Source organism: Pantoea sp. B9002, assembly GCF_013385945.1.
Lineage (GTDB): Bacteria > Pseudomonadota > Gammaproteobacteria > Enterobacterales > Enterobacteriaceae > Pantoea.
In genome coordinates this window covers 1-56,434 of sequence record NZ_JACAPA010000021.1, presented here as the reverse complement: position 1 = coordinate 56,434, position 56,434 = coordinate 1, and the positions used below count along the sequence as shown (strand labels likewise).

57 protein-coding genes (1 of these 57 cut by a window edge) are annotated in these 56,434 nt (G+C 55.8%); 19 read left to right on the top strand and 38 right to left on the bottom strand.

The window, feature by feature from the left end; translation table 11 throughout:
• From HX773_RS12775 to HX773_RS12720, 12 genes are all read right to left on the bottom strand, one after another.
• Window positions 1-476, bottom strand: partial view of an alpha-E domain-containing protein gene (locus HX773_RS12775; RefSeq protein ID WP_176971804.1) — the 5' portion only. The gene continues 454 nt to the left of window position 1, outside the view; the window shows 476 of its 930 coding nt (coding positions 1-476); the start codon lies at window positions 474-476; its stop codon lies beyond the left edge, outside the window.
• Window positions 470-1,909, bottom strand: a complete 1,440-nt coding sequence (locus tag HX773_RS12770; RefSeq protein ID WP_176971803.1) for a circularly permuted type 2 ATP-grasp protein — start codon at window positions 1,907-1,909, stop codon at window positions 470-472. The genes HX773_RS12775 and HX773_RS12770 overlap by 7 nt, the downstream gene beginning before the upstream one ends.
• Window positions 1,910-2,019: 110 nt before the next feature.
• Entirely contained in the window at window positions 2,020-2,634 is a 615-nt protein-coding gene (locus HX773_RS12765; protein WP_176971802.1) for a cupin domain-containing protein, read from the bottom strand.
• Between the two features lie 408 nt (window positions 2,635-3,042).
• Window positions 3,043-3,963, bottom strand: a complete 921-nt coding sequence (lafU, locus tag HX773_RS12760) for a putative lateral flagellar export/assembly protein LafU (RefSeq protein WP_176971801.1) — start codon at window positions 3,961-3,963, stop codon at window positions 3,043-3,045.
• Window positions 3,963-4,826 (bottom strand): flagellar motor stator protein MotA, encoded by an 864-nt coding sequence (motA, locus tag HX773_RS12755; protein WP_176971800.1) that lies wholly within the window; start codon window positions 4,824-4,826, stop codon window positions 3,963-3,965. The genes lafU and motA overlap by 1 nt, the downstream gene beginning before the upstream one ends.
• Window positions 4,827-4,832: 6 nt before the next feature.
• Entirely contained in the window at window positions 4,833-5,531 is a 699-nt protein-coding gene (locus tag HX773_RS12750; RefSeq protein WP_176971799.1) for a FliA/WhiG family RNA polymerase sigma factor, read from the bottom strand.
• 9 nt (window positions 5,532-5,540) lie between these two features.
• Window positions 5,541-6,008 (bottom strand): flagellar basal body-associated FliL family protein, encoded by a 468-nt coding sequence (locus HX773_RS12745; protein WP_176971798.1) that lies wholly within the window; start codon window positions 6,006-6,008, stop codon window positions 5,541-5,543.
• A 4-nt stretch (window positions 6,009-6,012) separates the two neighbouring features.
• Complete coding sequence (locus HX773_RS12740; RefSeq protein WP_176971797.1) at window positions 6,013-7,041, bottom strand: flagellar hook-length control protein FliK; 1,029 nt, start codon at window positions 7,039-7,041, stop codon at window positions 6,013-6,015.
• Window positions 7,038-7,337 carry a hypothetical protein gene (locus HX773_RS12735; protein ID WP_176971796.1) on the bottom strand — a complete coding sequence of 100 codons (300 nt, stop codon included), beginning with the start codon at window positions 7,335-7,337 and terminating at the stop codon, window positions 7,038-7,040. Before HX773_RS12735 ends, HX773_RS12740 begins: the two co-directional genes overlap by 4 nt.
• Window positions 7,334-7,717 (bottom strand): flagellar export chaperone FliS, encoded by a 384-nt coding sequence (fliS, locus tag HX773_RS12730; protein WP_137386497.1) that lies wholly within the window; start codon window positions 7,715-7,717, stop codon window positions 7,334-7,336. The genes HX773_RS12735 and fliS overlap by 4 nt, the downstream gene beginning before the upstream one ends.
• Before the next feature lie 12 nt (window positions 7,718-7,729).
• Entirely contained in the window at window positions 7,730-9,016 is a 1,287-nt protein-coding gene (fliD, locus tag HX773_RS12725) for a flagellar filament capping protein FliD (RefSeq protein ID WP_176971795.1), read from the bottom strand.
• 185 nt (window positions 9,017-9,201) lie between these two features.
• Window positions 9,202-10,044, bottom strand: coding sequence for a flagellin (locus tag HX773_RS12720; RefSeq protein WP_255433214.1), 843 nt, complete (start codon window positions 10,042-10,044; stop codon window positions 9,202-9,204).
• Between the two features lie 481 nt (window positions 10,045-10,525).
• Between HX773_RS12720 and HX773_RS26085 the strand changes: the two genes are divergently transcribed.
• The gene (locus HX773_RS26085) at window positions 10,526-11,464 is read left to right on the top strand and encodes a transcriptional regulator (RefSeq protein WP_176971793.1); all 939 of its coding nucleotides are present in this window, start codon (window positions 10,526-10,528) and stop codon (window positions 11,462-11,464) included.
• Window positions 11,439-11,903 carry a hypothetical protein gene (locus HX773_RS12710; RefSeq protein ID WP_176971792.1) on the top strand — a complete coding sequence of 155 codons (465 nt, stop codon included), beginning with the start codon at window positions 11,439-11,441 and terminating at the stop codon, window positions 11,901-11,903. Before HX773_RS26085 ends, HX773_RS12710 begins: the two co-directional genes overlap by 26 nt.
• A 2-nt stretch (window positions 11,904-11,905) precedes the next feature.
• Here HX773_RS12710 and HX773_RS12705 read toward each other — a convergent pair whose 3' ends face one another.
• From HX773_RS12705 to HX773_RS12650, 12 genes are all read right to left on the bottom strand, one after another.
• Window positions 11,906-12,934 (bottom strand): hypothetical protein, encoded by a 1,029-nt coding sequence (locus HX773_RS12705; RefSeq protein WP_176971791.1) that lies wholly within the window; start codon window positions 12,932-12,934, stop codon window positions 11,906-11,908.
• A 5-nt stretch (window positions 12,935-12,939) separates the two neighbouring features.
• Window positions 12,940-13,848, bottom strand: coding sequence for a flagellar hook-associated protein FlgL (gene flgL, locus HX773_RS12700; RefSeq protein WP_176971790.1), 909 nt, complete (start codon window positions 13,846-13,848; stop codon window positions 12,940-12,942).
• Between the two features lie 10 nt (window positions 13,849-13,858).
• Window positions 13,859-15,229, bottom strand: coding sequence for a flagellar hook-associated protein FlgK (flgK, locus tag HX773_RS12695; RefSeq protein ID WP_176971789.1), 1,371 nt, complete (start codon window positions 15,227-15,229; stop codon window positions 13,859-13,861).
• Window positions 15,230-15,293: 64 nt separating this feature from the next.
• A complete protein-coding gene (locus HX773_RS12690) occupies window positions 15,294-15,587 on the bottom strand; it encodes a rod-binding protein (protein ID WP_176971788.1) in 294 nt (97 codons plus the stop codon).
• On the bottom strand, window positions 15,588-16,649 hold the full coding sequence (locus HX773_RS12685) for a flagellar basal body P-ring protein FlgI (RefSeq protein WP_255433222.1): 1,062 nt from the start codon (window positions 16,647-16,649) through the stop codon (window positions 15,588-15,590).
• A 64-nt stretch (window positions 16,650-16,713) separates the two neighbouring features.
• Window positions 16,714-17,394: a flagellar basal body L-ring protein FlgH gene (gene flgH, locus HX773_RS12680; protein WP_176971787.1), complete on the bottom strand. Its 681-nt coding sequence runs from the start codon at window positions 17,392-17,394 to the stop codon at window positions 16,714-16,716.
• A gap of 52 nt (window positions 17,395-17,446) precedes the next feature.
• A complete protein-coding gene (gene flgG / locus HX773_RS12675; protein WP_137386508.1) occupies window positions 17,447-18,232 on the bottom strand; it encodes a flagellar basal-body rod protein FlgG in 786 nt (261 codons plus the stop codon).
• 14 nt (window positions 18,233-18,246) lie between these two features.
• The gene (locus tag HX773_RS12670) at window positions 18,247-18,978 is read right to left on the bottom strand and encodes a flagellar basal body rod protein FlgF (RefSeq protein ID WP_176971786.1); all 732 of its coding nucleotides are present in this window, start codon (window positions 18,976-18,978) and stop codon (window positions 18,247-18,249) included.
• A 2-nt stretch (window positions 18,979-18,980) separates the two neighbouring features.
• Window positions 18,981-20,171, bottom strand: coding sequence for a flagellar hook protein FlgE (gene flgE / locus HX773_RS12665; RefSeq protein WP_176971785.1), 1,191 nt, complete (start codon window positions 20,169-20,171; stop codon window positions 18,981-18,983).
• A gap of 11 nt (window positions 20,172-20,182) precedes the next feature.
• Window positions 20,183-20,893 (bottom strand): flagellar hook capping FlgD N-terminal domain-containing protein, encoded by a 711-nt coding sequence (locus HX773_RS12660; protein WP_176971784.1) that lies wholly within the window; start codon window positions 20,891-20,893, stop codon window positions 20,183-20,185.
• A gap of 2 nt (window positions 20,894-20,895) precedes the next feature.
• On the bottom strand, window positions 20,896-21,321 hold the full coding sequence (flgC, locus tag HX773_RS12655; RefSeq protein WP_176971783.1) for a flagellar basal body rod protein FlgC: 426 nt from the start codon (window positions 21,319-21,321) through the stop codon (window positions 20,896-20,898).
• Window positions 21,322-21,323: 2 nt separating this feature from the next.
• Window positions 21,324-21,674, bottom strand: coding sequence for a flagellar basal body protein (locus HX773_RS12650; protein WP_176971782.1), 351 nt, complete (start codon window positions 21,672-21,674; stop codon window positions 21,324-21,326).
• A gap of 84 nt (window positions 21,675-21,758) precedes the next feature.
• Between HX773_RS12650 and flgA the strand changes: the two genes are divergently transcribed.
• From flgA to flgN, 3 genes are all read left to right on the top strand, one after another.
• A complete protein-coding gene (gene flgA, locus HX773_RS12645) occupies window positions 21,759-22,523 on the top strand; it encodes a flagellar basal body P-ring formation chaperone FlgA (RefSeq protein WP_176971781.1) in 765 nt (254 codons plus the stop codon).
• A 74-nt stretch (window positions 22,524-22,597) separates the two neighbouring features.
• Complete coding sequence (gene flgM, locus HX773_RS12640; RefSeq protein WP_176971780.1) at window positions 22,598-22,876, top strand: flagellar biosynthesis anti-sigma factor FlgM; 279 nt, start codon at window positions 22,598-22,600, stop codon at window positions 22,874-22,876.
• A complete protein-coding gene (gene flgN / locus HX773_RS12635; RefSeq protein WP_176971779.1) occupies window positions 22,873-23,304 on the top strand; it encodes a flagellar protein FlgN in 432 nt (143 codons plus the stop codon). Before flgM ends, flgN begins: the two co-directional genes overlap by 4 nt.
• 242 nt (window positions 23,305-23,546) lie before the next feature.
• Here flgN and HX773_RS12630 read toward each other — a convergent pair whose 3' ends face one another.
• The 9 genes from HX773_RS12630 to HX773_RS12590 form a co-directional block, all read right to left on the bottom strand.
• The gene (locus HX773_RS12630; protein WP_176971778.1) at window positions 23,547-24,449 is read right to left on the bottom strand and encodes a hypothetical protein; all 903 of its coding nucleotides are present in this window, start codon (window positions 24,447-24,449) and stop codon (window positions 23,547-23,549) included.
• Window positions 24,446-25,831: a glycosyltransferase family 2 protein gene (locus HX773_RS12625; protein ID WP_218168234.1), complete on the bottom strand. Its 1,386-nt coding sequence runs from the start codon at window positions 25,829-25,831 to the stop codon at window positions 24,446-24,448. The genes HX773_RS12630 and HX773_RS12625 overlap by 4 nt, the downstream gene beginning before the upstream one ends.
• Window positions 25,828-26,271 carry a flagellar export protein FliJ gene (fliJ, locus tag HX773_RS12620; protein ID WP_137386518.1) on the bottom strand — a complete coding sequence of 148 codons (444 nt, stop codon included), beginning with the start codon at window positions 26,269-26,271 and terminating at the stop codon, window positions 25,828-25,830. Before fliJ ends, HX773_RS12625 begins: the two co-directional genes overlap by 4 nt.
• 8 nt (window positions 26,272-26,279) lie before the next feature.
• Window positions 26,280-27,593 carry a flagellar protein export ATPase FliI gene (gene fliI / locus HX773_RS12615; protein ID WP_176971777.1) on the bottom strand — a complete coding sequence of 438 codons (1,314 nt, stop codon included), beginning with the start codon at window positions 27,591-27,593 and terminating at the stop codon, window positions 26,280-26,282.
• 128 nt (window positions 27,594-27,721) lie between these two features.
• The gene (fliH, locus tag HX773_RS12610) at window positions 27,722-28,390 is read right to left on the bottom strand and encodes a flagellar assembly protein FliH (RefSeq protein ID WP_176971776.1); all 669 of its coding nucleotides are present in this window, start codon (window positions 28,388-28,390) and stop codon (window positions 27,722-27,724) included.
• A gap of 3 nt (window positions 28,391-28,393) precedes the next feature.
• Window positions 28,394-29,434, bottom strand: coding sequence for a flagellar motor switch protein FliG (locus tag HX773_RS12605; RefSeq protein WP_176971775.1), 1,041 nt, complete (start codon window positions 29,432-29,434; stop codon window positions 28,394-28,396).
• Complete coding sequence (gene fliF, locus HX773_RS12600) at window positions 29,412-31,016, bottom strand: flagellar basal-body MS-ring/collar protein FliF (RefSeq protein WP_176971774.1); 1,605 nt, start codon at window positions 31,014-31,016, stop codon at window positions 29,412-29,414. Before fliF ends, HX773_RS12605 begins: the two co-directional genes overlap by 23 nt.
• A 13-nt stretch (window positions 31,017-31,029) precedes the next feature.
• Window positions 31,030-31,371 carry a flagellar hook-basal body complex protein FliE gene (locus HX773_RS12595; RefSeq protein WP_176971773.1) on the bottom strand — a complete coding sequence of 114 codons (342 nt, stop codon included), beginning with the start codon at window positions 31,369-31,371 and terminating at the stop codon, window positions 31,030-31,032.
• Window positions 31,372-31,388: 17 nt separating this feature from the next.
• Window positions 31,389-32,384 (bottom strand): sigma-54-dependent Fis family transcriptional regulator, encoded by a 996-nt coding sequence (locus tag HX773_RS12590; RefSeq protein ID WP_255433211.1) that lies wholly within the window; start codon window positions 32,382-32,384, stop codon window positions 31,389-31,391.
• Window positions 32,385-32,924: 540 nt separating this feature from the next.
• Here HX773_RS12590 and HX773_RS12585 point away from each other — a divergent pair.
• From HX773_RS12585 to HX773_RS12555, 7 genes are read left to right on the top strand one after another with little or no spacing between them, the layout of a single operon-like run.
• A complete protein-coding gene (locus tag HX773_RS12585) occupies window positions 32,925-33,758 on the top strand; it encodes a flagellar motor switch protein FliM (RefSeq protein WP_255433210.1) in 834 nt (277 codons plus the stop codon).
• A gap of 1 nt (window position 33,759) precedes the next feature.
• Complete coding sequence (gene fliN / locus HX773_RS12580; RefSeq protein ID WP_176971770.1) at window positions 33,760-34,128, top strand: flagellar motor switch protein FliN; 369 nt, start codon at window positions 33,760-33,762, stop codon at window positions 34,126-34,128.
• Between the two features lie 2 nt (window positions 34,129-34,130).
• Window positions 34,131-34,895 carry a flagellar type III secretion system pore protein FliP gene (fliP, locus tag HX773_RS12575; RefSeq protein WP_176971769.1) on the top strand — a complete coding sequence of 255 codons (765 nt, stop codon included), beginning with the start codon at window positions 34,131-34,133 and terminating at the stop codon, window positions 34,893-34,895.
• Window positions 34,892-35,164: a flagellar biosynthesis protein FliQ gene (gene fliQ / locus HX773_RS12570; RefSeq protein WP_176971768.1), complete on the top strand. Its 273-nt coding sequence runs from the start codon at window positions 34,892-34,894 to the stop codon at window positions 35,162-35,164. The genes fliP and fliQ overlap by 4 nt, the downstream gene beginning before the upstream one ends.
• Window positions 35,165-35,166: 2 nt before the next feature.
• Window positions 35,167-35,940 carry a flagellar biosynthetic protein FliR gene (fliR, locus tag HX773_RS12565; protein WP_176971767.1) on the top strand — a complete coding sequence of 258 codons (774 nt, stop codon included), beginning with the start codon at window positions 35,167-35,169 and terminating at the stop codon, window positions 35,938-35,940.
• Window positions 35,940-37,076: a flagellar biosynthesis protein FlhB gene (gene flhB, locus HX773_RS12560; RefSeq protein WP_176971766.1), complete on the top strand. Its 1,137-nt coding sequence runs from the start codon at window positions 35,940-35,942 to the stop codon at window positions 37,074-37,076. The genes fliR and flhB overlap by 1 nt, the downstream gene beginning before the upstream one ends.
• Window positions 37,063-39,165: a flagellar biosynthesis protein FlhA gene (locus HX773_RS12555; protein ID WP_176971765.1), complete on the top strand. Its 2,103-nt coding sequence runs from the start codon at window positions 37,063-37,065 to the stop codon at window positions 39,163-39,165. The genes flhB and HX773_RS12555 overlap by 14 nt, the downstream gene beginning before the upstream one ends.
• 237 nt (window positions 39,166-39,402) lie before the next feature.
• Here the strand turns inward: HX773_RS12555 and HX773_RS12550 are convergent, their stop codons facing one another.
• Window positions 39,403-39,738 (bottom strand): endonuclease domain-containing protein, encoded by a 336-nt coding sequence (locus tag HX773_RS12550; RefSeq protein WP_176971764.1) that lies wholly within the window; start codon window positions 39,736-39,738, stop codon window positions 39,403-39,405.
• Window positions 39,739-39,912: 174 nt separating this feature from the next.
• Between HX773_RS12550 and HX773_RS12545 the strand changes: the two genes are divergently transcribed.
• Window positions 39,913-40,395 carry a YlaC family protein gene (locus tag HX773_RS12545; RefSeq protein ID WP_176971763.1) on the top strand — a complete coding sequence of 161 codons (483 nt, stop codon included), beginning with the start codon at window positions 39,913-39,915 and terminating at the stop codon, window positions 40,393-40,395.
• On the opposite strand, the gene HX773_RS12540 is transcribed toward HX773_RS12545, so the two are convergent.
• The 3 genes from HX773_RS12540 to HX773_RS12530 all read right to left on the bottom strand — a co-directional run bounded on the left by HX773_RS12540 (window position 40,392) and on the right by HX773_RS12530 (window position 46,388).
• The gene (locus HX773_RS12540; RefSeq protein WP_176971845.1) at window positions 40,392-41,804 is read right to left on the bottom strand and encodes a PLP-dependent aminotransferase family protein; all 1,413 of its coding nucleotides are present in this window, start codon (window positions 41,802-41,804) and stop codon (window positions 40,392-40,394) included. The genes HX773_RS12545 and HX773_RS12540 overlap by 4 nt on opposite strands.
• Before the next feature lie 234 nt (window positions 41,805-42,038).
• On the bottom strand, window positions 42,039-44,129 hold the full coding sequence (locus HX773_RS12535; protein ID WP_176971762.1) for a bifunctional diguanylate cyclase/phosphodiesterase: 2,091 nt from the start codon (window positions 44,127-44,129) through the stop codon (window positions 42,039-42,041).
• Between the two features lie 156 nt (window positions 44,130-44,285).
• Window positions 44,286-46,388, bottom strand: a complete 2,103-nt coding sequence (locus tag HX773_RS12530) for a bifunctional diguanylate cyclase/phosphodiesterase (RefSeq protein WP_176971761.1) — start codon at window positions 46,386-46,388, stop codon at window positions 44,286-44,288.
• 547 nt (window positions 46,389-46,935) lie between these two features.
• On the opposite strand from HX773_RS12530, the gene HX773_RS12525 reads away from it, so the two are divergent.
• Genes HX773_RS12525 through HX773_RS12505 form a run of 5 tightly spaced genes read left to right on the top strand, consistent with a single transcriptional unit; the run spans window position 46,936 to window position 52,172 of the window.
• Window positions 46,936-47,505: a spore coat protein U domain-containing protein gene (locus HX773_RS12525; protein ID WP_176971760.1), complete on the top strand. Its 570-nt coding sequence runs from the start codon at window positions 46,936-46,938 to the stop codon at window positions 47,503-47,505.
• 22 nt (window positions 47,506-47,527) lie between these two features.
• On the top strand, window positions 47,528-48,049 hold the full coding sequence (locus HX773_RS12520) for a spore coat U domain-containing protein (protein WP_176971759.1): 522 nt from the start codon (window positions 47,528-47,530) through the stop codon (window positions 48,047-48,049).
• A gap of 24 nt (window positions 48,050-48,073) precedes the next feature.
• Window positions 48,074-48,772 (top strand): molecular chaperone, encoded by a 699-nt coding sequence (locus HX773_RS12515; protein ID WP_176971758.1) that lies wholly within the window; start codon window positions 48,074-48,076, stop codon window positions 48,770-48,772.
• Entirely contained in the window at window positions 48,772-51,210 is a 2,439-nt protein-coding gene (locus HX773_RS12510) for a fimbria/pilus outer membrane usher protein (RefSeq protein ID WP_176971844.1), read from the top strand. Before HX773_RS12515 ends, HX773_RS12510 begins: the two co-directional genes overlap by 1 nt.
• Complete coding sequence (locus HX773_RS12505; protein WP_176971757.1) at window positions 51,207-52,172, top strand: spore coat U domain-containing protein; 966 nt, start codon at window positions 51,207-51,209, stop codon at window positions 52,170-52,172. Before HX773_RS12510 ends, HX773_RS12505 begins: the two co-directional genes overlap by 4 nt.
• A 33-nt stretch (window positions 52,173-52,205) precedes the next feature.
• Here the strand turns inward: HX773_RS12505 and HX773_RS12500 are convergent, their stop codons facing one another.
• Window positions 52,206-53,522, bottom strand: coding sequence for an MFS transporter (locus HX773_RS12500; protein WP_176971756.1), 1,317 nt, complete (start codon window positions 53,520-53,522; stop codon window positions 52,206-52,208).
• Between the two features lie 387 nt (window positions 53,523-53,909).
• Here HX773_RS12500 and HX773_RS12495 point away from each other — a divergent pair, with 387 nt between their 5' ends.
• The gene (locus HX773_RS12495) at window positions 53,910-56,243 is read left to right on the top strand and encodes an Ig-like domain-containing protein (RefSeq protein ID WP_176971755.1); all 2,334 of its coding nucleotides are present in this window, start codon (window positions 53,910-53,912) and stop codon (window positions 56,241-56,243) included.
• The last annotated feature ends 191 nt before the right edge of the window (window positions 56,244-56,434 follow it).

Genomic DNA, 56,434 nt, shown 5'->3' with positions numbered 1-56,434 from the left:
CTCATGGCATCGCCGCGCAACAAGGTGCCGAACATCGCGCCACGAAACAGGTGCGAGCGCTCTTTCACCCAATCGAAAAAGCTATCGGCGTTGGCGCTGGTGATGCCGCGCCGCCGCGTGTTGCGCATCTCAATCCACGTCGAGTTGATGCTCTCCCACACTTCCGACGACAAACTGCCGCGCACCGCATGCGCGTTGTTCCACGCCTCCTGCCAGCAGCTGAAAATGCTGCACGGATTGCGGTCGTCGAGGGCGAAAAAGTTGAACAGCTGCGGCATGGTGAAGCGGCCGTTGAGGGTTTCAAACAGTTCCCGCGTGCCGGTGAGATTGAGCGGCAGCAGCAGATCGTCGCCCTGATCACCGCGCACCGGCATTAACGACAAACGGTTGGTGACGTCCAACACGCGTGCGAGTTGTTCTGCGCGCTCAAGATAGCGCGCCATCCAATAGAGGCCACTGGCCGTGCGGCTTAGCATGATGCGTCATCCTCCAGAACCCACGTGTCCTTGGTGCCACCGCCCTGCGACGAGTTCACCACCAGCGAACCTTCGTTCAGCGCCACGCGGGTTAAACCGCCGGGCACCAGACGAATATCCGCGCCGCACAGCGCAAACGGGCGCAGATCGATATGGCGCGGCGCGAGGCCGTTGTCGATAAAGGTGGGGCAAGTCGAGAGCGACAGTGTGTCCTGCGCGATGTAGTTTTCTGGCCGCGCTTTGAGGCGATCGCGGAAATCACTCAGCTCCTGCTGGCTCGCCACCGGACCAATCAACATGCCGTAGCCGCCCGCGCCGTGTACCTCTTTCACCACCATTTTCGCCAGGTTGGCCAGCACATAGGTGAGATCCTGCGGTTTGCGGCATTGCCAGGTCGGCACGTTATTGAGGATCGGATCCTCGTCGAGGTAGAAGCGGATCATGTCCGGCACATACGGATAGATCGATTTGTCATCGGCGACGCCGGTGCCGATCGCATTCGCCAGCACCACGTTACCGGATCGATATACCGACAATAAGCCCGGTACGCCGAGCATCGAATCCGGGCGGAACGCCAGCGGATCGAGGAAGGCATCATCAACGCGACGATAGATCACATCGACTTTGCACGGCCCGGCGGTGGTACGCATCATCACCGCGCCATCTTTGACGAACAAATCGGCGCTCTCCACCAGCTCCACGCCCATCTGCTGCGCGAGGAAGCTGTGCTCAAAGTAGGCGCTGTTAAAGCGGCCTGGCGTCAGCACTACTACCACCGGATCGTTAACCGGCGAGCTTTCCCGCAGGGTTTGCAGCAGATGCGAAGGATAACGCTCAACCGGCGCGATGTGCTGCTCGGCGAACAGTTCCGGGTAGAGGCGCATCATCATCTTGCGGTTCTCCAGCATGTAGGAGACGCCAGACGGCGTGCGCAGATTGTCCTCGAGTACGTAATATTCGCCGTCGTTATTGCGCACCATATCCACGCCAACAATGTGCGCGTAGATGTGGCGGTGCAGATCGACGCCTTGCATACAGGGTTGATATTGATCGTTTACCAGCACCTGTTCAGCAGGCACGATGCCAGCTTTGAGGATCAGTTGCTGATGGTAGATGTCGTGCAGGAAGGCGTTAAGGGCTTGCACACGCTGGCGAATGCCGCGATCGAGCATCGCCCATTCACTGGCCGGAATGATGCGCGGCACGCTGTCGAAGGGAATGAGACGTTCCGCGCCGCCATCGTCACCGTAAACGTTGAAGGTGATGCCGACGCGATGAAACAGCAGTTCCGCCTCTTCGCGCTTGCGCGCCACTGCCTCTTTATCCGCCTGTTGTAACCATTCCCAGTATTGCTGGTAGTGAGCGCGGTGTTGGCCATCGCTCAGCAACATCTCATCATAGAAGTGCGATGCTATCTGGTAGCTTTCTTTCATGATTTACCCGGCGCTTGTCTAGAGATATTTCTCTCCTGCACAAACTGTGCCAGAGGCTTGCCCCCGGCATGGCACACGCGCCGCGTCAACGGAAATGGCTGTTTTGCACTTTACTGGTGCATCAGCTGCTGCGCGATTGGCAGCCAGATCTCCGTCATCGCGCCTTCGCCACCGGTAAAAGGATCGCGGTGCGGCAGCGGAACATGCTGGATTTTCTCCTTCGACGCACGTAAACGCGACGGCTCATCACGCACGGTTTCCGGGGACATACCTTCAGGATAGGCGCCAACGGTGAAAAAATCCTCTGAGGCAAACACCTGTTTGTGGCCGACGCCCGCGGGGATCAGCACCGCATCGCCTTCACGCAGCGTCACCATGCGACCGCTGTCGCCGCCGAACAGCACTTCCGCCCAACCGGCAGCCACGCCCAACACTTCATGGGTGTTTGGGTGATAGTGCGTATACGGAAAGATCGGCGAACGCCACGCGGCGGGCCAGCCGTTGCGGGTAAAGGTTTTTTCAAACCAGGCGGCGCTGTCGTCCGTGGGATTTTCATCGTCATACGGCACAATACCGGGCCAGATGATCAGCGGTAGCGGGCTGTTGGGCACGCCGCCCGACGGTAGCGACAGCATGAGATGTTGCGGATTGCTGGAGGATCCAGCGGAAAAGGTGCCGGCGGCGAAAGACATCAGTAATAGCAGGCTGGAGTGGTTGGCAGTCATACTCTTTCTCCGGTTAATCACGATGCTTAATTGTGGCTTACCAAAGTGGCATTGCAATGTGCGCCCACCAACAAAATTCACAAAAAAGAATGATTTAGCTAACTAAAGCCAAATTTATTGGCAACATTATTAACATCGCGTGCTGGGGATTGATGGTCGCCATGAATGGCGTAATGCTCGTCAGTTAAGACATGAAAACCCCTGGTTACCGAGAGCATACATTGTAGCGGCGCAATTCATTGCGCGATAAATCGCGCCGCTACGGAAGGTGCGGTGATTTGATACGGCGCTTAACTGATCGGCATTACGCCATGAATGAGCATATTACGCACAAATTTCAGGCGAAAAAAAACCGGTGGATTTCGCCACCGGTAGAATCAAAAAATGCGATTCAAAGGCACTGACAGGTTATCGTAGGCGCTCAGCGATGGGTTTCACGACGTTCTCCCCCTCGCGGCCATAAAACTGGAACAGGGTTTCGGCAGCAGCATCGGTTAACACCAGAATTTCAATACGGCGATTGCGCGCACTCATGGGATCGTCATGATCGCGCGGCATGCGTGACGCCATCGCATTGACCTGTAACACGCGCGCACTCTCCAGTCCGCCACGCTCCAGCGCGCGGCGGGCGGCCAGCGCACGGTCGCCAGACAGATTCCAGTTGTTATAGGCGGCGTTGCCGCTGTACTGCGCGGCATCGGTGTGGCCGCTGATCATGATTTTGTTGTCGATGCGGTTAAACACCGGGCCGAGTTCGGTCAGCAGTTTCTGGAAGAACGGCGTGAGCACCGCGCTACCGCGTGGAAACATCATGCGATCCTGATCGTCCTGAATCAGAATGCGCAGCCCTTGTGGCAAGGTTTCCAGCATCAGGTAATTTTGCGCGTTATAGCTGTTGATCATCCGTTGCAGCTGGTTGTGTAACAGCGCCAGTTCCGCATCCGAGCGTGACAGCACGCTGTCTAAATCTTCCTGCGGTTTACTGCCGGCGTTCAGGCTGATGTCATCATGAGAAGCGCTGACCGTCGCCGTTTGCGTCGGCGGTGAAATCGCCAGGGTTTCGCCGATAATCGCCGTTCCACCCGCGTTCTCAACGTCAAAAGGATTGAAGTTGGTGCCATCAAAAACGGAAGTGCCGTTCAGTTGCGCGACGATCTCTTTACGTTCCTCTTCGCTCACCGCGCCCATGATCCACAGCACCATAAACAGCGCCATCATCGCCAGCGTGAAGTCGGCAAAGGCCACTTTCCACGCGCCGCCATGATGCGCATGGTGCGCCTTCTTGCCGCCGCGTTTGATGATGGTGGTGTGATGCGCATTGTGTTTCATTACGCACCTTCAGTTAGCTGATTGACCCAGCCATCCAGCGTGGCAAACGTCGGTTTGGTATCGAGTGGCAACATTTTACGTCCGGCATCCACCGCCAGCAGCGTCGGCTTGCCCGCCACCTGATTCACCAACACGGTACGAATGCACTCCAGCACCGCCAGACGTTTTTTCTGGTTCTGCTCCATGGCATTCGCCAGCGGATCCAGCAGGCAGTAACAGAAGAATACGCCGAGGAAGGTACCGACCAATGCGGCCGCCACTTTCACGCCGATCAGCGCGATTGAACCGTCAATCGACTGCATGGTGATAATGATGCCCAGTACCGCCGCACAGATACCAAAGCCCGGCATCGCTTCCGCGGTACGCTGCATTGAGCGTGATGGCTTCAGCAGCTCTTCTTCCACTGCTTGCAGCTCAGATTCGAGAATACCTTCCAGCTCATGTTCGTTGATCTTGCCCATCGCCATCAGACGGAAGTTGTCCGAGATAAAGGAGATGAAGCTGCGATCGGCGAGGATCAGCGGATATTTCTGGAAAAGCTCGCTGTTTTCCGGCACTTCAATGTGCGCATCCAGCGCTTTCAAGCCGCCGTCCTGCACCAGTTCCAACAGTTCATACAGCAGCATCAGCAGCTGTTGCTGGAATTCTGCGGTATAGACGTTGCCTTTTACCGTGCCGCGCACCTGCGCCCACATGTCTTTTAATACGGTTTTGGAGTTACCAATCACCATGGCACCCGCGCCCGAACCGAGAATGATCACCAGTTCGCCAGGTTGCCAGAACGCACTGAGCAAGCCGCCAGCGTGCATATAGCCGCCAACCACACTGCCCAGCACTACGAGGAGTCCAATCAGTTTTTGCATGATGTTTTACTCGAAGAATTGTTTAATCTTTTCGCCGATCTTTTTATTGATCTGGCAAACGCGTGCTTCGGTCAGTTCCAGCACCAGAGCGATCTCTTTCAGGCTCATTTCGTGCTGGTAATAGAGGCTCAGAATCAGCTGCTCGCGCTCGCACAGTGATGCCAGCGCCGTTTTCAGCGTGCGCTGGATGCCCACTTCTTCTTCCAGCGCGCGACCGCTCAGCGCCTGACCGAGGCCTAAACCTTCGCCGGCCAGCAGCTCGTCAAAGCTCTCCATGGCACTGGCCGATTCCAGCAGCAGATACTCCTGCACTTCTTCTGCACTGAGCTTGAGATGCAAACGCAACTCTTCTTCGTTCGGCTCGTGACCGAGACGGCGCGTCAGTTCACGCACCGCATCATTGATTTTGTGGGTTTTCTGACGCAGACGACGTGGACGCCAGTCGTGCAGACGCAGTTGATCCAGCACCGCACCGCGCACGCGCTGCAAGGCGTAACCGGCAAAATGATCGTCCGGATGGCCGTAACGGCGCAGCGATTCCAGCAGGCCCATTAGAGCGATCTGCTCGAGATCTTCACGATCCATCACCGCATCGGTTTGCGCCGAGAGCTGGCGCACCACGCGCTTGACCAGCGGCAGCCACTGCTGCAAATAGCGGCTCTCTTCGACGGGCGTAAGTTCGGTCACTTCATTAAATACGCTCATGACATCCCCTTACTGGAAGACCATTTTGGAGATCATCACGTCGGAGAAAGGCTGGTTCTTGCCGAACACCCCTTCATAACGCGCCATCATCTGCATATGGATGTCATCAACGGTCATGGTGCGCACCGCGTCGTATTCCATGCCGGAGAACATCGCGACCAGCACGCTTTTCATCTTCGGCAGGTTGTGTTCTGTGGCTTTCAAACTTTCATCGCTGTTCGCGACGTAGGCCAGATCGAGCAGCAGATAACGCTCTTTGCTGCCGTTGCCTTTCAGGGTGATCACCTGGTTTTTCACTTCCAGGTAGAGCACCTGCTCTGGCTTCTCTTTTTTCGCAAACAGCGAGGAGAAGCTACGGGTTTCGCCGGTGCTGCTGGCGGGATTAATCAGTTCAGTGCCTGCTACAACCAGCGCGGCGGTCAGCACGGAAGTGCCCAACACCATCGCAAGGCTGCGAGCGATATTTTTAGTTTTCATTAAGTTATACCGTTGTCAGTATGGAAAGATCGCGGTGACGTTGTTCTTCCGTCACTTCTGCAATGTTGTTACTCAGCACCACGTCCTGTTCGGGCTGTTGACGCGGCGCCTGGCGTTGTTCGCCCTGCTGCTGCGAAATCTGTACGTTGACCGCCACCTGGTTTTGCTCGCTCAGTGCGCCACGTAATTCCTGGCTCACCTGCTGCAAGGCGCGGTAGACGTCAGGCTGTGCCGCCTGAATCTGTACCTGCAATTTGCCGCCCTCGTAATGCAGGGAAATATCCAGCTTGCCGAGATTCGGCGGATCGAGACGAATGGTGGCTTTCTGCGTGCGTTGATCGACCTGCATCTGCAGGCGATCGCCTAAGGCTTCACGCAGCACTGCGGCTTTCTCGTGTGCGGCTTCAGGTAATGTCAGCGGAGCCTGCATTTTGACCATCGGCTGGGCGCTCGCCTGGTTGGCGGCGATCAGCTGCTGGCTGTGTGCAATCACTTGCGCGGGCAACATTTTTGCCAGCGGCTCATCCGGTGATGCCTGCATCATCGCCAGAACCTGCTGGCTGGCATCACGCGCATCCTGCGGCGTGCGCAGTTTTAGCGGTTGGCTCGGCGCGGTTTCAGCCGGCGTCATTACCTGTCCCGCCAGCATCGCCGGTTGGGTAGATGGTGCGGTTTGCGGCAGTAGCGCTGGACGCGCCAGCGTCGCCAGTTCAGGCACATGCTGCGGTGCGCTGAACGGCAAAGGTGTCGGCGTGATAACCGGTGGCTGCGGCGTGGTAATCGGCGCTGTCAGCGTCGGGTCCAGCAACAGCTGCATCAGCTGTTCAGGATCGCTGCTGTCCGCCAGCGCTGCCTCTTCATCCAGCTGCGGCTGCGGAGCCTGAACCGGCGCTGGCACACTGCCGCCGAGCATAAACATCGGCACCAGCGGCAGAGGCGCATTCGCCACATCTGTCGCGCCCGGCGTACCCGGCGCGACAGCGGGTGCAGCGCTGTTCGGCAGAACGAAAGAGGAGAGTGACGGGATCATCATGCGCCTCCAGGCTCATCGCCAAACAGGCTGTATGCCTGCCGACCCTGACGTTGCGACTGATGCTGTTGCAGTTTGTGGCGCAACTCCTCAACACGCGCACGGCACTGCGCCGCCACCTGCTGATGGCGCTGCTGCAGCATTTTTACCTGCGCTAGTGTGGCGTCACTCAGACTCTGCTGACGCAGTTGCAGCAACAGATCGTTGATCTGCTTATCAATCTGCGTGACCTGCAGCCAATCATCATTCTGCGCGGCCTGCTCTAATGCCGTGCCTAACGCCACAAACTGCTGTTTCATGGCTGCATGCCCTCCCAGCCTTCGCGCAAGGTCACCAGTACGCCTTCCACTTCTTCAATCTGTGCAACAGACAAGTTGTGGCTGGCGTCGTACAGGCGATAAACGCAATAGTCGTAAAGCGAAGCCAAACGCAGCGCCAGTTCGCCACCGCGTTCAAAATCCAGTGCGCTGGTCAGCGCATTGAGGATGTCGATGCTTTTAGAAATGCTGCTGGCTTTACGCTCAAAACGCTTCGCGGCAACGTGCCCTTTGGCACGCACCAGCTCATCCTGCAAACCGGTGAACAGCATCAGCACCAGCTGATGTGGCGTGGCGGCGGCGGTGCGGATCGCCAGATCCGCATCGTTATAGCCATGAATTTCCGAAGTATTACCGTACATATGTCACCTTCATTAACCGAAGAAGTTCGCCAATGTGTTCTCCATCTGCGACATGGCCGCCTGCGCACGCGTGAACTGCTTCAGATAGCGGGCGTAGCTGGTGTCATAGCGCGTCTGGATTTGATCGGCTTTGGTTGTCAGTTGGGTATTTTGGCGGTCGAGTGAGTCCTGACGGCTTTTGATTGAGCCGGTCGAGGTGCTGAGGAAGCTATCAAGACCTTTGTCCATCTTCTTGATCATGCCGTCCGCGCCGCCGAACATCGCATCGAGCGCTGCGGGGTTATCACGCACCGCTTCGAGGAATTTTTCGTTGTCGATTTCGAGCTTGCCGGCTTTATCCGTTGAGATACCGAAGTCGCTCAGCTTTTTGCCGTTGGTGGTTTGACGCAGCAGTGAGGTCATCTGCTGTTCCAGCACGCGCAGGCCGGAGTCGCCCGCCAGCGCGCCGCGCTTCTCTTTATCACCGCCGCTTTTGGTCAGCTCGTCGAGTTTGGTAAACAGCGCGTTGTAGGCATCCGCAAATTTCTGCGCCTGCTCTTTGGTTTGCGTCTCGTCATTTTCTACGCTGATGACCAACGGACGAGCCGGATCGGTCTTCTGCACCACGTTGATTTCAACGCCAGGGATCACGTCTTTAAAGGTGTTGGAATCGCTCTTGATTACCATGTCGCCAATCGAGATCTCAGCGTCACGCGCTTTAGAAATAGTGGTCGCGGTAAGCGCTGCCTCAAAAGCCGGATCGCCAGTCACACTAATTTCAAATCCGTTTTTCTCACCGGTCTTTTCACTGCCCATCAACATGCGCGTTTCACCGTTGACCTTCATCAGTGATGCCGTTACGCCAGGATTGTCCGGATGTTTGTTAATGGCATCACGCAGGTCCGCCATGCTCTCAACGTCGGTAAGATCGATATCGATCTCTTTCCCATCAACAGCAATGGTCATGGTGCCGGTGGCATTTTTCACTTTGTCATCGGTCATATCCGCAAACGAATCTTGCTGGGCAGCAGCCGTCTCCTTCACTTCAACCTGATACAGACCTTTGCTGGCATTGGCGCTGGCTTTGAGGTTGACGTAGCCTTCCATATTTGGCTTAGCGCTGTTCTTCACCAACTCGCCATTGGTACCGAAGCCTTTCAGCGCGGTACGGAAATCAGTCAGAGCCGTTTTAAGCGCGGTTAATGCACTCTGCTCATTAGTGACTTTTTTCTGCTGCGCCTGCAGACGAGACTGCATCGCGGCAATGCTGTTAGTGGCGAGGATTTCCGCCCATTGGGACGGCTCCATATTCATATTCATCGTTTTCTCCTACGGAATGACTTGTATATAGCAAGCAGCGTGCCAGTTTTTATTTATGAATATATTCAGATGGTTAGATAAAAATCAGGAAAGATTTTTTCCGCCTGAGGGGAAGGGAAATCCAGCCAGGGCGGAAACAAAAACACCGCTGCATGAGCGGTGTTTTTCATTACATAAAGCGGGGATTAGCCCAGCATGCCCAGAACCATCTGGCCCATACCGTTAGCCTGCTTCAGCATCATCTGGCTGCTCTGCATCAGCATGTTCTGACGGCTCATTTTTGAACCTTCTTCAGCGAAGTCAGCGTCACGGATGGTGCCGAGGTTCAGGTCGGTGTTGTCTTTCATGTTTGCCAGGTTAGCCGCGGTGTGACCCAGACGGTTGATGTTGGCACCCAGGTCAGAACGGATTGAACCGACTGCATCCAGCGCTTTAGTTACGTTTTCCAGCATGGCGTTACCTGCGGCAGCGCCACCAGAAATGCCTGATGCGGTCAATTTACCCAGTGCGGTGTTTACGGTACCCAGCGCGCCACTCAAGTTAACTTTCAGTGTTTCATCTTTAGAAGCACCAATCTGGAACTGAAGTTCTTTGGTCAGTTTGCCAGCAGCACCACTTGCACCGGTCAGCAGTTTTTCGGTGCCGTAAGAGGTGTTGGTCATGATGTTGTTCAGTTCTGCGTTCAGTGCAGTGAACTCAGTCTGCAGCGCAGTACGGTCATCGGCGTTGTTGGTGTCATCCGCAGCCTGAGTAGCCAGGTCTTTCATGCGGAACAGGATGTTGTTGACTTCATCGAAAGCGCCTTCAGCGGTCTGCATCATGGCAGTTGCTTTCGCGATGTTGTTCTGAGCAACGCCCATGCCACGAGACTGACCGTCGAGGCGGGTTGCGATCTGCAGGCCAGCTGCGTCGTCAGCTGCAGAGTTGATACGTTTGCCGGTACCCAGACGCTCCATTGCGGTGGACAGTGCAGAGTTTGCACGGTTCATGGAGTTAGTAGAGGACATAGCTGCTGAGTTTGTGAACATAGTTAACATGAGATTTATCTCCAAAGGTTGGAATCCGATGATTCCGTTTCAAGTAACAGGAGAAAACGGCACGCTAATAGAATCTCTTAAATCTATTTAAAATCTTTTCGCGAAAAAAACGTTATTTATTTGAGAGTGATAAACAGAAGAGGAAATAAAGGCGGCAGAATGATCATATAAATTAAATTATATGCAAAACGCAGGAAATAATATTCAACTAATTGATATAAATTACTTTTTCACCAAATGCATCATTTTTACAGCCATTATGGTTCGATTTTTAGGATTCGCGCTTTTTCTTAAGAGCCTTTTTATCCGTTTTTTCTGCAACAAATCTCATCGTTCTTAAATCAACGCATTGAAATCACTTCTTTTTGAGACTAGTCTTGCATAATAAAATAACTATCGTCCAACCACGTTTTTTTGACGCGACGACGATGGCGATAACAGCACCCGCCATACCAAGGGAAATAAAGTAACGATGACGTCAGATTGCATTATCAATCACTGGTTACTTGATATTGCCAGTGCTTCATTAATCCACCAGGAGAGCGGCGAACAGCGGCGACTCGGTGAATATCAATTGAAACTGCTGGTGGTGCTGATTCAGCATGCCGGGCAGATTTTATCGCGTGAAGAGTTGAATCAGCTGGTATGGGAACGGCGCGTTATTGGCAGCAATAGCTTGCCGAATGCCATTCATGCGCTGCGCGTGGCGCTGGAAGATGACGGTAAGCAGCAGCTGATTATCAGAACCGTGCCGAAGAAAGGCTACATTCTCGAAGCCGAGTTTTGCCATTTCCAGCGACGTATAAATGAAGAGGATGAAGAAGAGAGCGATCTGCAGCTGCTGAGTATCACGCCGCCGTCCCCCCCGCCCGCTGCACCGCCGGAATTACCGGCCGAAGCAGCGCCCGTTATCGCCGTCGCCGAAGTACCTCCAGCAGCGCCCATTACTGCAGCGCCACCTGCCGCTAAACCGCATCATCTGTGGATGGCGCTGTTTGGCATCACGCTGGTGATCTTTATCGCGCTCGCGGTAGGAATATGGCGTTCATCACTGCAGCAGCAACCTTATCTGGCACAGCTGCCGCTGGAAGGTGCCTCGCAAATCCGCTTGTTGCAACTCACCAATACACCGCGCGACGCCAGCACCCAGCAGAAAGATATCTCCGAACTGCTCGGCAACACCTTGCGTCAGCTGAACACCACGCTGCAGCAGCGCGCGACGCACATGGATATCTACTATTCCGCCAGCAGCGATGTGATCAATCTGACGTTGAATCTAAAAAGTGCCTGCACGCATCAGCAGTTGGTGATGACCGTGTTTAATGCGGAAGATAACCAGCAAGCCTTGAGCAAACTGCTCACCGAAGAGATGGAGAGAAAGCTGAATGAAATGGCGTCTTGCAACCCTTAGTCTGGCGCTGCTGACCTTGCTGCTGCTGATTACCACAGCAGTGCGCGGCTGGTTGCCGTGGTCGAGCCATCAGGTATTTGACGAAGATTTTACTGGTAGCGGTATTGAGATGGGTATTTACGATGTGGAAAACGGTCAGCGGGAGCTCTATTTGCCGTTTTTTGCCGTGAAATCCGACGGTGTATTAATGACGCTGACCAGCGAAATCGCCACGCGGCAATTTATCGCCAAAATATTGTTAACACCCCAAGCACAGACGCGCAACGGCGTGGTTTACAGCTATCAACCGCTGATGGTGCACGCCAGTAAAGATAAGCCGTTGGTCAAAAGCATCTTTAACTTCAATGCTCACAACGGCGTCACTTTTAATAGCGTGGAATTTGAAGGCAACCGCATGTTGGTGATGCCTTCGGGATTGATGATCAACCAGCAGCACTAACCTCAGGCGCGCAGCAACGCTGCGCTGCCTAACACGTTTTTCACGGTGGCGCGCGGCACGTTTGCTTGCGCGCCCAGCGCATCCGCCACGCTGCCATAACTACGCTGACCCAACTGCTGCGCCACATCCTGTGCCGCGCTATTTGCCTGCGCACTGCTGAAATTCGACATGCTATCAACACGTTGCTGCACCAGCGCTTTGGTGCGGACCAACTGCTTACGCTGACGAGTCAGCTGTTCCAGCGTGCTATCGAGCGTGGGCTGCAGCGATTCCAGCTGGGCCGGATTCGCCAGCACGCGTGCCACTTCATCCTCCAGCGTGGTTTCCGCCTGCGGTTTAACCGGGAAGAATTGACTCTGTGGATAACGTTCGCCGCCGCCCTGCACGCTCAGATGCTGATTCACGCGTGACCATTGCTGCTCATCGACCTGAAACTGCACTTCGCGTTGCGCATCCAGCTTGCCGTGAATGCCCCATTTGCCCAGCGCCTGGTTCAGGCTGAGCAACGTCTGCTGCGGCGTGCTGTCGGCGGCAATCGACGCGGCGCTGATTTCGCGCTGCTGGCCCGCCAGGGAAAACGTCAGCAGTTCCGGCTGCGGATTATTCACCAACGCCTGACCATCGCGCAGCTGGAAGTTAACCTGGGTTTTTCCTTCCAGCGACACTTGCAGCTGGCGATTCACACTGCCGCCGGACAGCGTTTGACGCTGTGCCAGCAGTGATTGCAAGGTCTGCGTCTCGGCTAACGCCGTCTGGCGATCGCCGCGACGGCTCAGCGCATGGTTCACTTTCAGCAGCTGACTTTCGGTCGCCTGCAGAAAGTGATCGGCCTGCTGCACGCGCGTCAGCTGTTGATTCAGCTGAACGTTATAGCGCAGCGGCTGAGAAGAGATCAGCGGCGCATCGGGAAAATTGCTGGTCTGACGCGGTGCTGTATTGGCAACGTTGCTGACCGGTGCTTTCGCGCTAAGCGGTGTGCTTTGTAGCGCGGGACGCAAGCCCGGCGCTAAACGATTATCCACCTGCATCATGCTTGTTACCTTAAGTTAAACAGAGACAGTGAGGAAACCTGGTTGTAAACCTGATAAGAAGCCTGCGACGAGACCATATAACGATTGAGGTCGAGCATTGCGGTCGCCATATCTAACCCTTCTAATCCACCCGCAACTTCCTCATTGATGGTTTTATTATCCAGATGCGCTTCCTGCAATAAGGTCATGTTGTTCTGACGTCCACCCAGCTCGGTGAAAATCGCCGCAACGTTATCGGAGGTGGTTTGCACCTGACCAATCATCGCAGTGATCTCATCGGCATAGCTTTCCGGCGCCACGGTTGGATCGGACATTTTTTCCAGCAGCGACTCCAGTTGGTTCAGCGTTTTCAGATCCGCGCCAAATGCCCCAGCCAAATCAGTATTCGATTTCATCAGTACGCCATTTGCCACCGGCGTGCTGTTACTTTCGTGGTTGCCGGCAAAAGTCCATTCACCGGTGGTGGCATCACGCACCACCGGCTGCTGATTGGTTTTGGTACCGGCAAACAGATAGCGACCACTTTCGTCGCGGCTGTTCAGTTGCTCAACCAGCATATCTTTCATCGCGCTCAGCTCGGTGGCGTAACCGGCCATATCAACCGCGCCGTTGCTGCTGTTGTTGGCTTCGCGCAGCTTATCCAGCATGCTCAGCAGCTGATTGCTGCTCGAATTCACCAGCGTTTCCTGCTGACCCAGGCTGTGTCCCAGGCGTTCAATGTTGCGCTGATACTGACCGATCGAGGCCTGTTCACGACGAATCTGCGCCAGCTGCGTGCTGGCAATCGGATCGTCAGAAGGGTTGATAACGCGTTTCTGTTCGTTAATCTGCGTCATCAGTTTATTGAGCTGCGTATTGTTACGCCCAAGGCTGTTCAGCATGGTGTTGGAGAAACTAAAGCTATTCACTCGCATGGTATTTTCCTTAGAACAGCGCCAGCAGGTCGGTGAAGATTTGATCGCCCGTAGCAATCACTTTCATATTCGCCTGATACGCCTGGGTGTAATTAGTTAGGCTGATGTACTCTTCGTCATAGTTCACCGCGCTATAGCTATCGCGTTGAGTGACCGCGTCTTCCAGCAGCGCAGCGGCGGCCGTCAGCTCGGTTTGGTTCTGACGACTTTTAATGCCGATGGTGCTGATCAGCGACGCACTGGCACTATCCAGCGTTGATTCACCGATGCCCGGAATGGTGAAGGTTTGGGTTTTAATACCAATCAACGCCAGCAGGTTTTTATTGTCACCGGTGGCAGCTGCATCGCCAGAGAATGCCAGCTCATCCCAGGCGAGATCGTTGACCTGCAGCATGCCGTTAGGATTGCTAATATCGAAGTTAAACAGCGGTTTGCCGGCATTGCCTTTCAGATCGAAACCTAAAGCGAGCTGATCATTAAAGGCGTTGGCCATCGATTCCGCCATGCCGATGATGCTCTCTTCAATGCCGTTCAGGGTATTGACCTGATAATCATGCAGCGCGCCAAACGCACCGCCGGTTTTCATATCCACCTGATAGCTGCTGCCGGCAAAGTTCAACTGCAGGAAAGGTTCGCCGCTGGCGTCCATCTCCATTGACAATTTGCCGACATCGCTGCCGCTCACCAGCGGCTGACCCGAAGGCAGCATCAGGCTGTATTCGCCTTTGTCATTCTCCTGCACACGGATATCGACGTAGCTGCTCAGCTCGTTCACCAGCTCATCACGCTGATCGCGCAGAATGCTGGTATCGCCGCCAATCGCTTCGGTCTCTTTAATGCGCTTGTTGTACTCCGCAATGTTGCCGCTCACACTGTTGATCGAGACGGTCAAATCGCGCTGCTGCTGTTGGCTGTTAGTGCGCTGCTTTTGCAGGAACGATTGAATGTTGTTGAAACGCGTCGACAGCGCGCGTGCTTCCGTCAACACATCCTGACGCATCGCCTGGTTGTCCGGCTTCTCACTGGCGCCGCTCAGGGATTTAAAGAAGTTATCCAGGCCGTCACCGATGCCGCTGGTGTCGGTTCCCAGCAGCTTCTCAAGCGCGCCAAGATAGGTTTGTCCCTGGTCGAAATAACTGGTTTGCGTGTTGGCACGCCAAACCTGGCCGATACGGAATTGGTCGGCCATACGACGGATATTGGTGACTTCCACCCCGTTGCCGCTCGCCAGACGCTGATTGCCCATGGGGCCAATCGCCTGCTGCTCAACGCGCTGACGGCTGTAACCGCGGGTCGCGGCATTGGCAATGTTCAACGCCGTAACGTTCATGCCGATACGCGCCGCGCTGGCACCGCTGTAACCGATATTAATGATGCTCATTTTTTCCTCTCGCATTCACCATTTCTGCCTGGGCAGAGCGACATTAATGCTGCGTTTATTAAGTCTACTTCGGCGATAACTGCTGAATCAGTACGTTGGCGATGCCGGTGCTGCGCTGGCTTGCCAGCTCATGCGCCAGCGCATCGTCATAAAAATCACGCAGGTTGCGCGCTTCGCGGCTGCTGAACATGCCGCTTTCACCGGCAAACGCATCGGTGCCTTTACGCATTTCGCTCAGCATGGTGCGCAGGAACATCGCTTCAAATTTCTCGGCCGCCTGCTCCAGATTGTTGGGCTTCGCGCCGCCCGCAATGCCGTTGGCCATTGGGCTAAACGGGGTTGAGATACGATCAATCATTTAAATCACCACCAGTTCTGCATCGAGTGCGCCGGCTTCATGCAGCGCCTGTAAAATGGCCATGGTGTCGTCCGGAGCCGCACCGAGGCTGTTAATGGTGTTCACAATGCTGCGCAGGCTGGTGCCCGCCGGAACGTTAACCATCTGGCCGCGACCGCGATCAACGCTGATATCCGATTCCGGTGTCACTGCGGTTTCGCCATTGCTGAACGGACCTGGTTGGCTGACGTTCGGGCGCTCGGCGATGGTCACGGTGAGATTGCCATGGGCGACAGCGGCGGCACGTACCACAATGCCTTCACCCAACACGATGGTGCCGGTGCGGGCGTTGAACACCACGCGCGGCGGCTGTTTACCGGCGTTGATCTGCACGTCTTCCAGCATCGACATAAAGGCCACGCGCGCAGAGGGATCGCGCGGCGCGTTGACCGAAACGTTGGTGCCGCTTTTCGCTACCGCAGTACCGGCACCGAATGCCTGGTTCAGCGCCACGGCGATGTTGTTGGCGGTTTTAAAGCTCGGACGCTTCAGATTCAGCATCACATCGCTGTTATCCTGGAAATCGCTCGGCACTTCGCGTTCAACCGAGGCACCGTTAGGAATGCGGCCTACGGTTGGCGTATTGATGGTGACGCTGGAACCGCTGTCGCCTTCGGCTTTCACGCCGCCGACCACCACGTTGCCCTGCGCAAGCGCGTAGACTTCACCGTCAGCACCGCGCAGCTGCGTTAACAGCAAGGTGCCGCCGCGCAGGCTTTTCGCATCGCCAATAGATGAAACGGTAACGTTGATGGTCTGGCCGCGTGCGTACATCGAAGGCAGCGTGGCGCTCAGCGCTACCGCCGCGACGTTTTTCACTTTCGGATCCATTTTTGGCGGCATCTGCACGCCGAACTGACGCAGCATGTTAGCCAGCGACTGGCCGGTGAATTTCACCTGGCTGCGGTCGCCAGTGCCATCGAGGCCGACAACGAGGCTGTAACCCACTAACTGGTTATCACGCACGCCCTGAATATCCACTAATGAGCCCAGCGCCTGCGCGTGTACGTTATTGGTTGCCATCAGGCCAGCCGCGAGGAACAGCGGCAGCAGATAGCGAACGGTCATTCTGATCATGATCTTCACCTTAAATCGGGAACAGCGGATGGTTGAAGAAGCGTGTGAGCCAACCCGCTGAATTGGCATCACTGAGCGCACCGCGCCCGGCGTAAGAGATACGCGCATTGGCAATGCGCTGGGATGAAATACTGTTATCGCGTTCAATGTCATCGGCACGCACGAGGCCGGTGACGCGCATGTACTCATCGCCCTGATTCAACGTCAGCCACTTCTCGCCGCGAATCGCCAGCACGCCGTTAGGCAGCACTTTGTGTACCGCAACGGAAATCGATCCGCGCAACATGTTCTGCTGCGCCGAGGTGGCGTTACCGTTGAAGTTACGGCTGCCCTTAATCGAGCCGCTCAAATCATCAAAGGTTTTGCCCATCGCCGACGGCACGCCGAGCTCGACATCGTTCTTTTTGCCGAAGTTGGTGCGCGCCTGTTTGCTCGACTGCGTCGATTCATCAAGACGCACAGTCAGGATGTCGCCCACGCGATAAGCGCGGCGATCCTGCATCAGCGACCATTGATATTGGGTGTTATAGAGACCACCACCGCTGACGCGGGTGTCTGGCTGAACCAGATCTTCCGGCGGCGCAAAGGCGGCGTCATCTTTTTGCACCAGCAGCGCCGGGCTTTCACAGCCGGTCAGCAGCAGTGCGGCGGTCAGTAGTAAGCCGCCGGTGAGTTTTTTTGTCAGTGTCATTATTTTTATGGCCTTGCAAGGTGGGCGGAAAAACCTCTTCCGCCGCAAAAAATTACATCTGCTGCGTGACGAACTTCAGCATGTCATCGGCAGCCGACACCATCTTGGCGTTCATCTCGTAAGCGCGCTGCACGGTGATCATGTCAACCATCTCTTCCACCACCTGCACGTTGGAACCTTCCAGCGAACCCTGTTCCAGCTGGCCAAAGGCTTCTTCGCCCGGCACGCCTTCTACCGCTTCGCCACTGGCGGCGGTTTCGCGATACAGGTTGCTGCCGGTCGCTTCCAGCCCGGCTGGATTGACGAAATTCACCAAGGTGATTTGGCCAAGTTCAACCGGATCGGTTTCGCCCGCCACGGTGGCGCTGACGGTGCCGTCTTTGCCGATGGTGAGATTTTTGGTGCCTTCCGGCAGCTCAATCTGGGGAATCAACGGCAAGCCCTGCGCGTTGGTCATCACGCCATCGGCGCTGATTTTCAGGTTGCCTGAGCGGGTATAGGCGATGTCGCCATCGGCGGTTTCCACCTGGAAGAAGCCCTGACCAGCAATCGCCACATCCAGCTCCTGCTGGGTGTTTTTCATCGCGCCCTGGGTGAACTGCTTCTGTGTACCAAGGATCTTCACACCGCTACCGAACTGAATGCCGGTTGGCGTCTGGTTGTTCTGGTTTAACTGGGTGCCAGGCGCACGCTGCGTTTGATAGAACAGATCTTCAAACACCACGCGATCGCGTTTGAAGCCGGTGGTATCAACGTTCGCCAGGTTGTTGGAGATGGCGGCCATTTTGGCGTCCTGCGCCGCCAGACCGGTTTTACTGACCCAAAGAGCTGGATTCATTTCTTTGCTTCCTGTTAGCTGCCGCGGATCAGGCGATTGCCTGCCTGCACGAGGGTTTCTGCGGCTTTCATCATTTTGATTTGCGCTTCAAATTGACGGCTGAGCGAAAGGGTTTGCACCATCTCATTCACCGCCGAGACATTACTGCCTTCCAGATGCTGGCTCGCCAGCTGCACGTCTTCGCTGCGCGGCGCGGTCAGACGATTGGCCGTCAGCCAGCCGTCGTTGTTTTTGCGCAGCTGATTGGCGGGAATATCCACCAGCTTGATGCGCTCAACATCCATTGCTGCCGCCACGTTGCCATCTTCCGGAATGATGGTGATGGTGCCGTCATCGCCAATCGCTACCTGCGAAAACGGTGGCAGCTGAATCGGGCCGTTATCACCAATCAGCGGTTTGCCGCCAATCGACAGGTTGCCCATGTCATCGATATCAATGTGACCGTTGCGGGTGTAGAGCTCACGACGCCCTTCACGCACCGCAATCAGGCCATCACCTTTGATGCCGATATCCAGCTCGCGACCGGTTTCCTGCAGTGAACCGTGCGCCATGTTGATGCCGCCGCTCTCGCTGCGTACCTGATGACGGCTGTTATAGCCGCCACCCGCGACCGCTTGCGTAGTGGCGCGTTCGAGATCGGCGCGAAAACCTTCGGTATTGGCATTCGCGAGGTTGTTCGAGTGAATCATCTGCTGCGTCAGGCTGCGATTGGCGCCGCTGACGGCGGTATAAATCATGCGATCCATAATTACAGCGCCTGGAACAGAGCGTTCATCATCGAATCATTGGTCGAGATGACTTTGGTGTTCGCCTGATAGTTACGCTGCGCGCTCATCAAACCGACCAGCTCTTCCGTCATATCGACGTTAGAACCTTCCAGTGCGTAGGATTGGATCGCGCCATTCAGGCCGCTTTTCGGTACGCCAATAATGGCCTGACCGGAAAGGTTGGTTGCTGACCATGCAGTGCCATCTTCAGAGTTGAGGCCGTTTGGATTGGTGAAGTTAGCGAGCACCAGCTGGCCCTGCAGCAGACGTTCGCCATTGCTGTAAGTCGCGTAGATCTTGCCATCGTCGTCGATCTGCTCGCCGTTTTTCTCACCGGCGGAATAACCGTTCGGGCTGTTTTTTGAGACGTTGAACTCAGAGCCGTACTGGCTGGTGCCAGCGTAATCCAGCGCGATGCTCAGGCCGTCCGCGCCCGGAATGGCCGCAGTAATGTTGACGGCGCTAGTTGGCGAGGTGATGATGCCGTTGGTGCTGAATTCCAGCGGCTGTGAAGCCGGATTGGCTGCATTGCCATCAACGAAATAGTGCACTTCCCACTCGTTTTCTGCGGTCTTAACGAAGTACTGTTCGATGGTGTGTTCGCGACCCAGTGAATCGTACACTTTGCTGGTGTAAGTGTTGTTGTAGCTTTTGCTGTCATCCTTGTTGAACGTTGTCACTTCTGGCTCTTTGGCGTTGGCATTCAGGTTGCCGGTGAAGCCCATGCTGTCGGTGGCTTTCGCTGGAATGCTGCCTGCGGAAATTTTCAAGTCGCCAATTACGCCGGTTTGCAGCTGGCCGTTAGCATCCACTGGATAACCCTGCACGCGCTTACCGAGATTATTGGTGATGTAACCCTGGCTGTCGGTGCCCATATATCCCGCACGGCTATAGCTGACGTTGCCGCTGGTATCTTTGGTCATAAAGAAGCCGTTGCCGGAGATCGCCAGATCCAGACCACGTGAAGAACCGGTAATGCCGCCGTTCTGGGTAATGCTTTGCGAGATGCTGCTGACGCCAACGCCCATCGCCTGGCCGCCCGCGTACAGCGACGAGAATTCAGCACGCATGGATTTGTAGCCAGCGGTGCCGCCGTTGGCGATGTTGTTACTGATCGCGCCAAGCTGTTTAGTGACAGCGTTCAGGCCAGAGGTTGCAATATTAAAGCTCATGGAAAAAACCCTTAGGAAAAGCGACGCGATGCATTCGCGTCAGGAGAAAGAAATGGCGCGGGCGCCGGATTTTTACTGCTGCCAAACTGACGAATGGTGTTGTAAGCCACTTCGCCCAGGCCAGGAATGTTGATCATCGGTGCGCCCGTCTGCGGATCGAAACGCACGCTGTTGACGGTGCCGGCGATCTCAATCGGAATCTTCTCTTCCCCCACATCGGTCACCACACTCAAGGTGTAATCGCCATCTGCCAGGCCAAGCGTGGCGGGATCAATAGTGAATTCGACATCGCCTTGCTGCTGCTTACCGAGATCCAGCTTGACCTCTTTGCCCGCGCTGTCTTTGATGTGCAGCGTGACGTTTTCCGCCGGATGCTGCAGATTGATACGACCATCAATGCTGTTGCCTTCCAGCTTGATGCTGTTGCTGCTGGCATAAACCTGCTGGCCCACCAGATTCGCCATCCCCATCGCCTGCATGCTTTCCGCCATGTAGTAGACGCCGGTCATGGTGTCGGTTAGCGTCTGCATCGACTCCATCTGCGACATCATCGACAGCTGATTGATGTAATCCGCGCTGTCGGTGGGGTTGGTGGGATCCTGGTTCTGGATCTGCGCCACCAGCAAAGTCAGGAACATGCTGCTGGTGCCGCCGTTGCTCTGCGGAGTCTGGCCGTAGGTATCTACGCCGGTGCCGCTGTTGTTGACGTTATTCACGCTCATACTTAAGCCTCTCCCAGACGCAGCAGGCTTTGCTGCATGCTTTTCACACTGTTCAGCACTTCCACGTTGGTTTCGAAATTGCGCGACGCGGACATCATGTCGGCCATCTCTTCGACGGTATTGATGTCGGGATAGAAGACGTGGCCCTGCGCGTTCGCCAGCGGGTTGCCCGGCTCGTAACGACGTACCGCCGTACCGGTTTCCACTACATCCAGCACCTGCACGCGCGCACCCGCCAAAGCAGGTGAATCCATCAGCTTGTTGTTCTGATAGATGGCGGCAAACACCGGACGGCGCGCCTTATAAGTTGCAGCTTCGCTTGCTGCCGGTGATTCCGCGTTGGCCAGATTACTGGCGATGGTGTTCAGACGAACGGTTTGTGCCGTCATTGCTGAACCTGATACGCGATAGATATCGTTGAAAGACAAAATTATTTCCCTTCAATGGCCTGCTTCAGGCCGATAAATTTGCTGCTGAGAAATTGCAGGCTGGTTTGGTAATCCAGCGAGTTTTTCGAGAACTCGGCCTGCTCAACGTCCAGCGCCACGGTGTTGCCATCGGACGATGGTTGATACGGCACGCGATACTGAATTTCTGGCGAAGAAGTGAACGAACTTTTCAGCATTGAACGTTGCATCTCTGCGGCAAAATCAATATCTTTAGCCTGGTAATTCGGGGTATCCACATTTGCCAGGTTGGCCGTTAACAGCTCTGCTCGCGAAAGTCGAAGCTGTAAGGCGGCGGGATGTGCCCCCAGCGCTTTGTCAAAACTTATCCCCATGTGGTGTTCCTCATCAGTTGCGATTCACACGCTATTAAGCAAACAGCGTGCCAACTTTTAAATCATTGATTTGGTGAGAATTTTATGAACACATTGCGTTTTAACGGGAAGTCGCTTTTCCGCCTGATTCCGCTCAGCCTGCTGATTTTTTCAACGCAGCTTTTTGCCGCGCCTGAAGCGCAAACCGCACGTAAGCAGATCTACAATCAGGCCGTCGCCAACGCGACATCCGACATCCAGCGCATTGCCAAACAGAAAGGCTGGAAAGATTTCAGCAGCAAACTCAACGTCTTTATTCCTACTGAAGTGAGCCGTTTTCAGCGCTGCTCGCGTCCTTTAACCTCGGCCTTACCGGCGGGCGATCGCATGGATCTGGCGCGTCTGCGCTATGACATTCGTTGCGATGGTGCCAACGGCTGGGAAATCGCCGTGACGGTAAAACCGGATGTTTATCTGCCAATTCTGGTGGCGAAAAACATGCTGGAGCGCGGCAAACTGCTGGCACCCAGCGATGTGGAAATGAAGAAGCGCAATATCGTGGGCCTGCGTGACGGCTTTCTGACGAATCCCGACGATGCGGTTGGTTTTACGCTGAAGAAACGGGTGCGTGAGTTGCAGGCGATCGCCCCGGCGCATCTCGATCAGCCGGTATTGATCGAACGCGGTCAGCAGATCGTGATGATCGCCGAGCAGGATGGCGTGCAGGCGAAGATGATGGGCGAAGCGCTGAAGAAAGGCCGTAAAGGCGACATCATTAAAGTGCGCAATCTGCAAAGCCAACGTGTGGTGAGCGCGCGCGTTGACGATCGCGGCGTGGTGCGCATGTTGGTGGCGCCGGGCAATCCCTAAAAGCGGAATTTAAGTTTCCGCTGGGCAGTGTCGTTGTGCTCAGGTATGCCGTAATCGACCCGAGACATATGACCATGAAAATCACCCGTAATGAGACTGGCATTGCGCCAGTTGCTAAATCTGTTACTACATCGCTGAACGACGCCTCTGTTGCTACCAAAAATCAACCCGCAGCAGTGCGCAGCGACAAGACCGAGCAAGGTCCAATGCAGGCTGCGCAGCAGCAGCTGCGTGAAATGCCAGAAGTGGACGCGACCTTTGTCAGCGCCATGCAGGACGCGTTGAAATCTGGTCGTTTACAGGTGGATACCGATACGCTGGCGCAGGCCATGATGGACTTTTATCGCTCATGAACAGCACCGCGGAACGCGTAAAAACGCTGCTGCGTGATATCAAACAGGATACGCAGCACTACGATGCGCTGACGGCACTTTTGCAGCAGCAGCGTGAAGCGATGATCGCCTGTGATGCGATTAACCTGCAGTCGGTAAATGAGCAGTTGCTGGCTATTTATCAGCAGTTGCACGGTTCGGCGCAGCGCCGCAGCGAAACTTTGCAGGCGTTGAAGCTGGCTTCCGATAGCCGTGGCATCAGCCAGCTTATGCCGTACCTGCCTGCCGCGCTGGCACAGCAAGCGGAAAGCTGGTGGCGCACGCTGGAACTCAGCGCGTTATCTTGTCAGCAGATGAACGAGCGCAACGGTTTGTTGTTATCCATGCAGCAGGAGACGCTGGGTTCATTGACCGGACAAGGCGAGCAAAACTTCCTGTATCAACGATAACCGCCCGCTTATTGCATAAAAAAAGTCGCCAGATTGGCGACTTTTTTGTTTTCTGGAGCAAATAAAGCGGCCATCAATGGCAGTAATGCCAATCGGTTAAGCACCGCGTCAAACCGACGCACATTTCGTAGCGGCGCGATTTATCGCGCAATGAATTGCGCCGCTACAATGTGCGCGCTCAGTGATTTGTTTTTTCAGCGCTTAACTGACAAGCATTAAGCCAGCCATGTCGGTCGCTTCATTTACTTCAGCAGTGACAGCCCAATCAACAGCGCATTATCTTCGCTCAACACCGACAGCGATTGACGTTCCCAGGCGGCAAACAGCGCGGCCAGCGTGGCATCATCCAGCTCACACTGTTCCGTCAGCAACAGCGCGATGATCACCTGCATACCAAACACACGCTGGCACAACTGCAGAAACGCCGTTTCCCACTGCGCATCAGATGTGCCGGGGAACACGCCGTGATAGGCGTGCCACAGCAAATAGTTACGCCATACATCGGCCATCTGCTGCATCACGCTTTGCACCTGCGCATCTTCACGCAGTTCCGCCAGCAGCGGTAACAGCTGTGCATCACTCAGCATGGCTAACTCATTCAGTTTCATCACCAGCGTCATGCCGGTGAGCGGATCGAGGTTAGCATCCAGCTCAACCTGCGCCAGCTGACGCAGTGCAGCTAACGGATAAGCATCAATCTGCGGCAACGTAGCAAAGGCTTCCGCCAGCAGTCCGCTGTTCATCAACGCCAGCAGCTCCTCACCCACCTGCTGAATCTCATCCACTTCCTGCAGTTGCTGGCATTTGCTTAGCAGCACGCCCGCCGCGTAGAGCTTCTCTGCCAGCGGCGCTTCTTCGTTGCCCAGCAGGAAAATGGCTTGCTGATTAAGCATCTGCAAGCGCGAGCAGAGTGCTGGCGCATCCAGCGCCGCGGCCAGCGTATGCTGTAAGGCGAAGGCATCGACATCAAATAAAATCGCCGATGCGGCAGCATCACAACGCAGATCGGCGCTGGCACGCTGCTCTTCACGCCAGCGAAGTTGCTGCAGTGGCTTGTCGCCGTTGCAGCCGGCGCAGCGGCACTGCCAGGGTTGCGCCTGCAGGCGAGTCACATATTCCGGGGTATAACTGTTTGCGGTATTCATGGTTGCTCCTGTGCACCGACATGCGGCACGACACCTAATTTACGGAAAAAGCGCGCGGTACATGCCTGCCCATCGTCATCTTCACTGCGGAAGAACATGCTGGGATAGAGGGCAAACCAGCGCAGGTCCGCAGTATTGAGATAACCAGCTGCTGTCAGCTGATCCTGTAAACGTTCGATTAAGGGTGCATACGCCTGCTGATTCACACAGCAGGCCAGATGCGGCAGCGATTGCACGGTGGCGCTAATCACGCCTTCCAGCTGGCTGAGTAAATGGCCCGCCTCAATTTCGGCGGCCAGATGAAAACCGTCCCACGCAATGTGGTCAAGCGCGCGCAGCAGGCGATTGAGTGCATCGATGCAACGCTGCTGACGCACCCAATCAAGGCGGCTGTCGAGCAGCAAATAGTTTGGCCACTGCTCGCGCTGGGCACGTTGCGTCACGGCCAAATGCGTCAGGCGCGAATCGTTCTCCACGGGCGCCATCTGCTCCAACTGCGCCAGCGACAAACCGGCATCCAGCAGTCTTTGGCTAAACGCGGTTAGCAGGTTGGCGTCATCGCCCACCAGCACCACGCGATGGAAAAAGGCCCAGTTCGGCTGTTGTGATAACGGGGCCTGATGCAGGCGCTGATAAAACTTGCGCAAAAACGAGTCAGGTACCGCTTCATCCAGCGTGACGCGCTGGGCTTCACAACTGCCGAGGACAAAATCTTTGTCGAAGGTATTGCTGCTGTGCGACACGCAGAGAATCGAGCGCCACGGATCGAGCAGCAGCACCGGCGCGGTGAAGTGATTAGTGAACCCCAGCTCTTCGCCTAAGGTGGCACTATCGTCGTAACGGTGCTTTTTCAGGAAGTTACGATGATAAGCAAAGGTGCCATTTAACACGTTACGCGCCCCGTTATCGCTGCTCATAAAGATGCGATTAACGTGGCTGTACCAAATTGGAATCACGTTACACGCGGCAAAGGACGCATTGTTACGGCGCATTTCGTTGATGGTGTAACTGAGCTTATCGGCGCGATAAAAATCATCATCGTCCATACAAACGATGTACTCGCCACGCGCCAGTTCATTTACCCGGTTGCGCTTGGCGCCAATCGTCATGCGCTCGCTGAGATGGTAATAGCGGATCAGCTCCGGATGCGGCGAGTAGCGCGTCAGCGAGGCGATAAGATCGGCATTGCTCTCAGGTGAATCGTCGAGGATCACCAGTTCACGGCGATCGGCCGGATAATCCTGATACTGGAACATGTAGAGCAGATAAGGCAGAAACTCGCGGCGGTTCCACGTTGGCGTCACCACGCTGATAAACGGCAGTTCGCCCCTTTTCAGCGGCTGACGCTTGCTCATCAATTGGTTAAACAGCGGGTTGCTCATGCGAATTTTCCTCGATTGCGCAGCCAGCACTGCATGGCCTGCGCATCAGTGAGTTTCTGCTGCTGTTGTTGACGCGCCTGTGCCAGCGCCTGCTGCTGTTGCTCCAGCACCAGCGACACGGTTTTCTCCTGACACGCATGGCTGATCAGCTCGGTTTGCAGTTCGTCCTGCTGTTTTTCCGCCAGTGCCGACGCCTGCGTCTGCCAATCAATCACGCGCTGAATATTGGTTTTATAACGCGCCAGATTGCTGAGCTGCGTGGCATTTGCCCCTTCTGTGCCGGTGCCGCCGCCCAAACGATTGAGCGCCGAAATATTATTCTGATAGCGCTGCACCAGTTGCTTTTGCTGCGCCAGCTGGCTGCTGAGATCGTTCACTTTGCGCTCGCGCATTTCGCGCAGCTGCGTCAGGGTGGCGATCATTTTTTGTTTTCTGATCATGCCTTGCCTTATGCCTGGCTCAGGGCCAGCAGGTCATTAATGGATTGCGCCAGCGCGGCAGGTTGATCCACCGTCTGACACAGGAAACTGGTAATTGCTGGCTGCAAACGCACCGCGCGATCGGCCTGCGCATCAACGCCTGCAACATAGCCGCCCAGCGGCAGCAGCGGTTTGATCGCCATGTAATCGGCGTACAGCTGCTTGAGCGTACGCGCTGCCAGCTGGTGATCTTTGTCGGTGATTTGGCTCATGCAGCGGCTGATGCTTTGCCCGATATCGATCGCCGGATAGTGGCCCGATTCGGCCAGCGCACGCGTTAACACAATGTGGCCATCCAGCACCGCACGCGCGCAGTCAACGATCGGATCCTGCTGGTCATCACCTTCTGCCAGCACGGTGTAAATCGCGGTCATGCTGCCGGTCGAGGCGCTGTTACCTGCGCTCTCCACCAGCTTGGGAATGATGCCAAACGCCGAAGGCGGATAGCCTTTGGTGGCCGGCGGTTCGCCGAGTGACAGCGCAATTTCACGCTGCGCCATGGCGTAACGCGTCAGTGAATCCACCAGCAGCAGCACGTCATAACCGGCATCGCGATACCACGCCGCCAGCGTGTGGCACAGTTCGGTAGCTTTCATGCGCATCAGCGGCGATTCGTCTGCCGGCGCAGCCACTACCACCGATTTCGCCATGCCCGCCGGGCCGAGCGAGTGATCGATAAACTCTTTTACTTCGCGGCCACGTTCGCCAATCAGACCGACGATCACCACCTGCGCATTGGTGCTGCGGGTGATCATGCCAAGCAGCACGCTTTTGCCCACACCCGAACCGGCCATTAAGCCGACGCGCTGGCCTTTACCGATGGTCAGCAGCCCGTTGATGGCGTTGACGCCCACATCCAGCGGTTCCGCCACGGCTTTACGCGTCAGCGGATGGATTTGTGTTGGCTGCGAAGGCAGCACATCATCGCCACCGAGCTTGCCTTTGCCGTCGATCGCTTCGCCCAGGCCGTTAACCACGCGCCCAAGCCAGCTTTCGCCAATCAGGATGTCGCTCTGTTTTTCCTGGGGAAAAACCCGGGCGCCAGCCATCAGCCCTTCCGGGCTTTTGAACGGCATCAGCCAGGTGACATCACGATCGAATCCCACCACCTGCGCGGCCAGCAGCGAGCCATCAGCCTGCTCTACGTTGCAGCGCTGGCCGACGGCTAAGCGGCAGCCGACGCTTTCCAGCAGGATGCCGTTAACGCGCACCAGCCGTCCGGCGACGCGCGCCAGCGGAATGTTTTCCAGCGATTGCAGTAGGTTGTTGAAGGATTGCGTCATGATGGTTCCTGTTGGTTTGGTGCGGCCTGTCCCTCACCCCAGCCCTCTCCCGCAAGCGGGAGAGGGAGCATATTGTCCCCTCTCCCTGTGGGAGAGGGTTAGGGTGAGGGCATCCAGCCGCAGCGCACTTACAAATTCTCCTGCAGCACACTCATGCACTGGCTCAAACGCTGATTGCAGCCGATATCCATCTCACTGGCATCGGTAACAATGCGGCACTCGCCGGGCTCCATTTCGCTATCAGCAACTAAGCCCCAGCTTTTCACCTTCTTCGGCTCCAGCTCTTTGATGCGGCTGAACTCTTCCGCATTCATCAACACCCGCAGCTGTTTTGGCCGCTCCGGCAAGCTGGTCAGCGCTTCATCCACCAGCGCCAGCAGCTGCGAAGGCTGCAATGCCAGCTCAACGCGGATCACCTGGCGCGTCACTTTCTCGACCAGCGCTAACAATTCGCTTTTGCGGCGCTCTTCGTGTTCATCCAGCTGCTGCTGCAACTGTCTGCTCAACGCATCCAGCGGCTCGCCGGCGCTTAAAAAGTGCTCCAGCGCCTGCTGCTTGCCGGCGTCAAAACCCTGCTGCTTACCTTCAGCACGCCCGCGCTCAACGCCTTCCTCATAACCCTGGCTGCTGCCCTGCTCTAAACCCTGAGCAAAACCATCGCTGATGCCCTGCTGAAAGCCATCCATCAGCTGCTGTTGCAGCGTCGCCGCATCAGCGGGCACGCCGGATTCGTCACCGCGCTGCCAGGCTTTGCGCAGCGGGGGAAACTGATGCAAACGCATCTGTTTGCTGGTCATCGCTTACTCCACCGTTTGTTCGCTAAACAGCTGAATCTGGATCTCGCCGCTTTCCGCCAGTTCACGCACGCGCGTCATGATCTCTTTGCGCACCTGCTCAATACGGCTGATCGGCACAGGACCGAGGCGCGAAGTGGTGTTCTGCAGCAGCTGCACCTGACGGCGCGGCATGGCATCGTAAATCGCCTGGCTCAACATCGGCTCGGTGCCTTTCAGCGCCACCGCCCATTGATCCATCGGCACCTCTTCTAGCAGACGCTGAAGTACCGCACTGTTCTGACGGCTGAGGATAAAGAACTCGTACATTTCGCTTTTCAGCTCATCCACCACCGCTTCATCACGCATTTCCAGCTGCGCCAGCAGCGCCTGCTGATTGCCGCTGATACGGTTAACGATGTTGGCGGCCTGACGCATGCCCTGCACTTTCGAACCGTGTTCCGATAACACCGCCACGCCGCGATCGATCAGGCGATCGAGCTCATCCACCACGTCGCGGTTGATGTCATCAAGACGCGCCACGCGATAGAGGATTTCGTCCTGACGCGATTCGTCGAGCTGCGCCAGCACGCCAGCGGCGACATCCGGCGGCAGGAAGGCGAGAAAGACCGCCTGCAACTGCAGATGTTCCTGGGCGATCATCGCCGCCAGCTGCGGCGTATCGACCCACTGCAACCGCGCCATACGGTGACGAATCTCATCGCCGTAGATGCCGTTGATTACGCTGCGGGCGATTTCACCGCCCAGCGCGCGTTCAAGGATGTTGCGCAGATAGCTGCGCGATGCGCCGTTAATGCCGCTTTGTTCGCGGTATTCCTGGAAAAAGTTGTTCATCGCCAGACGAGCATGCGTCAGCTTGACGCCATGCAGGCGCGCCATGGTTTCCGACAGGCGCAGCACTTCTTCACGGCTCATCTTGCTCATCACCTGCGCTGCGGCTTCTTCGCCGATGCTCAGCAGCACGATGGCGGCCTGCTCCAGACGCGAACGCACCTTGGTGGTCTGGTCGCTGCTTTTGCTATTTTTACTTTCTGTTGCTTCGCTCATTGCTGCTGATCCATTGTTTCAACACTTCGGCGACGCGATCGGTTTCGCTCTGCGCCAGGTTTTGGAGATGATTGATTTTGGTTTCGAGGCCAGAGCTCTGCGGCGGTAAGTTGTCATCGCCGTTAAAGCTGTTGCCAGGCAGTACCGGTGTATCGTCTTCCGCTTCGGCCACGGTGGCTGGCAGCGCAGTGCTGGCTTCAGACACCTCGTTGACGGCCGGCTGGCGCGCTACACGACGCATCATCGGCAGCAGACCAAACAGAATCACCAGCAGTGCCAGCAGACCAATGCCGCCGCGCTCCGCCCACAGCAGCGTGCTATCGCGTTCCCACCATGGCAGCGCATCTTCGGGTTGCACTTCCGGCTGATTAAAGGCCAGCAATGCCAGCGATAATTCATCCCCGCGCTCGCTATCGATACCGGCAGCTTTGGTCAACAAGGCGTTAATTTGCGTTTGGTTATCCGCCGTCCAGCCCTGCACCACCGCCGCGTTTTGATTCAGCACCACGGCCACGGTCAGTTTCTGCACCTGATAACCCTGATGTTTGATATGGCGGACATCGCGATCCCAGTTGAACTGGCGCTGTGCCTGATTACGCGAGGACAACTGCGGCTGCGCGTTGTTCTGCGCGGGCGCATTGGCCGGACGGTTGCTGAGCGAACCCGGAATACCGACCGCCAGCTGCTCGGTGGTGTTGTCCTGCGCCAGCTGCTCACTCGCCACACGCGGTTCGTTAAGGAAGCGTTCCTGCGTCTCTTCGACCTGGCTGAAGTCAACGCGCGGCACCACGCTTACGCGGAAGTTTTCATGTCCCAGCACCGGCACCAGCAGATTGGCGATGTTACGTTCCACCTGTTCACGCATCTGCTGCACCATCTCGCCGCTGTTACGCAGGCCGGTGCGGCCATTCAGCTGGTCAGCGATATTCGCCGACAGCAGCGCGCCTTTTTGATCGACCACGCTTACCAGTTCGGCCTTCATGCCCGGTACGCTGTTCGCCACCAGGCTCACCACCGCGCCAACCTGTTCGTCGCTGAGTTGACGACCATATTTCAGGCGCAGAACCACGGAAGCGGTGCTGTTCGGTTTATTGGAAAGGACAAACGAGCTGGTTTCCGAAATGCCGAGATGCACGCGGGCAAACTCAACGCTGTCCAGCGCCATGATGCTCTGCGCCAGTTCGCCTTCCATGCTGCGGCGCAGACGCACGTTCTGCACGAACTGGCTGCTGCCGAGCATCTCTTCTTTATCCATCAGCTCGTAGCCGTCAGGCGTGGCTGCGCGGATGCCTTTCGCGGCTAGCGCCATACGCGCCTTGGGCAAATCACCTTCGCGCACCAGCACCATGCCGCTGTCGGGCGCGACGCGATAATTCAGTCCTTCACCGCTCAGCGTGGCCACCACTTCGGACATCGGCAGGTTCTCCTGCGTGCCGAACAACGTGGTCCACTTGTTATTGCTCTGCCACAGCAGCGCCACGATCACCGCGGTGATTACCGCTGCAATCGCCGCCGGGAGCAGCCATTTTTTCACTATCGCCTGCAGGTTCGCAGGCAACAGCGCTTGTAATTTATCCAGCACGTCTCAACTCCATTTACATTGGGCTATTGATGACTTCATCGAAGCCCTGTTGCAGCTTGTTACGCACCTGCATCAGCGCCGAGAACGCCACACTGGCTTTCTGACTTTCGATCATCGCGCCACTCAAATCATCGCTCAGGCCCATATCGATGGCCGTTTGCTTCTGCGAAGCGACATGCTGCTGGCGGTCAACGCTGCCGACGGCACCCTTCAGCACATCGGTGAAACTCGGGGTGCTAAGCGAAGCCATTTGACCGGCTGGCGCGATTGGGCTGGTTTGTGCCTGCAGCTGCATACGTTGCATCTCGGCCATCATGTTGCCCTGCACGCCGATAGCGGGAAGTTTGTCTAACATTGCGTAGTTCTCTTTTATCAGGCGCAGCCGAGGTCAAAGCCCTGCTCGCGCATGGAGGCCAGTCGATAGCGCAGCGCGCGTGGAGTAATGCCAAGAAACTCGGCGGTTTTGGATTTGTTGCCCTGATGGCGTTTCAGCAAATCAAGGATGTACTGCGATTCGGCGCGACGACCATGACTCTTAATCTGGCATTCGTCGGCGTTGGCGGCGTCGCCCAGCTGCTGCACCATCACTTCTGGCAACAAGGTGGTGCTGACTTTCAGGTTGAAGCAGCCCGCGTGCAGATCGCCATCGGCGCACATAATCAGGCCGCGCTGCATGATGTTTTCCAGCTCACGCACGTTGCCCGGCCAGCTGTAATTTTCCAGCGCCTGGCGGCCACATTCGGTGATGCGCGGTTGGTGTTTAACGAAAGCCTTATATTTTTCGATAAAGCGTTCCGCCAAAGGCAGGATGTCTGCGGTACGTTCACGCAGCGGCGTGATGTGCATTGGCACCACCGACAGACGATAGAACAGGTCCTGACGAAAACGCCCTTCGGCGATCTCCACTTCCAAATCTTTATTAGTAGAAGCAATTAAACGGATATCGAGCGGAATCTTTTTATGGCTGCCGAGGCGCTCAACTTCCTGCTCCTGTAATACACGCAGTAATTTAACCTGCAGCGCTAATGGCATATCACCGATTTCATCCAGTAATAATGTGCCACCGTTGGCTAATTCAAATTTACCTGGCTGGCTACTGACCGCGCCGGTAAACGCGCCTTTTTCATAACCGAATAAAATCGCTTCCAACATATTTTCTGGAATCGCCGCACAGTTAACACCGACATAAGGTGCCGAAGCGGGAAATGCGTGTTGATGGATATACTTCGCCACACACTCTTTACCGGTGCCAGTTTCACCGGTAATTAATACCGGCACATTGAATTTTGCTACACGTTGCGCCAGTGCAAACAGATTCACACTCGATGAAGCCTGAGCGATAAAACGATCATCATTATTCTTTTGCATTGAGTCAGCCATATTCATAATGAAAAATTTCCTGAACACCGAGTAAGAGGCTCATCTATATAAGGAGAAGAGTTGCCTTTATTACGTATGACATTTCATACGTTTTCCGAAGGTGAAAGCCAGACTATTCGTTATTAAGAATCGGCTTATCTCAAGCCAGGTAAAGATGTCGAATTGCTGGTTCCGCCTGTGTTGTGCGCTGAGTATACGTATCGGACTATTCCTAGCTAGCATCTTCGCAATATTAAAACATTAATCTATATTTATTAGTAACTTAACAAATTTAATTAATCTTAATTGCCGTTTTCAATTAATGGATTAATAAGTTTTCGCATCTTGTTTTAATCAGACAGAAACGTTTTAATTTGCACCAGAGAAAACATCTCGCTTAAAAAGATTAGAAGATTCCTATATCAGCAAATTCTTGAGATTTAAGACGTGACTGATAAGGAGAATCGCCAGCGGGATCGCATTCATTCTATTAAAGACAGGTTCGCCCTGACAGACGGAAGCATGAAGATGCGCACGAAATCCAATCGGATGAGAATTTATACCCCAGAAAATCAGCCTGAGCTGATGAAACTGGAAGTCAATAAACTCGGTCGCCCTTATCACAAGGTGCCGAAAGTATTTAAAGATAATAGCGATCGCTTAGACGCCAAGCTGGGTATCTATTTTCTGAAGAAGTTTCGTGTCGATGTCAGTTTGCGCGATATGCAATTTCAGATGGATTGTGCGGTTAAACAAGCCACCATTTTCAGCAGTGAATTGGGCAACCTGGCGTTTCGCCTCGACCGCACCTTATTGCTGAATATATTGCACGACTATTACGGTTTATCTCGCGATGACCAGCATGAGTTAACCGCCGATAATTTTCCGGTCACTAAAACGGAAGAGCGTCTGCAAATGAAACTGGCCAGCGAGCTGGTGCATTTAATTTGCGGTGACGAGTTATTTACCGAAGCGCTGACCATTAAACCGGACCCGGCATCGTTATTAACGCAATGGTCTTACCGCGTGGATTTTTTCCTCGACGGTTACAGCAACGGCAATTTCTCGCTGCTGCTGGATGCCGCGCACGTTGACCGTTTACTCAGCACGCTGCGCCAACCTGCGGAGGCGAATCGCAACACGCCGGTGCCAACCAGTCCGCACAGCTTTAAGCAGCTGCCGGTGCGCCTGCGTGGGCGCTTGGCCACGCTGCCAATGACGGTAGCGGACCTGGCGCGTCTGAAGCCTGACGATGTACTGCCTTTTGCCATGAATGACCGCATTCCACTGCTGGTGGGCGATCAACCGCTGTTTAGCGCCGTAATCTGCGAAGAGCGCGGCAAACTCTTTTTCTCCGAATTCAGTGACCGTACGAGTGAATAACATGAGCGATTTAAACGATTTAGCCACTGCGCTGGACCTCGATTTTAACCTGGAAAACCAGCCTGAAACCACCGAAGTGGCCGAGCCCGCAGCAGCAGTAACGCGTGACGCGCCGCGCAATCTGGCGCTGTTCAGCCGCATTCCGGTGACGCTGACGCTGGAAGTGGCGTCGGTTGAGATCTCTCTCGCCGACCTGATTGGTGTGGGCAACGATTCGGTCATCGAACTGGATAAACTGGCCGGTGAACCGCTGGACGTGAAAGTGAACGGCATTCTGTTTGGTAAAGCCGAAGTGGTGGTGCTGAACGATAAATATGGCCTGCGCCTGATTGAGTTCAACAACAGCGATCTTAGCGAACTGGCGGGCTAATAATGATGCGCAATTCCGGCTGGATTAAAGGAGGGCTGGCGCTGGCTGGCCTGCTGCTGGTGCCTTCACTGGCACTGGCAGAACAGAACGGACTGCCGTTGTTCTCTGCTGTGCCCTCCGCCAATGGCGGCCAGGAGTACAGCGTAAAAGTTGAAATTCTGATTCTGATGACGCTGCTCGGCTTGCTGCCGATCATGATGCTGATGATGACCTGTTTTACCCGCTTTATTATTGTGCTGGCGCTGCTGCGTCAGGCGATTGGCCTGCAGCAGAGCCCGCCGAACAAAGTCCTGACCGGCATCGCGCTGGTGCTGACGCTGCTGGTGATGCGTCCGGTGTGGACCAACGTTTATGACAACGCGGTTGTTCCTTATCAGAACAATGAGATCAGCCTGCAACAGGCGCTGAGCACCGGTCAGGTGCCGCTGAAAAAGTTCATGCTGTCGCAAACCCACAGCACCTCGCTGGCGCAGATCATGACTATTGCGAACGCGACCGGCGAGCCGGAAGCGCAGGATCTCACCATCATCGCGCCGGCCTTTGTGCTGAGCGAGCTGAAAACCGCCTTTAAAATTGGCTTCATGATCTACATCCCGTTCCTGGTGATCGACCTGATCGTCTCCAGTATTTTGATGGCGATGGGGATGATGATGCTGTCACCGCTGATTGTTTCGCTGCCGTTCAAACTGATTCTGTTTGTGCTGTGTGACGGTTGGTCGCTGGTTGTCGGCACGCTGACGCAGAGCGTACAGGGGCTGGGATTATGATGAATATCGACGTCGCTGGCGACATTCTGGCGCAAGGTCTGAAGCTGGTGCTGATGATCTCCGCCGTGGCCATCGTACCGAGCCTGATTACCGGCCTGCTGGTGAGTATTTTCCAGGCCACCACCCAGATCAACGAACAGACGCTGAGCTTTCTGCCGCGTCTGATTATGACGCTGCTGGTGCTGGTGTTTGCCGGTAAATGGATGCTGACGCAGCTGATCGATTTCACCCAGCTGATCTTTCAGCAAGCCGCGCAGCTAGTAGGCTAACGATGGATATCGCCATCAACGACCTGATCCAACCGATCTTCGCGCTGTGGCTGCCTTTCGTGCGCATCTATGCCTTTATGCACTTTTGCCCGCTGCTGGATAACCGGGCTTTTTCACGCAAGGCCAAACTCGGTCTGGCGCTGCTGCTGAGCATTATTATGACGCCGATGCTGGCGCATAACGTGGTGCTGCGTGACCTGATGTCGGTGCAGAGTTTGATTCTGACCGGCGAACAAATTCTCTGGGGCTTCCTGTTTGGCCAGATGCTGTGGTGGACCTTCTGGGCGCTGCAGACGGCAGGCAATATTTTGTCGATGAACATGGGCCTCGGCATGGCGGTGATGAACGATCCGGCCAGCGGCAGTTCCACCATGGTGATTTCACAGATTATTCAGGTGTGGGCTGCGCTGCTGTTCTTCAGCATGGATGGGCATTTGCTGCTGATGTCGATTCTCTTTACCGGCTTTACCTACTGGCCGATTGGCCAGGCGATTAATGAGATTTCCCTGCGCACGCTGTCGGGCGGCGTTGGCTGGATCTTCAGCGGCGCGCTGCTGCTGGCGATGCCTACGGTGATCATCATGATGCTGGTGCAAGGCGTATTTGGCCTGCTGAACCGCATTTCACCGACGCTGAACCTGTTCGCGCTGGGCTTCCCGATCAGCATGCTGTTCGGCCTGTTCTGCTTCACCTTGCTGATTGGCAATGTCGGCAGCCACTACCTTGAGCTCACTAATCAGGTGCTCGGCATGCTGGAAAAAATGAGGAGCTACTGATGGCCGATGCAGGAACAGGCGATAAGAGCGAAAAACCCAGTCCGGGGAAACTGCGCAAAGCGCGTGAGAAAGGCGACATTCCCCGCTCTAAAGAGGTGAACCTGGCGGTCAGTCTGGTGATGGCGCTGGTGATGATGGGTCTGTTTTTTCCCTATTACCGGGAGTTAATCCAGGCGTCGTTTCAGGCGGTAAGCCAGATGGCCGATCGCATCCAGGATGACGGCGCGCTGCACCAGTTCATGCTGACGCAGGTGCTGATCATCATGAAATTTATCGCCACGCTGATCCCAATCCCGTTCGCCGCCGCCATTTCAACGCTGGTGCCGGGCGGCTGGATCTTTGTACTGACACGTATTAAGCCGGATCTTAAAAAACTCAGCCCGATCAGCGGCGTGAAGCGCATGTTCTCGATGCAGCACTACGTTGATGTACTGAAGATGATCGCCAAGTGTTTGCTGATCCTCGCGCTGTTGTGGAGCACCATCAAAGGCAACCTGACCGAGATGATGGGTCTGCAAGGCTTGTTTTTACGCGACTCCATCCATCAGGGGCTGCAACTGTTCGAGTCGATGATGCGGCTGTTTATCATCACCATCGTGCTGTTCGCGGTGATCGACTTACCGCTGACCAAATTCTTCTTCACGAAAAAAATGAAGATGTCGAAGAAAGAGGTGCGCGATGAGCACAAGAACAACGAAGGAAATCCGCAGGTAAAAGGCCGTATTCGTAACCTGCAACGTCAGATGGCGATGGGCCAGATTAACAAGCAAGTACCGCTGGCGGATGTGGTGATCACCAACCCAACGCACTTCGCGGTGGCGCTGAAATACGATCCGAAAAAAGCCGCCGCACCGTACGTGGTAGCTAAAGGTGTTGATGACGTCGCGCTCTATATTCGTAGCGTGGCCGGTAAACACAAAATTGATGTGGTGGAGTTTCCGCCACTGGCGCGTGCTGTTTATCACAGCACGCGTATCAACCAACAAATTCCTGCAGCCCTGTTCCGTCCGATTGCACAGGTGCTGACTTACGTGATGCAACTGCAAACCTGGCGCACCGGTCAGGGTGAAAAACCTCGGCTGGATACCCAACTGCCGAACTTAGATGAGGTAATGAAAGCTCATGAGCCAACTTAAAACGCGCCAGTTCACACAACTGCTGCGCCAGGCCCACATCGGCGTGCCAGTGCTGCTGCTCAGCGTGCTGGCGATGGTGATTTTGCCGCTGCCGCCGATTGTGCTGGACGTGTTATTCACCTTTAACATCGTGCTGGCGATCATGGTGCTGCTGGCGAGCGTGAACAGTAAACGCCCGCTGGATTTCTCCATCTTCCCAACCATTTTGCTGATCACCACGCTGATGCGTCTGACGCTCAACGTGGCTTCAACGCGCGTGGTGCTGCTCGACGGTCACGAAGGCGTCGGCGCCGCCGGTAAGGTGATTGAAGCCTTCGGTAACGTGGTGATTGGCGGTAACTTCGTCGTCGGCTTTGTGGTGTTCATCATCCTGATGATCATCAACTTTGTGGTGGTGACCAAAGGTGCTGAGCGTATCTCCGAAGTATCGGCGCGCTTTACCCTCGATGCGTTGCCGGGCAAACAGATGGCGATCGATGCCGATCTGAATGCCGGTTTGATCAATCAGGAACAGGCCGGTCTGCGCCGTAAAGATGTCGCCAACGAAGCTGACTTCTACGGCGCGATGGACGGTGCCTCGAAGTTCGTGCGCGGAGATGCTATCGCCGGGATCATGATCCTGATGATCAGCGTGATCGGCGGGATTTTGATCGGCGTGTTCAAGCACGGTTTACCGGCGGGACAAGCGTTCGAACAGTATGTCCTGCTGACCATCGGTGATGGTTTGGTGGCGCAGATTCCATCGCTGCTGCTGTCGACCGCAGCGGCGATTATCGTGACGCGCATCAGTGACGGCGCGGACATGGGCGATGACATCAAGTCACAGCTGCTGGCACGTCCGGGCACGCTGTATACCGCCGCCGCCGTGATGTTTGTGCTGGCGATTGTGCCGGGCATGCCGCATCTGGTGTTCCTGATCTTTTCCGCTATGCTGCTGTTCGCTGCCTGGCGTCAAAGCCGTGGCGTGAAAGCGCCGACGCAAGATCACCACGATATGGAAGCGATCAACCAGGCGCTGACGCAGCCGGAAGATCAGCCCGCCATCGGTTGGGACAATATCCCGATGGTTGAGCCGATCGGCCTGAATCTCGGCTATAAGCTGGTGACGCTGGTGGATAAAGGTAAAGGTGCGCCGCTGACGCTGCGTATGCGCGGCGTGCGACAAGTGGTGTCGGAAACCAGCGGCGTGCTGCTGCCGGAAATCGCCCTGCGCGAGGATTTCCACCTCAAGCCGGCGCAGTATGCGATCAAGATCAACGGCGTACGTACTGCCGTCGGTGAAGTGCATGCCGATCGTCTGATGGCGATCCCAACGCCGGAACAGTACGGTGAAATCGATGGGGTATTGGATACCGATCCGGCTTACGGCATGGCGGTGACGTGGATTCTGCCCGAGCAGAAAGCCAAAGCGCTGAATCTGGGTTATCAGGTAGTGGATTGCGCCAGCGTGGTGGCTACGCATGTGAATAAAGTGGTGCGCGAGAACCTGCCCGAGCTGTTTAACTACGATGACATTACCCAGCTGCATCAGCGTCTGGCGAACGTGGCGCCTAAGCTGTCGGAAGATGTGAATGCGGCGGTGAACTACAGCTTGCAGTTGAAGGTGTATCGCCTGCTGCTGAACGATCAGGTGTCGCTGAAAGACATTACTACTATCGCCACAACGTTGCTGGAGAGCGCGGCGATTACCAAAGATCCGATTCTGCTGACTTCCGATGTGCGCTTCGCCCTGCGTCGCGCCATGGTGGCGGCGATTGCGCCAGACAACAAACCATTGTCGGCTTATACGCTGGAGAACAGCCTGGAGAACCTGCTGCTGGCGGCGCTGAATCAGGCGCAGCAAGCCGGTAAAGTGGCGCTGGATAGCTTCCCGGTTGATCCAAATATCCTGACGCAGCTGCAGAGCACGCTGCCGGTGATGATGGAGCAGCTGAAAGCGCAGAACCTGACGCAAGTGCTGCTGGTGACGCCGCAATTGCGTCCGCTGATTGCGCGCTACGCCCGTCTGTTTGCTAATGGCTTGAATGTGCTGTCGTATAACGAAGTACCGGATGATGCGAATTTGCAGATTGTGGGGCAGGTAAGTTAGATCGTGCTGGCTGTACCAGATCGTGCTCGCTGTCCCAGATTGTGCTCGCTGTCCCCCATCCCGGCCTTCCCCCGCTTGCGGGGGAAGGAGATGCTGCCACATGCAGCTTCAGAACTAACATATGGCAGCATCTTCCTCCCCCATTTATGGGGGAGGACCGAGGAGGGGGACACCGAGCACAGACCGAGGAGGGGGACACCGAGCACGAGCGAAATCTAACAGCGAGCCCCCCCAGCACTATCCCATCAACGCCGCCATAATCACCGCAAAAACCGCGCCCGACTCGAGCATCACCTCATGATTCCAAAATCTCAGCACGCGCCAGCCATGTCTATTCAACCGTTGCGTGCGTTCATCGTCATATCTGACGTTTTCACCATGTTGCGATCCATCGAGTTCAATCACTAGCCGTTTCTCCAGGCAGGCAAAATCCAAAATATACGGGCCGAAAGGATACTGGCGGCGAAATCGCATACCGCCACATTGTCTGGCACGCAGCAGAGACCAGAGCTTTCGCTCTGCTGGCGTCATGTTATTTCTCAACTCCTTAGCGCGCAGCACATGATGTCGCATGGTTATTCATCCTGAAAAAGCGCATCTTGTTCCCGGTATGACTCCATCTCAACGTGTGCAGTGCAATCTTGAGCAATACATCCCAACTGTTATAAAAAAACACACCAAATCTGTCTCTAATTCGCTTCACTGTTATGTGCTTTACTGGCAGGCAGTGATAATTAGAGGTGAACAATGGACGCGATCAAACAAATCCTGCTCGACGAAATCGCCACGCTGAACCGTGAGGGACAGCGCGATAATTTGCCGCGCTTTAGCTTTTCCTTCCTCAAAACCCATCCGGGGCTCTGGGCCATCATGTATCTGTGTTACGCGCTGTGCGTGGCGCTGATCTTCTCTACCGACATGCTCGGCTGGCCAGCCTTCTGGTTTGCCACGGTGTTTGTGGTGGTGATGAGCGTGCTGATGCTGATGGATATCAACCCGAAATATCGCTTCGAAGATATCGATACGCTGGATCTGCGCGTGTGCTACAACGGCGAGTGGTATTACGTGCAGCCGGTTTCTCAGCAGGCGCTGGACAAAATTCTCGATAATCCGCACACGCCGGATCGCGTGCGCAGCGGCATTGATCGCCTGATGAAGCAGAAAGGTGAAGTGGATTTCTACGACGTCTACTATCTCACCTGGGGCCACCAGCAGGCGGCCCAGGTTTAACCGTTCAGCTCGCCAATCAGTTTTCCCAACGTCTCGACCGCCGCCTCGGCACGGGCATCCCACGGCCAGGCGGTGTTGAAGCGGAAACAGTGGCTGAAGCCTTCGCTGCTGGAAAATAGCTGGCCGGGGGCGATGCTGATTCCCTGCTGCAAGGCTAAATGATAGAGCTCCGTGGTGTTGATCTGCGCCGGCAGCGCCACCCACAGGAAATAGCCGCCCGGCGTATCGCTGATGCTGGCATCGGCAGGCAGCACGCGGCGCAGCGCTTGTTGCGCCAGCTGTTTACGCTTTGCCAGCGTCTGCCTTAGCTTCTTCAAATGCGTATCGTAACTGCGCGTGCTGAGGAAATCGGCCAGCGCCAGCTGCATCGGCGCGCTGGTCGACAGCGTGCTCATCAATTGAATGCGCTGCACACGCTGCGCATGACGTCCGGCAGCCACCCAACCGACACGAAATCCCGCCACCAGATTCTTCGAAAAACTGCCGCAGTGCAGCACGTTGCCATCGCGATCAAAGGCTTTGGCCGGCAGCGGTTTGTCATGGCCTTCATACAGATCGCCATACACATCGTCTTCAATCATCGCCACGTTGTAGCGCGCCAGCAGCTCCACCAGCTGCTGCTTGCGCTCGGCGCTCAGGGTAAAGCCGAGCGGATTTTGCCGGTTGGTCATCAGCCAGCAGGCTTTAACTGGCCAGCGCTGCAGCGCCTGCTCCAGCTCCTGCAAATCCATGCCGTGTTCCACATCGCTGGCGATGGCAATCGCATTCAGCTTGAGGCGTTCAATCGCCTGTAGCGCGCCATAAAAAGAAGGGTTTTCGAGGATCACCCAATCGCCGGGTTCGGTTACGGCTTGCAGGCTGAGATTGAGCGCTTCCATCGCGCCGTTGGTGATGACGATGTCATCCGGCGACAGCGTAATGCCCTGCTGCGCATAGCGCTGCGCCAGAATTTTGCGCAGCGCTTCATTGCCTGGCGGCAGGTTGTTGAGCGCATCGGTGGGCTTTAAGTTGTGTGAGACTTTCACCAGCGAGCGCATCAGCTGGCGCTGCGGGAAGAGTTCGGGATCGGGAAAGGCCGAGCCAAACGGCATGATGGCGGGATTGCGCGTGGCTTGCAGCACGTCAAACACGAAGCTGTTGGTATCCGCCTGATCGGTTTTGCCGATCTCCTGCGTGGGCAGGCGCGGACGACTTTCGGCGGCGCGCGGCGCCACGTAATAGCCCGATTGCGGCTTTGAGACGATCCAGCCCTGACTCTCCAGCACTTCATAGGCGTGCATCACCGTCATCAGGCTTAATCCGCTCTGCTCCGCCTGCTGGCGTAGCGACGGCAGTTTTTCGCCCGGCGGCCAGATGCGCGCCTCGATTTGCGTGCGAAGCTGCTCCACCAACTGCTGATATTTCGCCACCCGAACTCCGATGTAGAGGATTTGGCGGCTAGTTTCCCTCACCCTAACCCTCTCCCGCAAGCGGGAGAGGGAATGATTAGAGGGTGCAACTCTGCCGCAAGCGGGAGAGGGAATGAATAGAGGGTGCAGATCTCACGCAAGCGGGAGAGGGAATGAATAGAACGTGCAAAGTGCTGGATCGGCTCCTTCTCCCGCTGGCGGGAGAAGGTTGGGATGAGGGAAAGCGTTTCCCGGTTAAGGCATGCGCTCCAGCTCTAACTCTTCCTCATAAAAATTCGGCAGTTCGCCAATGCGTTCCGGCGGGACCGGTTTGCCCAGCAAGTAGCCCTGCAAGGTATCGCAGCCCAAACCGGTGAGGAACGCCTGTTGATCCTGGGTTTCTACCCCTTCGGCAACCACTTTCAGATGCAGCGACTGCGCCAGCGCGACAATGGCGGAGACGATGGTGGCATCTTCCGAATGCGCTTGCAGTTCATTAACAAAGGCGCGATCGATTTTCAGCTCGCTGGCCGGTAAACGCTTGAGATACAACAAGCTGGAATAGCCGGTACCGAAATCATCAATTGACGCCTTCACACCCATGTTGGTGAGTTCGGTAAGAATACGCACGCTCTCTTCCGGATCGCGCATCGCCGTGGTTTCGGTCACTTCTAGTGTTAACAGCTCAGCCGGAATCTGGTGCTGCGCCAGCGCCTCGGTAACGGTTTCCACCAGGTTATTCTGCTCAAACTGCAGCGCCGAGAGGTTAACCGCCACCGACCAGTGCGGATGGCCCTGCAGATGCCACGAACGCAGCTGGCGACAGGCTTCGTTGATCACCCAGTTGCCGATGTTAATGATCATGCCGGTCTTCTCCGCCATCGGCAGGAAGGCGTCCGGCGCCAGCAGACCGCGTGAAGGATGCTGCCAGCGCAGCAGCGCTTCAAAGCCAAGGATCGGGCCGCTCGGCGCGCAGTATTTTGGCTGATAAAACAGGCGTAACTCTTCATTATCCAGCGCTTGCCACAGATCGTTATTCAGCTGCAATTGCGACTGCGCCAGCGTGTTCATTGACGGCTGGAAGAAGGTGTAACCGTTGCGACCGTTGTTTTTGGTGTGATACATAGCGGCATCGGCGTTGAACATCAGCTCGCGCTCATCTTTGCCATCACCAGGATAAACCGCAATACCGATACTCAGCGATACCACCAGCTCATAGCGCGAGATGTCGAATGGACGATCCACTGCTTTCACCAGCGTATCGGCGACGGCTGCGGCATCGTTAGGATCATCAATTTCCAGCAGCAGCACAAATTCATCGCCGCCCATGCGCGCCAGCGTGTAGTGCCCTTTCATCTGGTCGGTCATGCGCTCGGTGACGCCAATCAGCAGGTTGTCGCCAACGTGGTGACCAAAAGCATCGTTCACCGCTTTAAAGCCGTCGAGATCCATAAACATCAGCGCAAACTGCGATTTCTCACGGTTGGCTTTATTGATCGCTTGTTCGAGGCGATCTTCTAACAGAATACGGTTAGGTAAGCGTGTCAGGTTATCGTGCAGCGCCAGCTGGGCCAGTTCGCGGTTGGCTTCCGCCAGCGAGTGGGCGAGGATCGACGTGCGCGCCTGCAGACGTGCATCGAGCATTGAGACCAGCAAGGTAATGCCGAGGATCGCCAGCGTCACCACCGTCACCACCACTGCCAGCCAGTTGCTGTTCACGCCCATGTGCGTCGCATGGCTCTGCATCGGGAAGTCGGCCGCCGCCATGCCGGTATAGTGCATGCCGGCAATCGCACAGCCCATCACCACCGATGCGCCTAAACGCAAGACGGTAACGCGGCCGTGGCCTTCGCGCAGGTTAAACGCCAGCCAGAGCGCGGCGCCCGAAGCCACCAGCGCAATCGCCACCGATGCCGCCACCCAACCCCAATTCCAGGTGATGCCGGGCGCAAACATCAGCGCCGCCATGCCGATGTAGTGCATGGCCACCACGCCGGAACCCAGCACCACAGCGCCTCCGCACAGTCGCGGCCACGGCAAGGTCGGCGTTGAGCACACCAGCCACAGCGCAAAAACCGAGGCTAATACCGCCACCACCATTGAAGTGACGGTGAGCGTGGGATCGTAGCTCATTACCATGTCGAGGCTCATCGACAGCATGCCGATGAAGTGCATCGCCCAGATGCCGACGCCCATAGCGAATCCACCGCCGAATAACCAAACCAGCGCCACCTTGCCAGTTGAGGAAGCCACGCGTCCTGCCATATCCAGCGCAGTAAACGAAGCCAGCATCGCCACCAGAATCGAGACGATGACGGTAAACGAGTCGTACGAAGTCACTAACATAGTGATTTCCCAAGTTAAAGCCGGTGTAAGTCAGCTGTGGTGTTGTTGTTAAAAGTGAGATCTATTGGTTTTATTGTAGGAATTATCGGCAGAGTGCCTGCCGATCTGAGTTTTTGAACGATGAAACCTTCCGATGGGGAAGAAACTAAAAATTGTTTATTGCGCGCCAGCCAGCGGCACCACGTTATCGGTAAACGCCAGCGGCACCGTAAGCGCAGCGGTGAATTCACCGATGCGATCGGCTGGCGTGGGCTTGCCAAGTAGATAACCTTGCAGCGTGTCGAAGCCTAAACCGGTGAGCAGACGCTGCTGCTCTTCGGTCTCGACGCCTTCCGCCACCATACGCAGGTTGAGCGTTTGTGCCAGCGTCAACATGGCGGTCACTACCGTGGCGTCTTCGCTGCCGGCACGCAAACTGTTGATAAAGGCGCGGTCGATTTTCAGCTCGCTGGCTTCGAGGTGTTTCAAATGCAGCAAGTTGGCGTAGCCGATGCCGAAGTTATCGATCGCCACTTTCACCCCGAGACGATGCAGTTCGGCAATGCGCTGCTGGCTGAACTGCGGATCGCGCATGGCGATGTTCTCGGTAATTTCCAGCATCAACGCCCCGTCAGGGATCTGATGGCGCTGCAACGCCTGGCGTACGCTGTCAATCAAATCGCGCTGCTGGAACTGCAAAGCGGAGAGATTGACCGACACTGTCCAGTCGCCGTTGCCTTCATCGTGCCACTGCTTCAGCTGGCGGCAGGCTTCATTAATCACCCAGTTACCCAGCGCGACAATTTGCCCGGTTTTCTCGGCGCGCGCCAGGAACATATCTGGCATTAGCAGCCCGCGACGCGGATGCTGCCAGCGCAGCAGCGCCTCGAAGCCCATTAATACGGTGCCACCCGCGCGGAATTTTGGCTGATAGAACAGCCGCATCTCCTGATACTCCAGCGCGTTCCACAGATCGTTGGCCAGCGCCAGCTGATGCTGTGCCACCGCGCTCATTGCCGGTTCAAACAGGCACCAGCCGTTACGGCCGCTGTGTTTGGTGTGATACATGGCGGAGTCGGCGTTGAACATCAGCTCCTGCTGGCTGCGGCCGTGCAGCGGGAAGATGACAATGCCGACGCTTAAGGAGACGCGCAGCGAATAGCGATCGAGATCGAAAGGCGCATCAATCGCCTGTACCAGCCGCTGTGCCAGTTTGGTGGCCTGATGCAGATGGAATTGCGGACACAGCAGTACAAATTCATCGCCGCCCAGACGCGCCAGCAGAATCTCTTCACTGAGTTCATCCCGCAAACGATCGGCAACGGCAATCAGCAAGCGGTCGCCGACGTGATGGCCCCATGTGTCGTTAATGGCTTTGAAACCATCGAGATCCATAAACATCAGCGCGAAGTTGTCATCCTGCAGCGTCGCCTGCTTGATTTCCGTGGTGAGCTGCTGCTCCAGCATCACGCGATTCGGCAGCGATGTGAGGTTGTCATGCAGCGCCAGCTGGCGCAGCTCGCTGTTGGCGCGCTTGAGTTTGGCGGCGAGACGCGCGGCGCGCAGCTGCGCATCCAGCATCGAGATCAGCAACATTAGCCCCAGAATGCTCAGCGTGATGATAGTGACCCACACCGCCATTCCCTCTTCGCTGGCGCCATGATGTTGCATGCTTACCGGCATAACGAATTCTGCTGCCGCCATGCCGGTGTAGTGCATGCCGGCAATCGCAATGCCCATCACCAGCGCCGCGCAGGCGCGCAGTAACAGCAGGCTTTCGCCTTGCCGCAGATGAAACGCCAGCCACAACGCCGCGCCTGATGCTGCGTAGGCAATCAGCACCGAGAGCGCCACCAGCGGCAAATTCCAGTTAATCGGGGTGGCAATCATCAGCGCGTTCATACCGAGGTAATGCATGACAATGATGCCGCTGCCCATGATCAGCGTGCCGCGCACTAAGCGGCGTCGGGTGAGATGGCTGCCTTGTACGCCCTGCGCGAAAGCGAAGATGGCGGTGACAATCGCCACCAGCAATGAGATGGCGGTGAGCTCGACGTCGTAGCGCATGGTCATCGGCATCATCATCGCCAGCATGCCAATAAAGTGCATCGCCCACACGCCGATGCCCATCGCGGTGCCCCCGCCGATTAACCACAGTTTTGCCAGACAGCCGCGAGAAACGGCCACACGCCCGGCGGTATCCAGCGCGGTAAAGGCGGCAATGAAGGCCACGATCAGTGAAACGGTAACCAGAACGCTATCCCAGGTAACCAGCAGCATGTGCGCTCCTAAACTCCACCCGCTGCGCAGCAGGTGCGGTGTCGTCAAATTAATACAAGGATGATAAAGCGCCGTTCAAGGGCGATTAATGACCGCCTGCGGCGAAGTTCAACAAAAAGTCGTTCCAGACAAATCTGGAGTGGTCGTGCGGATTTTTTTTATTTTCATCGTCAGTCTTTAAGAGAAAAATTAATAATATCTGATTAATGCACGAACATAACATTGAACCGAAGCGCGCGGTAGAGGGAGAAATCATCGGCTGTTTAGTTTTTTTAACTGGTCCTCACCCCTTGTTATTACTGAGTTATCGGCGAAAAGTGTGAATTGATTAGGGAAAAATTGAACCCCAGCCGCACAAGGCGCTAAATGCTGATCTATAGTAAAGAAAACTGATATAAATCATTAATCCACCATCTAGGAATTTTCTTAGATGGCAGGCGCTTACGCTGTATGTCCGATGCGGGCTTTAGTTTCATTTTTGCGGTCTTTCATAAAGTAATAACCAGGTGAAAAAGCACTGACCTTGGATAATCAGTAAGGAATGATTATGAAACTCAAGCTTTTTCTTTTAGCTGCTGCGGGCCTGTCCACGGCATTTCCCTCCATGGTAGCGGTAGCTGCCACCACCGGTATCATTAACGCCACATTGACGTTAACCACCGGTTGCCTGGTTAATGGATCATCCTCCACCACCGGGGTTAACTTCGGTACCCTGAACTTCGGTAGCAGTGCCGCAACATTTGATACGCTCAATGCGACTTTAGTCGGATCGATAGGTAATGGTATTTTTGTCCGCTGCACCACCAACCAGCCCTATAGCATTCAGGTCACCAGCAGTAATACCGCGCCGACCACGGTTTATGGCACCGCATCCGGTTCGCCACGTTATCTGATCCTCGGTTCTGATAACACGCAAGGCATTACGTATACGCTGTATAGCGACTCGGCATATAGCACTGCCATCGCCAATAACGCCAGCCTCGCGCCAAGTGGGACGACCGATCCGCAACTCGGTACTAACTATGCGGTTTACGGTCGTGTTATAGGCGGCGGCTTTAACGCAGTCATTCCGGCGGGCACTTATACCGATACAATTAACGTCTCCGTGACTTACTGAACTCTATGTTGAGTACTACCCGGTGGCTGTAAAGCGGTCATCTGCGGCGATTGCTGGCTGTTTGTCGCTGTTGCTGTGGAGCTCAGGCGTGTGGTGCATCACCACCAGCTCGGCCACATTTCAGGTATCCGCATCGATCGTTGCGGGTTGCGTTATCTCCGGTACCAATACCGGGGTTTTCGGCACGCTTAATTTTGGTACGCAATCTGGCGTGGCTTCCAGCAGCGTCAGCGCCAGCTATGTGCAAAGCACCACCATCACGCTTGCCTGCACGCCAGGCACTGCCCTGAGTATGAGCATCAACGGCGGCAGTAATTACACCTCCACGCGCAATCTCAAACACACCAGTAATACCAATACCGTGGCCTACAGCCTGTATACCAATGCGGCACACACCACGGCCATTCCGGTAAACAGCCCGATGGCGCTGAGTTACAGCAATGCCAACAACATCACTTTGCCGATTTACGGCTTATTAACGCTGCCCGGCCCCACGCGCGCCGGGACTTATACCGACACCTTAACCGTCACGCTGAGTTGGTGATGGAGTCAATAAGAAGGATGAATGATGATGAACCTGCGCGCCCTGATTCTGTTGTTATTTGTGGCCCTAACGCCTGCGGTACACGCCGCCAATTCGCTGATGGTGTGGCCGATCGACCCGGCGATTGATCCGCAAGACAAAGCCAGCGAGTTGTGGCTGGAGAATCGCGGCAATGCCACCACCATGATGCAGGTGCGCATCTTCAGCTGGCTGCAGGTCAACGGTCAGGAGCAGTATCAAACCCAGCAGCAAGTAGTGGCGAGCCCGCCGATGGTGCGACTTGAACCAGGGCAGAAGCAGCTGGTGCGTCTCATCAAGCAAACCGCGCCCGATGCCGGACGTGAAATGTCGTATCGCGTACTGCTGGATGAGATCCCCACACCGCGCACGCCTGGCGAGAATCAGGCCGGACTGACTTTCCAGATGCGCTATTCGGTGCCGCTCTTTGTCTACGGCAACGGCGTAACGCGTGACACGGCAAAACCGCAGCTGAGCTGGCAGGAAGTGAACAGCGGCGGCAAACGCTGGCTGGAGCTGACCAATCGCGGCAACGGCCACGCGCGGTTAAGCAACGTCACCATTGGCGGCCGCAAAATAGGTAACGGCTTGCTGGGTTATGTGCTGGCCAACAGCAGCTATCGCTGGCCGTTGACCAGTAGCGTGAGCGGTGCGATGTCCGCAGACATGAATAAAGGCCACTGGAGCAGCGCTGCCGCACGTTGATGAAGTTAACGCCGCACCCCTGCGCACTGGCCGTTGCCAGCGTGCTCTGTATCAGCCCGATGAGCAGCAGTGCGGAGACTTTTTCCGAACTGCCACCGCCGCCTGCGCTGCAGAACAATGCCAGCGGCCAACAGTACATGCTGGAACTGGTGGTAAATCAGGCCGAACGTGGCGATATCGTGCCGGTTGAACGTAAAAATGGCGACTTCTGGATTAGGCGCGGCGATCTGCAACGCCTCGGCATTCCGGAAGAGAAGCTGCAAGGGCAGCAGATCGATGTGAATAAAATAAGCGATGCGAAAGTGGAGTATGACGAACGACGCCAACGACTATTACTGACGGTGCCGCCCGCGTGGCTGCCAGCACAGACTATCGGTCAACAGCAGCAAAACGCACCCCGCTTTCCCGGACGCGCCAGCAATGGCGCCCTGCTCAACTACGACTTTTACGCCACGCGTACTGATAATGCCGGTTCGCGCCTCTCCAACTGGAGTGAACTGCGCTTCTTTGGCCCTGCCGGCCAGTTATCCACCAACGGTGTTTACGTGCAGCAACTGGAAGGCGGCGTATCCGGCCAGCAGGAAGGTTATATCCGCTACGACACCTGGTTTAGCAATGAAAATGAAAACGCGGTCATCAGTTGGCGCGCCGGGGATTTGGTCACCGATGCGCTGAGCTGGAGCAACAGCGTGCGGCTTGGCGGCGTGCAGATTGGTCGCGACTTCAGCGTGCGCCCGGATCTGATCACTTATCCGCTGCCGTCGTTTTCTGGTCAGGCGGCGGTGCCCTCGTCGGTTGATCTGTTCATCAACGGCTATCGCAACACCCAAGCCAATGTGCAGCCTGGTCCGTGGTCGCTGACTAACGTCCCTTTCGTCAACGGCGCGGGCGACGCGGTGATCATCACCACCGATGCGGTGGGCCGACAAATCACCACCACGCTGCCGTTTTACGTCTCCAGCAGTTTGCTGAAAACCGGGTTATCCGATTACTCGTTCTCCGCCGGTGCAATTCGCGAAAACTACGGCATAAACAACTTTGATTACGGTGCGGCGGCGGCCAGCGGATCTTATCGCTATGGCTTAACCGACTGGCTGACGCTGGAGAGCCATGCGGAAGGCAGCGACAGTGTAGCGATGGGCGGCGCAGGTGGATTGGTCAAGCTTGGCAGTTTTGGCGTGGTGAATGGCGCGCTGGCGCAGAGCCAGATGGACGGTAATCCTGGCACGCAATACAGCTGGGGCTATCAGTACAACAACAGCTGGTTCAGCCTTGGCACCCAGCACACCATCCGCAGCGCCGATTTCGGCAATCTCGCGCTGGTCGGCAGCCGTGGCGATAACGCCAACACCAGCTACTCGCTATCGCGACGCAGCGCGCAGTACACCGCCAGCGTGTCTTTGAATGATTACGGTAGCCTTGGCTTGGCTTATTTGGATATCTCCGGCGGCGATAGCGAGCGCACGCGTTTACTGAATCTGTCGTGGAGTAAAAATCTTTGGGGCAACAGCAGTTTATATATTTCCGCCAGCCGCGATCAGGAACAGGGCAACTGGAGCGGCGCCATTTCCCTCGTGATTCCTTTTGGCGAGCAGAGCAGCGCCTCGGTGACGACCGAGCGCGATCAGCAGGGTAATAACAGCCAGCGCCTGTATGTGTCACGCGCGATGCCAACCGATGGCGGTTTCTCTTACGATGCTTCCTGGGCGAATCAAGGCGGTAACAGCGGCGATTATCGTCAGGGCAGCCTGCGTTATCGCAATAACAAAATTGATACCTCCGCCGGTTTCTTTGGCGATAACGACAACACCACGCAATGGGCTGATTTCACCGGTTCGGTGGTGTTAATGGATAACCGCGTGTTCGCCGCCAATAACATCAACGATGCCTTTGTAGTGGTGAAAACCGATTATCCCGACGTGACGGTGCGTTATGAAAACCAGACGATGGGCCGCACCGATAAACAAGGCTATTTGCTGGTGCCATCAATCAGCAGCTATTACGGCGCGAAGTACGATATCGATACGCTGGATCTGCCCGCCGATCGCACCGCGCCGAAGGTTGAACAACGCTTTGCGGTGAAGCGCAAGAGCGGCTATCTGCTCAACTTACCGGTAGATCGTCTGCGCGCCGCCAGCGTGGTGCTGCATGACAGCAATCATCAGCCGCTGCCGATTTCCAGCCAGGTGCTACGTCCGAATAAGGCCACCGAATATGTCGGCTGGGACGGCATTGTGTGGATGGAAGATCTCGATGCCAGTAACCCGATTCATGTGGTGACGCCAGATGGACGCAGCTGCGATGCGCAACTGGACATCGCCGACGGCCAGCCAAAAGCACTTAAAACCTACGGGCCGCTTACCTGCCCGCTGCCACCAGCGCCGCAAGGTTCTGCGGTGAGCAGCGCGGATAATTCACAGTCAGGGATTTCACCATGAGAAAGCTTCTGCTCCTGCTGACGCTGTTTTTACTGCCGGGCACCAGTTATGCGCTGTGCAGCTTATCGGCCCCCACCGCCACGTTCGGATCGGTTACCACATTTTCCGTCGCGTCGACGGTGAATAACACGTCGAGCACCACCAACGTGAACTGCGGCTCGGGTACGCTTTCGCTGCTGGGCTCCGACAACATCACCTACGCTTTTACCACCGCCTCGAACCTCAGCGGCACCCGCGCGGTGTTGAAAACCGCCAGCGGCGGCACCGATAACATTCCAATTAGGTTGTGTATCGATAGCGCCTGCGCCACCGAATTGCTGCAGGGCGGCAGCTATCGCTGGAGTTCAGCCTCGTTGCTGGCATTGGGTAACAGCCTCAACTTCAATATTCCACTCTATTTCCGCACTTTAACGGGACAGGTGATCGCCGCAGGCACTTACACCACCACCATTACGTTGACCGTCAGTTATACGGTGTGCGCCGGATTGAACGTGGCAGGATTGTGTGTGGGAACGGTGCAAACCAGCACCGGCACGGCGATGCCGATTACCGTGAATCTGGTGGTCACCAACGATTGCACCACCATCACCGCGCCGAACGTCAGTTTCGGCAGTGCGCCGCTGGTGGGGACGTTCTCAACCGTGCAGCAGACGATTAACGTGGTGTGTTCAAAAGGCAGCACTTACACCGTGGGACTGAGCAATGGCAGCTACTACAGTGGCACCACACGGCAGATGGCGAGCGGGACTAACCGGCTGGCGTATGACATCTACAAAGGCACCACCACCACATCGCGCTGGGGACCAACTGGTACCGATCGCTGGAGCAGCACCACCTCGACATCGTTGAATGCGGATACCGTGACGCGCAACTTTACCTATACGGCGCAGATTTTGACCACGCAGAATACACCCGCGGCGGGGAATTATACTGATAGCGTGGTGGTGGATGTGTCGTTTTGAGAGAGGAGGTCGCCATGAATGGCGACCCTACAATTATGCGCTGACTGGTGCGGTGTTATGTCGTGACTGATATTGCTTCACCATGCGGCCAATCAGCAAGGTACCGACCAGCCCACAAACTGCTGCAAAGGAGAGCCACACGCCTGGCATCGCTTTATCGCCTGTCGCATGAATCAGATAGCTCGACACCGCTGGCGTAAAGCCGCCAAACAGCGCGGTTGCCAGGCTGTAGGCCAGCGAGAAGCCTGAAGCACGCACTTCTGCTGGCATGATCTCTGCCAGATAAACCACCATCGCGCCGTTGTAGCTGGCATACAGGAACGACAGCCACAGCTCAGCTTCAACCAGATGGGAGAAGGTCGGCGATCCCACCAGCCAGTGCAGCACCGGCCAGGTGGTGACAATCATCAAGATGGTGCAGATGATCAGCAGCGGACGGCGACCGACGCGGTCTGACAGTGAACCCATCAGCGGCAGCCAGAACAGGTTGGAGATGCCGACAAACAGCGTCACTAAAAAGCTCTCTTTATCGCTCATCATCAGCACGGTTTTGCCGAAGGTCGGGGTAAAGGCGGTAATCATGTAGAACATCACGGTGGTGGTCACCACCATCAACATCCCTGCCAGCACCAGCGCCCAGTTCTGCCCGACCGAACGCATAATCTGGCTCATTGAGGGGTGATGTTTACGCTGGCTGAAAGCTTCGGTCTCTTCCAGCATGCGGCGGATATAGAACAGGAACGGCACGATCATACATCCCACCACAAACGGAATACGCCAGCCCCATTCGGTGACGGCGTCTTTCGCCAGCAGATGATTCAGACCCAAACCCAGCAGCGCGGCGAAGATCACCGCAACCTGCTGGCTGCCCGATTGCCAGCTGACATAAAAACCTTTGCGCCCTTTCGGCGCCACTTCCGCCAGATAAACCGACACGCCACCCAACTCAACGCCCGCCGAGAAGCCCTGCAGCAGGCGACCGAGCAGAATCAGAATCGGCGCGGCGGCACCTAGCGTGGCGCATCCGGGCACCAGCGCGATGGTTAATGTCCCAATCGCCATCAAGCCGAGCGTCAACAACAAGCCTTTGCGGCGTCCATGGTGGTCGATGTAAGCGCCGAGAATAATCGCGCCGAGCGGGCGCATCAGGAAACCTGCGCCGAAGGTCATCAGCGTCAGCATTAGAGAGGCAAAGGGATCATCGCCAGGGAAAAAGGTTTTGGCGATCGCCGTGGCGTAATAGCCAAACACCATGAAATCGTACATCTCAAGGAAGTTACCGCTGGTAACGCTAAAGATGGTTTTGGCACCGCCTTGCGACGACTTTTGTAAAGAGTGACTCGAGCTCATATTGTCCTTCCTGGTTTTTCTCCCGTTTTAACGTGCCGGGCCAGGAATAAACGTGATCATCTTCACCATTGCAGTTTACAAACACATTACCAATGGTAACTGCAGATTAACAAAGCCAACCTAATGGCAATAGGAATAGGTTTAAAAAATTTATATATTTTTTATATAACCATTGAATAGACTCAAGCCGCAAATAAAAATAAAAAGGCTATTAATCATCAATTAAAACCAAGGCAACTCAGCAAACCCCACTTACCCACCTCAATGAAACTAATTAACAAAATGAATGAATCCAAGACCCGTCTGGTTTGAGGTTCCCTCTTCCACTTTTATGCTTGAACCGCTCACCGGCAATCATGCCGTGGCTAACTTAGGTGGAGAATACTTATGCCAACACCCCTCAGCTCTAATCCTCTCTCAGGTAGTAATGCAACTCGCGTCAGCACGCCAAATCATGCAACAGCGGGGATCCCCGCCACCATCAGCTATGCAGTTGATGATGTCGGCTCCGTGCAGGGCAAGCTGGCCTCCGGCGCAAGCACCGATGACTTTGCGCCGATGATTGTCGGACAGGCTGAACCCAACAGCATCGTCTATCTCTATGCGCAGAATAACCACGGCGGTATCGGTTACAAAGGCAGCGTCATTGCAGACGCCAATGGCGACTGGTCGATTCAGTCACGCTCGATGATCAGTGGCAACGGCATTTACTCCTTCCACGCCACCTACGTAAACAGCATCGACGATTACCGCCCGGACTTCGTCCTCAATATGCAGGCGCTGAAGGACATCCAGCCGGTGATTGATTTCGCCCGCGATGACAGCGGCGCTATGACCGGCCAGGTTTACCATCGCGGCACGACCGATGATAAAACGCCGGTGCTGGAGGGCAGAGGTGCGCCGGGCAGCATGATAGAAGTGGAAATCAAACTCAGCAATGGCGGCTGGCAAAGCGTGGGCCGCGTCCCCGTTGATGAACAGGGCAACTGGCAATTGGATGCCATTGAGCTCAGCAATTATGGCGAATGGAGCTTCCGTGCGCGTGGTGTCGCGGGCGAGCAAACCAGCGGCTGGAGCGAGAGCTTCCAGGTGATAATGATCCCCGCCATCCCGCTGGTGCCGACCATCAATTTTGCCGGCGACGATGTCGGCCTGGTGCAGGATCCGATCGACCACAACGGCACCACCGACGATGCCACACCAACGCTGCAAGGCGCGGGAACGCCCGGTCAGGTGATTGAGATTGTGTTTGGTCTGCAGGGCGAAAGCCTGCGCAGCAGCGGCAGCGTTATGGTCGGCGAGGATGGCAAATGGAGCTTCACGTCACCGCAACTTCATCAGACGGGCGTCTGGGAATATCAGGTGCGCGCGTCCAACGGTGAGATGAAAAGCAGCTGGAGCGGCAAATTTCTGCTCAACCTGGTGACGGAAGACGCTGCGGGTGAGGAGCGGGAAGTTGATGCGCCGGGGATAATACCCGCCACCATCAGCTATGCGGTTGACGATGTCGGCACCGTACAGGGCAAGCTGGCCTCCGGCGCAAGCACCGATGACTTCTCGCCGATGATTGTCGGCAAGGCTGAACCCAACAGCATCGTCTATCTGTATGCGCAGAATAACCACGGCGGTATCGGTTACAAAGGCAGCGTCATTGCAGATGCCAATGGCGACTGGTCGATTCAGTCACGCTCGATGATCAGCGGCAACGGCATTTACTCTTTCCACGCCACCTACGTAAACAGCGTCGCCGATTACCGCCCAGACTTTGTCCTCAATATGCAGGCGCTGAAAGACATGCAGCCGGTGATTGATTTCGCCCGCGATGACAGCGGCGCCATGACCGGCGAGGTTTATCATCGCGGCACGACCGATGATAAAACCCCGGTGCTGGAGGGCAGAGGTGCGCCGGGCAGCATGATAGAAGTGGAATTCAAACTCAGTAACGGCAACTGGCAAAGCGTGGGTCGCGTCCCCGTTGATGAGCAGGGAAACTGGCAGCTGGGTTCGATTGAGCTGAGCAATTATGGCGAGTGGAGCTTCCGTGCGCGTGGTGTCGCCGGCGATCAAACCAGCGGCTGGAGCGAGAGCTTCGAGGTGATAATGATCCCCGCCATACCGCTGGTGCCGACCATCAATTTTGCCGGCGACGATGTCGGCCTGGTGCAGGATCCGATCTACCACAACGGCACCACCGACGATGCCACACCGACGCTGCAAGGCGCGGGAACGCCCGGCCAGGTGATTGAGATTGTGTTTGGTCTGCAGGGCGAAAGCCTGCGCAGCAGCGGCAGCGCGGTAGTTGGCGAGGATGGCAAATGGAGCTTCACGTCGCCAGAACTTCATCAGCCGGGCATTTGGGAATATCAGGCGCGTGCGTCTAACGGTGAGATGAAAAGCGATTGGAGCGGTAAATTCCAACTCAATCTGGCTGAAGATGTGCAGACCGATAATGTTGAGCGGGATGAGAGCAGCAACCTGACACTGCAACATTTGTTGATAGACGAAAGCGAAGGTTTCTTTGTGGCTACGGAGGCGCAAGATTTGACGCCAGGCGGTTCTGGCGCAACGCTAGAACTGGAGGATATCTTGCCTGCCGGAACGGCAATCAGCGACTGGCTGCAGCAAACCGCTAGCGTGACCACTGCCGGCGCGCACTATCAGGTTTACGCCCATGACAGTAATGAGTTGCTGAAGGAAGAGATCACATCTCAATCCTACTAACGCTCGATAAGCCATAAAAAAAGGGTCGCCATGAATGGCGTAATGCTCGTCAGTTAAGCATCTTTCGGTCACCATAAATGGCGACCCTACAAAGGATTGGCGCGTTTTTCGTAGGGTGCGCATTCATGCGCACCTTCATACATATGCAAACTAATGCTTAACTGAGCGGCATTACGCCATGAATGGCGACC

Excerpts from the sequence above, each read along its gene's own strand:
- HX773_RS12770 (WP_176971803.1), bottom strand. The coding sequence starts at position 1,909 with ATGAAAGAAAGCTACCAGATAGCATCGCACTTCTATGATGAGATGTTG.
- HX773_RS12765 (WP_176971802.1), bottom strand. The coding sequence starts at position 2,634 with ATGACTGCCAACCACTCCAGCCTGCTATTACTGATGTCTTTCGCCGCC.
- lafU (WP_176971801.1), bottom strand. The coding sequence starts at position 3,963 with ATGAAACACAATGCGCATCACACCACCATCATCAAACGCGGCGGCAAG.
- motA (WP_176971800.1), bottom strand. The coding sequence starts at position 4,826 with ATGCAAAAACTGATTGGACTCCTCGTAGTGCTGGGCAGTGTGGTTGGC.
- HX773_RS12750 (WP_176971799.1), bottom strand. The coding sequence starts at position 5,531 with ATGAGCGTATTTAATGAAGTGACCGAACTTACGCCCGTCGAAGAGAGC.
- HX773_RS12745 (WP_176971798.1), bottom strand. The coding sequence starts at position 6,008 with ATGAAAACTAAAAATATCGCTCGCAGCCTTGCGATGGTGTTGGGCACT.
- HX773_RS12740 (WP_176971797.1), bottom strand. The coding sequence starts at position 7,041 with ATGATGATCCCGTCACTCTCCTCTTTCGTTCTGCCGAACAGCGCTGCA.
- HX773_RS12735 (WP_176971796.1), bottom strand. The coding sequence starts at position 7,337 with ATGAAACAGCAGTTTGTGGCGTTAGGCACGGCATTAGAGCAGGCCGCG.
- fliS (WP_137386497.1), bottom strand. The coding sequence starts at position 7,717 with ATGTACGGTAATACTTCGGAAATTCATGGCTATAACGATGCGGATCTG.
- fliD (WP_176971795.1), bottom strand. The coding sequence starts at position 9,016 with ATGAATATGAATATGGAGCCGTCCCAATGGGCGGAAATCCTCGCCACT.
- HX773_RS12720 (WP_255433214.1), bottom strand. The coding sequence starts at position 10,044 with ATGTTCACAAACTCAGCAGCTATGTCCTCTACTAACTCCATGAACCGT.
- HX773_RS26085 (WP_176971793.1), top strand. The coding sequence starts at position 10,526 with ATGACGTCAGATTGCATTATCAATCACTGGTTACTTGATATTGCCAGT.
- HX773_RS12710 (WP_176971792.1), top strand. The coding sequence starts at position 11,439 with ATGAAATGGCGTCTTGCAACCCTTAGTCTGGCGCTGCTGACCTTGCTG.
- HX773_RS12705 (WP_176971791.1), bottom strand. The coding sequence starts at position 12,934 with ATGATGCAGGTGGATAATCGTTTAGCGCCGGGCTTGCGTCCCGCGCTA.
- flgL (WP_176971790.1), bottom strand. The coding sequence starts at position 13,848 with ATGCGAGTGAATAGCTTTAGTTTCTCCAACACCATGCTGAACAGCCTT.
- flgK (WP_176971789.1), bottom strand. The coding sequence starts at position 15,229 with ATGAGCATCATTAATATCGGTTACAGCGGTGCCAGCGCGGCGCGTATC.
- HX773_RS12690 (WP_176971788.1), bottom strand. The coding sequence starts at position 15,587 with ATGATTGATCGTATCTCAACCCCGTTTAGCCCAATGGCCAACGGCATT.
- HX773_RS12685 (WP_255433222.1), bottom strand. The coding sequence starts at position 16,649 with ATGGCAACCAATAACGTACACGCGCAGGCGCTGGGCTCATTAGTGGAT.
- flgH (WP_176971787.1), bottom strand. The coding sequence starts at position 17,394 with ATGACACTGACAAAAAAACTCACCGGCGGCTTACTACTGACCGCCGCA.
- flgG (WP_137386508.1), bottom strand. The coding sequence starts at position 18,232 with ATGAATCCAGCTCTTTGGGTCAGTAAAACCGGTCTGGCGGCGCAGGAC.
- HX773_RS12670 (WP_176971786.1), bottom strand. The coding sequence starts at position 18,978 with ATGGATCGCATGATTTATACCGCCGTCAGCGGCGCCAATCGCAGCCTG.
- flgE (WP_176971785.1), bottom strand. The coding sequence starts at position 20,171 with ATGAGCTTTAATATTGCAACCTCTGGCCTGAACGCTGTCACTAAACAG.
- HX773_RS12660 (WP_176971784.1), bottom strand. The coding sequence starts at position 20,893 with ATGAGCGTGAATAACGTCAACAACAGCGGCACCGGCGTAGATACCTAC.
- HX773_RS12650 (WP_176971782.1), bottom strand. The coding sequence starts at position 21,674 with ATGGGGATAAGTTTTGACAAAGCGCTGGGGGCACATCCCGCCGCCTTA.
- flgA (WP_176971781.1), top strand. The coding sequence starts at position 21,759 with ATGAACACATTGCGTTTTAACGGGAAGTCGCTTTTCCGCCTGATTCCG.
- flgM (WP_176971780.1), top strand. The coding sequence starts at position 22,598 with ATGAAAATCACCCGTAATGAGACTGGCATTGCGCCAGTTGCTAAATCT.
- flgN (WP_176971779.1), top strand. The coding sequence starts at position 22,873 with ATGAACAGCACCGCGGAACGCGTAAAAACGCTGCTGCGTGATATCAAA.
- HX773_RS12630 (WP_176971778.1), bottom strand. The coding sequence starts at position 24,449 with ATGAATACCGCAAACAGTTATACCCCGGAATATGTGACTCGCCTGCAG.
- HX773_RS12625 (WP_218168234.1), bottom strand. The coding sequence starts at position 25,831 with ATGAGCAACCCGCTGTTTAACCAATTGATGAGCAAGCGTCAGCCGCTG.
- fliJ (WP_137386518.1), bottom strand. The coding sequence starts at position 26,271 with ATGATCAGAAAACAAAAAATGATCGCCACCCTGACGCAGCTGCGCGAA.
- fliI (WP_176971777.1), bottom strand. The coding sequence starts at position 27,593 with ATGACGCAATCCTTCAACAACCTACTGCAATCGCTGGAAAACATTCCG.
- fliH (WP_176971776.1), bottom strand. The coding sequence starts at position 28,390 with ATGACCAGCAAACAGATGCGTTTGCATCAGTTTCCCCCGCTGCGCAAA.
- HX773_RS12605 (WP_176971775.1), bottom strand. The coding sequence starts at position 29,434 with ATGAGCGAAGCAACAGAAAGTAAAAATAGCAAAAGCAGCGACCAGACC.
- HX773_RS12595 (WP_176971773.1), bottom strand. The coding sequence starts at position 31,371 with ATGTTAGACAAACTTCCCGCTATCGGCGTGCAGGGCAACATGATGGCC.
- HX773_RS12590 (WP_255433211.1), bottom strand. The coding sequence starts at position 32,384 with ATGCAAAAGAATAATGATGATCGTTTTATCGCTCAGGCTTCATCGAGT.
- HX773_RS12585 (WP_255433210.1), top strand. The coding sequence starts at position 32,925 with ATGAGAATTTATACCCCAGAAAATCAGCCTGAGCTGATGAAACTGGAA.
- fliN (WP_176971770.1), top strand. The coding sequence starts at position 33,760 with ATGAGCGATTTAAACGATTTAGCCACTGCGCTGGACCTCGATTTTAAC.
- fliP (WP_176971769.1), top strand. The coding sequence starts at position 34,131 with ATGATGCGCAATTCCGGCTGGATTAAAGGAGGGCTGGCGCTGGCTGGC.
- fliQ (WP_176971768.1), top strand. The coding sequence starts at position 34,892 with ATGATGAATATCGACGTCGCTGGCGACATTCTGGCGCAAGGTCTGAAG.
- fliR (WP_176971767.1), top strand. The coding sequence starts at position 35,167 with ATGGATATCGCCATCAACGACCTGATCCAACCGATCTTCGCGCTGTGG.
- flhB (WP_176971766.1), top strand. The coding sequence starts at position 35,940 with ATGGCCGATGCAGGAACAGGCGATAAGAGCGAAAAACCCAGTCCGGGG.
- HX773_RS12555 (WP_176971765.1), top strand. The coding sequence starts at position 37,063 with ATGAGCCAACTTAAAACGCGCCAGTTCACACAACTGCTGCGCCAGGCC.
- HX773_RS12550 (WP_176971764.1), bottom strand. The coding sequence starts at position 39,738 with ATGCGACATCATGTGCTGCGCGCTAAGGAGTTGAGAAATAACATGACG.
- HX773_RS12545 (WP_176971763.1), top strand. The coding sequence starts at position 39,913 with ATGGACGCGATCAAACAAATCCTGCTCGACGAAATCGCCACGCTGAAC.
- HX773_RS12535 (WP_176971762.1), bottom strand. The coding sequence starts at position 44,129 with ATGTTAGTGACTTCGTACGACTCGTTTACCGTCATCGTCTCGATTCTG.
- HX773_RS12530 (WP_176971761.1), bottom strand. The coding sequence starts at position 46,388 with ATGCTGCTGGTTACCTGGGATAGCGTTCTGGTTACCGTTTCACTGATC.
- HX773_RS12525 (WP_176971760.1), top strand. The coding sequence starts at position 46,936 with ATGAAACTCAAGCTTTTTCTTTTAGCTGCTGCGGGCCTGTCCACGGCA.
- HX773_RS12515 (WP_176971758.1), top strand. The coding sequence starts at position 48,074 with ATGATGAACCTGCGCGCCCTGATTCTGTTGTTATTTGTGGCCCTAACG.
- HX773_RS12510 (WP_176971844.1), top strand. The coding sequence starts at position 48,772 with ATGAAGTTAACGCCGCACCCCTGCGCACTGGCCGTTGCCAGCGTGCTC.
- HX773_RS12505 (WP_176971757.1), top strand. The coding sequence starts at position 51,207 with ATGAGAAAGCTTCTGCTCCTGCTGACGCTGTTTTTACTGCCGGGCACC.
- HX773_RS12500 (WP_176971756.1), bottom strand. The coding sequence starts at position 53,522 with ATGAGCTCGAGTCACTCTTTACAAAAGTCGTCGCAAGGCGGTGCCAAA.
- HX773_RS12495 (WP_176971755.1), top strand. The coding sequence starts at position 53,910 with ATGCCAACACCCCTCAGCTCTAATCCTCTCTCAGGTAGTAATGCAACT.